At 70.9% G+C, this 56023-nt stretch carries 54 protein-coding genes and 1 pseudogene (2 of these 55 only partly in view); 24 read left to right on the top strand and 31 right to left on the bottom strand.

Annotation, left to right across the window (positions count from 1 at the left end; all coding sequences use genetic code 11):
• Positions 1 to 1259: the 3' portion of a choline dehydrogenase gene (gene betA, locus DMB42_RS05825; protein ID WP_260477514.1), read on the top strand. The gene continues 385 nt to the left of window position 1, outside the view; the window shows 1259 of its 1644 coding nt (coding positions 386-1644); its start codon lies beyond the left edge, outside the window; its stop codon occupies positions 1257 to 1259.
• Between the two features lie 7 nt (positions 1260 to 1266).
• On the opposite strand, the gene DMB42_RS05830 is transcribed toward betA, so the two are convergent.
• Positions 1267 to 1515, bottom strand: a complete 249-nt coding sequence (locus tag DMB42_RS05830; protein WP_396981181.1) for a hypothetical protein — start codon at positions 1513 to 1515, stop codon at positions 1267 to 1269.
• A gap of 529 nt (positions 1516 to 2044) precedes the next feature.
• On the opposite strand from DMB42_RS05830, the gene DMB42_RS05835 reads away from it, so the two are divergent.
• Positions 2045 to 2407, top strand: a complete 363-nt coding sequence (locus DMB42_RS05835) for a hypothetical protein (RefSeq protein ID WP_125631428.1) — start codon at positions 2045 to 2047, stop codon at positions 2405 to 2407.
• A 21-nt stretch (positions 2408 to 2428) separates the two neighbouring features.
• Here the strand turns inward: DMB42_RS05835 and DMB42_RS56315 are convergent, their stop codons facing one another.
• The gene (locus DMB42_RS56315; protein ID WP_125631430.1) at positions 2429 to 2773 is read right to left on the bottom strand and encodes a hypothetical protein; all 345 of its coding nucleotides are present in this window, start codon (positions 2771 to 2773) and stop codon (positions 2429 to 2431) included.
• Positions 2774 to 3094: 321 nt separating this feature from the next.
• On the opposite strand from DMB42_RS56315, the gene DMB42_RS05845 reads away from it, so the two are divergent.
• The 3 genes from DMB42_RS05845 (at position 3095) to DMB42_RS05855 (ending at position 4472) form a co-directional block, all read left to right on the top strand.
• Entirely contained in the window at positions 3095 to 3526 is a 432-nt protein-coding gene (locus DMB42_RS05845) for a calmodulin-binding protein (protein WP_125631432.1), read from the top strand.
• A 216-nt stretch (positions 3527 to 3742) separates the two neighbouring features.
• On the top strand, positions 3743 to 4225 hold the full coding sequence (locus DMB42_RS05850; RefSeq protein ID WP_260477515.1) for a DUF5753 domain-containing protein: 483 nt from the start codon (positions 3743 to 3745) through the stop codon (positions 4223 to 4225).
• 22 nt (positions 4226 to 4247) lie between these two features.
• Positions 4248 to 4472, top strand: coding sequence for a DUF397 domain-containing protein (locus tag DMB42_RS05855; RefSeq protein WP_125631436.1), 225 nt, complete (start codon positions 4248 to 4250; stop codon positions 4470 to 4472).
• A gap of 206 nt (positions 4473 to 4678) precedes the next feature.
• Here the strand turns inward: DMB42_RS05855 and DMB42_RS05860 are convergent.
• Positions 4679 to 4810: pseudogene (locus tag DMB42_RS05860) on the bottom strand (daunorubicin/doxorubicin resistance ABC transporter ATP-binding protein DrrA); the annotation flags it as partial.
• An 80-nt stretch (positions 4811 to 4890) separates the two neighbouring features.
• Between DMB42_RS05860 and DMB42_RS05865 the strand changes: the two are divergent.
• The gene (locus DMB42_RS05865) at positions 4891 to 5658 is read left to right on the top strand and encodes a TetR/AcrR family transcriptional regulator (protein WP_125631438.1); all 768 of its coding nucleotides are present in this window, start codon (positions 4891 to 4893) and stop codon (positions 5656 to 5658) included.
• Here the strand turns inward: DMB42_RS05865 and DMB42_RS05870 are convergent.
• A complete protein-coding gene (locus DMB42_RS05870; protein WP_125631440.1) occupies positions 5647 to 6099 on the bottom strand; it encodes a MarR family winged helix-turn-helix transcriptional regulator in 453 nt (150 codons plus the stop codon). The genes DMB42_RS05865 and DMB42_RS05870 overlap by 12 nt on opposite strands.
• 74 nt (positions 6100 to 6173) lie before the next feature.
• Between DMB42_RS05870 and DMB42_RS05875 the strand changes: the two genes are divergently transcribed.
• Positions 6174 to 6575 (top strand): hemerythrin domain-containing protein, encoded by a 402-nt coding sequence (locus DMB42_RS05875; RefSeq protein ID WP_125631442.1) that lies wholly within the window; start codon positions 6174 to 6176, stop codon positions 6573 to 6575.
• On the opposite strand, the gene DMB42_RS05880 is transcribed toward DMB42_RS05875, so the two are convergent.
• The 7 genes from DMB42_RS05880 to DMB42_RS05910 all read right to left on the bottom strand — a co-directional run bounded on the left by DMB42_RS05880 (position 6572) and on the right by DMB42_RS05910 (position 14863).
• A complete protein-coding gene (locus DMB42_RS05880) occupies positions 6572 to 7150 on the bottom strand; it encodes an ATP/GTP-binding protein (RefSeq protein ID WP_125631444.1) in 579 nt (192 codons plus the stop codon). The two genes, DMB42_RS05875 and DMB42_RS05880, sit on opposite strands and share 4 nt — an antisense overlap.
• Positions 7131 to 7493, bottom strand: coding sequence for a DUF742 domain-containing protein (locus DMB42_RS05885; protein ID WP_125631446.1), 363 nt, complete (start codon positions 7491 to 7493; stop codon positions 7131 to 7133). The genes DMB42_RS05880 and DMB42_RS05885 overlap by 20 nt, the downstream gene beginning before the upstream one ends.
• Before the next feature lie 26 nt (positions 7494 to 7519).
• Positions 7520 to 7942 carry a roadblock/LC7 domain-containing protein gene (locus DMB42_RS05890; protein WP_185844483.1) on the bottom strand — a complete coding sequence of 141 codons (423 nt, stop codon included), beginning with the start codon at positions 7940 to 7942 and terminating at the stop codon, positions 7520 to 7522.
• 21 nt (positions 7943 to 7963) lie between these two features.
• Positions 7964 to 10759, bottom strand: coding sequence for a nitrate- and nitrite sensing domain-containing protein (locus tag DMB42_RS05895; protein WP_185844484.1), 2796 nt, complete (start codon positions 10757 to 10759; stop codon positions 7964 to 7966).
• 224 nt (positions 10760 to 10983) lie between these two features.
• Entirely contained in the window at positions 10984 to 13209 is a 2226-nt protein-coding gene (locus DMB42_RS05900) for a [protein-PII] uridylyltransferase (RefSeq protein WP_125631450.1), read from the bottom strand.
• Complete coding sequence (locus DMB42_RS05905) at positions 13206 to 13544, bottom strand: P-II family nitrogen regulator (RefSeq protein ID WP_125631452.1); 339 nt, start codon at positions 13542 to 13544, stop codon at positions 13206 to 13208. Before DMB42_RS05905 ends, DMB42_RS05900 begins: the two co-directional genes overlap by 4 nt.
• Positions 13541 to 14863: an ammonium transporter gene (locus DMB42_RS05910; RefSeq protein WP_125631454.1), complete on the bottom strand. Its 1323-nt coding sequence runs from the start codon at positions 14861 to 14863 to the stop codon at positions 13541 to 13543. Before DMB42_RS05910 ends, DMB42_RS05905 begins: the two co-directional genes overlap by 4 nt.
• Before the next feature lie 197 nt (positions 14864 to 15060).
• Between DMB42_RS05910 and DMB42_RS05915 the strand changes: the two genes are divergently transcribed.
• The gene (locus DMB42_RS05915; RefSeq protein ID WP_125631456.1) at positions 15061 to 15981 is read left to right on the top strand and encodes an ABC transporter substrate-binding protein; all 921 of its coding nucleotides are present in this window, start codon (positions 15061 to 15063) and stop codon (positions 15979 to 15981) included.
• 28 nt (positions 15982 to 16009) lie between these two features.
• Here the strand turns inward: DMB42_RS05915 and DMB42_RS05920 are convergent, their stop codons facing one another.
• A complete protein-coding gene (locus tag DMB42_RS05920) occupies positions 16010 to 16774 on the bottom strand; it encodes an MOSC domain-containing protein (RefSeq protein ID WP_185844485.1) in 765 nt (254 codons plus the stop codon).
• Positions 16775 to 16784: 10 nt separating this feature from the next.
• On the bottom strand, positions 16785 to 17588 hold the full coding sequence (locus DMB42_RS05925) for an alpha/beta fold hydrolase (protein ID WP_125631458.1): 804 nt from the start codon (positions 17586 to 17588) through the stop codon (positions 16785 to 16787).
• A gap of 79 nt (positions 17589 to 17667) precedes the next feature.
• Between DMB42_RS05925 and DMB42_RS05930 the strand changes: the two genes are divergently transcribed.
• Positions 17668 to 18234, top strand: a complete 567-nt coding sequence (locus tag DMB42_RS05930) for a TetR/AcrR family transcriptional regulator (protein WP_125631459.1) — start codon at positions 17668 to 17670, stop codon at positions 18232 to 18234.
• Between the two features lie 231 nt (positions 18235 to 18465).
• Here the strand turns inward: DMB42_RS05930 and DMB42_RS05935 are convergent, their stop codons facing one another.
• The 5 genes from DMB42_RS05935 to DMB42_RS05955 all read right to left on the bottom strand — a co-directional run bounded on the left by DMB42_RS05935 (position 18466) and on the right by DMB42_RS05955 (position 23855).
• Positions 18466 to 19407, bottom strand: a complete 942-nt coding sequence (locus DMB42_RS05935; protein ID WP_125631462.1) for an RNA polymerase sigma factor RpoD/SigA — start codon at positions 19405 to 19407, stop codon at positions 18466 to 18468.
• A gap of 106 nt (positions 19408 to 19513) precedes the next feature.
• Positions 19514 to 20656 carry an imidazolonepropionase gene (hutI, locus tag DMB42_RS05940; RefSeq protein WP_125631464.1) on the bottom strand — a complete coding sequence of 381 codons (1143 nt, stop codon included), beginning with the start codon at positions 20654 to 20656 and terminating at the stop codon, positions 19514 to 19516.
• A complete protein-coding gene (locus tag DMB42_RS05945; RefSeq protein ID WP_125631466.1) occupies positions 20653 to 21975 on the bottom strand; it encodes a formimidoylglutamate deiminase in 1323 nt (440 codons plus the stop codon). Before DMB42_RS05945 ends, hutI begins: the two co-directional genes overlap by 4 nt.
• Positions 21966 to 23135, bottom strand: a complete 1170-nt coding sequence (locus DMB42_RS05950; protein WP_125631468.1) for an allantoate amidohydrolase — start codon at positions 23133 to 23135, stop codon at positions 21966 to 21968. The genes DMB42_RS05945 and DMB42_RS05950 overlap by 10 nt, the downstream gene beginning before the upstream one ends.
• A 33-nt stretch (positions 23136 to 23168) precedes the next feature.
• Entirely contained in the window at positions 23169 to 23855 is a 687-nt protein-coding gene (locus DMB42_RS05955; RefSeq protein WP_125631470.1) for an SDR family oxidoreductase, read from the bottom strand.
• A gap of 55 nt (positions 23856 to 23910) precedes the next feature.
• On the opposite strand from DMB42_RS05955, the gene DMB42_RS05960 reads away from it, so the two are divergent.
• The 3 genes from DMB42_RS05960 to DMB42_RS05970 are packed head-to-tail and all read left to right on the top strand — an operon-like array spanning position 23911 to position 26163.
• Entirely contained in the window at positions 23911 to 24444 is a 534-nt protein-coding gene (locus DMB42_RS05960; RefSeq protein WP_125631471.1) for a PadR family transcriptional regulator, read from the top strand.
• Positions 24445 to 24463: 19 nt separating this feature from the next.
• The gene (locus DMB42_RS05965) at positions 24464 to 25417 is read left to right on the top strand and encodes an ATP-binding cassette domain-containing protein (protein ID WP_125631473.1); all 954 of its coding nucleotides are present in this window, start codon (positions 24464 to 24466) and stop codon (positions 25415 to 25417) included.
• Positions 25414 to 26163: an ABC transporter permease gene (locus DMB42_RS05970; protein ID WP_125631475.1), complete on the top strand. Its 750-nt coding sequence runs from the start codon at positions 25414 to 25416 to the stop codon at positions 26161 to 26163. The genes DMB42_RS05965 and DMB42_RS05970 overlap by 4 nt, the downstream gene beginning before the upstream one ends.
• On the opposite strand, the gene DMB42_RS05975 is transcribed toward DMB42_RS05970, so the two are convergent.
• The 3 genes from DMB42_RS05975 to DMB42_RS05985 all read right to left on the bottom strand — a co-directional run bounded on the left by DMB42_RS05975 (position 26143) and on the right by DMB42_RS05985 (position 30495).
• On the bottom strand, positions 26143 to 26976 hold the full coding sequence (locus DMB42_RS05975; RefSeq protein ID WP_125631477.1) for a MurR/RpiR family transcriptional regulator: 834 nt from the start codon (positions 26974 to 26976) through the stop codon (positions 26143 to 26145). The two genes, DMB42_RS05970 and DMB42_RS05975, sit on opposite strands and share 21 nt — an antisense overlap.
• A 67-nt stretch (positions 26977 to 27043) precedes the next feature.
• Positions 27044 to 28693 (bottom strand): urocanate hydratase, encoded by a 1650-nt coding sequence (gene hutU, locus DMB42_RS05980; RefSeq protein ID WP_221762029.1) that lies wholly within the window; start codon positions 28691 to 28693, stop codon positions 27044 to 27046.
• A gap of 95 nt (positions 28694 to 28788) precedes the next feature.
• Positions 28789 to 30495, bottom strand: a complete 1707-nt coding sequence (locus DMB42_RS05985; RefSeq protein ID WP_260477516.1) for an ABC transporter ATP-binding protein — start codon at positions 30493 to 30495, stop codon at positions 28789 to 28791.
• 258 nt (positions 30496 to 30753) lie between these two features.
• On the opposite strand from DMB42_RS05985, the gene DMB42_RS05990 reads away from it, so the two are divergent.
• The 5 genes from DMB42_RS05990 (at position 30754) to DMB42_RS06010 (ending at position 36335) form a co-directional block, all read left to right on the top strand.
• On the top strand, positions 30754 to 32130 hold the full coding sequence (locus DMB42_RS05990) for a DUF4331 domain-containing protein (protein ID WP_125631482.1): 1377 nt from the start codon (positions 30754 to 30756) through the stop codon (positions 32128 to 32130).
• A 141-nt stretch (positions 32131 to 32271) separates the two neighbouring features.
• Positions 32272 to 33465 (top strand): lipopolysaccharide assembly protein LapB, encoded by a 1194-nt coding sequence (locus DMB42_RS05995; RefSeq protein WP_125631485.1) that lies wholly within the window; start codon positions 32272 to 32274, stop codon positions 33463 to 33465.
• Positions 33462 to 34901 (top strand): High-affinity nickel-transporter, encoded by a 1440-nt coding sequence (locus DMB42_RS06000; protein WP_125631487.1) that lies wholly within the window; start codon positions 33462 to 33464, stop codon positions 34899 to 34901. Before DMB42_RS05995 ends, DMB42_RS06000 begins: the two co-directional genes overlap by 4 nt.
• 64 nt (positions 34902 to 34965) lie before the next feature.
• Positions 34966 to 35541, top strand: coding sequence for a PadR family transcriptional regulator (locus DMB42_RS06005; RefSeq protein ID WP_125631488.1), 576 nt, complete (start codon positions 34966 to 34968; stop codon positions 35539 to 35541).
• Positions 35538 to 36335, top strand: coding sequence for an SGNH/GDSL hydrolase family protein (locus tag DMB42_RS06010; protein ID WP_125631490.1), 798 nt, complete (start codon positions 35538 to 35540; stop codon positions 36333 to 36335). Before DMB42_RS06005 ends, DMB42_RS06010 begins: the two co-directional genes overlap by 4 nt.
• On the opposite strand, the gene DMB42_RS06015 is transcribed toward DMB42_RS06010, so the two are convergent.
• The 9 genes from DMB42_RS06015 to DMB42_RS06055 form a co-directional block, all read right to left on the bottom strand.
• Entirely contained in the window at positions 36302 to 36664 is a 363-nt protein-coding gene (locus DMB42_RS06015) for a hypothetical protein (RefSeq protein ID WP_221762030.1), read from the bottom strand. The genes DMB42_RS06010 and DMB42_RS06015 overlap by 34 nt on opposite strands.
• Before the next feature lie 35 nt (positions 36665 to 36699).
• A complete protein-coding gene (locus DMB42_RS06020) occupies positions 36700 to 37458 on the bottom strand; it encodes a hypothetical protein (protein WP_125631493.1) in 759 nt (252 codons plus the stop codon).
• 57 nt (positions 37459 to 37515) lie between these two features.
• On the bottom strand, positions 37516 to 38280 hold the full coding sequence (locus DMB42_RS06025; protein ID WP_125631495.1) for a hypothetical protein: 765 nt from the start codon (positions 38278 to 38280) through the stop codon (positions 37516 to 37518).
• Between the two features lie 4 nt (positions 38281 to 38284).
• Positions 38285 to 40366 carry a right-handed parallel beta-helix repeat-containing protein gene (locus tag DMB42_RS06030; protein WP_125631496.1) on the bottom strand — a complete coding sequence of 694 codons (2082 nt, stop codon included), beginning with the start codon at positions 40364 to 40366 and terminating at the stop codon, positions 38285 to 38287.
• 72 nt (positions 40367 to 40438) lie between these two features.
• Positions 40439 to 41440 (bottom strand): hydroxyacid dehydrogenase, encoded by a 1002-nt coding sequence (locus DMB42_RS06035; protein ID WP_260477517.1) that lies wholly within the window; start codon positions 41438 to 41440, stop codon positions 40439 to 40441.
• The gene (locus tag DMB42_RS06040; protein ID WP_125632616.1) at positions 41437 to 42261 is read right to left on the bottom strand and encodes a carbohydrate ABC transporter permease; all 825 of its coding nucleotides are present in this window, start codon (positions 42259 to 42261) and stop codon (positions 41437 to 41439) included. Before DMB42_RS06040 ends, DMB42_RS06035 begins: the two co-directional genes overlap by 4 nt.
• A gap of 5 nt (positions 42262 to 42266) precedes the next feature.
• Entirely contained in the window at positions 42267 to 43163 is an 897-nt protein-coding gene (locus tag DMB42_RS06045) for a carbohydrate ABC transporter permease (protein ID WP_125631498.1), read from the bottom strand.
• A 54-nt stretch (positions 43164 to 43217) separates the two neighbouring features.
• Complete coding sequence (locus tag DMB42_RS06050; protein ID WP_125631500.1) at positions 43218 to 44525, bottom strand: ABC transporter substrate-binding protein; 1308 nt, start codon at positions 44523 to 44525, stop codon at positions 43218 to 43220.
• 107 nt (positions 44526 to 44632) lie between these two features.
• On the bottom strand, positions 44633 to 45670 hold the full coding sequence (locus DMB42_RS06055) for a substrate-binding domain-containing protein (RefSeq protein ID WP_221762031.1): 1038 nt from the start codon (positions 45668 to 45670) through the stop codon (positions 44633 to 44635).
• Between the two features lie 125 nt (positions 45671 to 45795).
• Here DMB42_RS06055 and DMB42_RS06060 point away from each other — a divergent pair, with 125 nt between their 5' ends.
• Positions 45796 to 47547: a DUF2264 domain-containing protein gene (locus tag DMB42_RS06060; protein WP_125631503.1), complete on the top strand. Its 1752-nt coding sequence runs from the start codon at positions 45796 to 45798 to the stop codon at positions 47545 to 47547.
• 15 nt (positions 47548 to 47562) lie between these two features.
• Here DMB42_RS06060 and DMB42_RS06065 read toward each other — a convergent pair whose 3' ends face one another.
• On the bottom strand, positions 47563 to 48267 hold the full coding sequence (locus DMB42_RS06065) for a FadR/GntR family transcriptional regulator (protein WP_125631505.1): 705 nt from the start codon (positions 48265 to 48267) through the stop codon (positions 47563 to 47565).
• A 124-nt stretch (positions 48268 to 48391) separates the two neighbouring features.
• On the opposite strand from DMB42_RS06065, the gene DMB42_RS06070 reads away from it, so the two are divergent.
• The 6 genes from DMB42_RS06070 to DMB42_RS06095 all read left to right on the top strand — a co-directional run.
• Positions 48392 to 49762, top strand: coding sequence for a glutamine synthetase family protein (locus DMB42_RS06070; protein ID WP_125631507.1), 1371 nt, complete (start codon positions 48392 to 48394; stop codon positions 49760 to 49762).
• An 8-nt stretch (positions 49763 to 49770) separates the two neighbouring features.
• Positions 49771 to 51114: an aldehyde dehydrogenase gene (locus DMB42_RS06075; RefSeq protein ID WP_125631509.1), complete on the top strand. Its 1344-nt coding sequence runs from the start codon at positions 49771 to 49773 to the stop codon at positions 51112 to 51114.
• Positions 51105 to 51884 carry a 3-oxoacyl-ACP reductase gene (locus tag DMB42_RS06080; protein ID WP_125631511.1) on the top strand — a complete coding sequence of 260 codons (780 nt, stop codon included), beginning with the start codon at positions 51105 to 51107 and terminating at the stop codon, positions 51882 to 51884. Before DMB42_RS06075 ends, DMB42_RS06080 begins: the two co-directional genes overlap by 10 nt.
• Entirely contained in the window at positions 51881 to 52570 is a 690-nt protein-coding gene (locus DMB42_RS06085) for a gamma-glutamyl-gamma-aminobutyrate hydrolase family protein (RefSeq protein WP_125631513.1), read from the top strand. Before DMB42_RS06080 ends, DMB42_RS06085 begins: the two co-directional genes overlap by 4 nt.
• Before the next feature lie 222 nt (positions 52571 to 52792).
• Complete coding sequence (locus tag DMB42_RS06090; RefSeq protein WP_125631516.1) at positions 52793 to 55087, top strand: M4 family metallopeptidase; 2295 nt, start codon at positions 52793 to 52795, stop codon at positions 55085 to 55087.
• An 82-nt stretch (positions 55088 to 55169) separates the two neighbouring features.
• Positions 55170 to 56023, top strand: partial view of a M28 family peptidase gene (locus DMB42_RS06095; protein ID WP_125632618.1) — the 5' portion only. The gene runs 517 nt beyond the window's last position; only the first 854 of its 1371 coding nucleotides appear in the window; it begins with the start codon at positions 55170 to 55172; its stop codon lies beyond the right edge, outside the window.

Below are 56023 nucleotides of genomic sequence, written 5' to 3' on the forward strand. Positions count from 1 at the left end.
TGCCGTACTTCCGGCGCATGGAGAACTGCCTGGCCGACCCGGGCTCGCCCTTCCGCGGCGACGACGGCCCGCTCAAACTGGAACGCGGCCCGGCCCGAGGCCCGCTGTTCGAGGCGTTCTTCGAGGCCGTCCAGCAGGCCGGCCACTCCCTCACCGACGACGTCAACGGCTACCGCCAGGAAGGTTTCGCGGCCTTCGACCGCAACATCCACCGGGGCCGCCGGCTCAGCGCCGCCCGCGCCTACCTGCATCCCGTACGCCGCCGTCCCAACCTCACGGTCAGGACGCGGGCCCACGTGGAGAAGGTGCTCTTCGAGGGTACGCGGGCGGTGGGCGTGCAGTGCGGCGGCGAGCGCATCGAGGCCCGCGAGGTCATCCTGTGCGGCGGCGCGATCAACAGCCCCCAGCTCCTCCAGCTCTCCGGCGTCGGCCCGAAGGCGGTGCTGGAATCGGCGGGCGTCAAGGTGGTGCACGACCTGCCGGGCGTCGGCGAGAACCTCCAGGACCACCTGGAGGTCTACGTCCAGCACGCCTGCACCCGGCCGGTCTCGCAGCAGCCCTCGCTGGCGATGTGGCGGCGGCCGTTCATCGGCGCCGACTGGCTGTTCCTGCGCCGCGGTCCAGGGGCCACCAACCACTTCGAGGCGGGCGGGTTCATCCGCTCGAACGACGAGGTGGCCTACCCGAACCTGATGTTCCACTTCCTGCCGATCGCCGTGCGCTACGACGGCTCGGCCCCGGCCGGTGGCCACGGCTACCAGGTGCACATCGGCCCGATGTACTCCGACGCCCGGGGCTCGGTGCGCATCAGGTCGGCCGACCCCCGCGACAAGCCCGCCCTCCGCTTCAACTACCTCTCGACCGAGCAGGACCGCCGCGAGTGGGTGGAGGCCATCAGGCACGCCCGCGCCATCCTGTCCCAGCCCGCCTGGTCCGGCCTCGACGGCGGCGAGCTGTCCCCCGGCCCGGACGTGCGTACCGACGAGGAGATCCTGGCCTGGGTCGCCAAGGACGGCGAGACGGCACTCCACCCGTCGTGCACCTGCAAGATGGGCGTGGACGAGACGGCCGTCGTGGACCCCGCCACCATGCGCGTGCACGGCCTGGACGGCCTGCGCGTCGTGGACGCCTCCGCCATGCCGTACGTCACCAACGGCAACATCTACGCCCCGGTCATGATGCTCGCCGAGAAGTCCGCCGACCTCGTCCTCGGCAACACCCCCCTCCCGCCCGACCCGGTGGACTTCCACCGCGCCTGACCCGGTCTCACCGGTCCAGGCGCTGGTACCGGCGTACGGACAGGACGAAGAAGACGGCGGTGAGCACGACGGGCCACAGGACGGCCATCGGCACGGCGTGCCGGGCCACCCACGACTCGCCGCCCCAGCCCGGGTTGCCGAACAGCTCGCGGGCGGCGGCGACCGTGGAGGAGAGCGGGTTCCACTCCGAGATCGCGCCCAGCCAGCCGGGCATGGTGGCGGGCGCGACGAAGGCGCCGTGCGGGAACCATCTCATGCGAAACAGGAATCGCACCTTGTAGAGCCATCTAACTCCCTGAGGTCGTCGAACAGTTCCTATCTCTGAGTAACGAACCATGTACCCTGCGAGTTCCTTTATTCCCGTCGCCAAAGCGCCATTACGGCGATTGCGGACGCCCGAAACAAAGGACGAGAACGCACCAAGCCTGCGATATGCGTACGCATCCACCTTTGAAGGAAAATCCATTCGCGGCGTTTGGCTGTAATTATCCCTATTTGCCGCTCGGAGTAAGGGATTCAATGTGATCTACATCACATCATGCTAGGGCCTGCTCTGGTCGCCCGTAGCAGTGGCCCCCTGCCTTAACAACTGGGCTGCAAGGGGAGAGATATCTAGCGCGTTTGGTTAGCTCACCACCGCCTATTACTTTACGCATCCATGCGATTACCTTACGTGAAGGCGGTCGAGTGAGGAGTTTCAAGCCGATCGCCCACCGCAAGGGTCAGTTCCACCGGTGCCCGACCTGCGTCCCAGTCAGCGTCCGCACCGAACCGGAAGGAGCACCATGCAGGCATTCCAGACCGGCGAGATCCCCCACGGCTTCACGATCAACGAAAACAACGGGCTCATCCACTACAGGAACGCAATCGTCCTGGCCGTCCCGATGGCCAACCAGGGCGGCTGGGCCGGCGACGGCTACCTCTCCTTCGGCAGCGACTGGGCCGACGTGCGGCTCCGGGTCGCCATCCACAATGGCAGCACCTGGACCGTCGTCAACACCTACGACGTCACCGCTGGCGGGCCTCGCGTCGGCGACCAACTTCCCATCTCGTCGCAAAAGGTCAGCATCGGACGGGTGAAGAGAAGCGCCAACGACATGGCTGACAACGTCCCAGTCAGCTGGCTGCTGCAGTTCCAGACCACCTAGTACCCCAGTGACATTTCGCGATCACGGCTGAGATCTGCGCTGGTAGCGGTAGTGCCGGGCGGTTGCTTGGTGGTGACGGCGCCAGTCTGACCAGCGCAGAATGCCCGTGATGGAGTGGTGCCGGGTCAGCACGATGGCGGCCAGGAGCCGACGGATCTCGGGCAAGGCCGGTGGGATGCGATCGTTGGCGCTGCTGAATGGTTGAGCAGCGGCGATGGTGGCAAGCAGGGCCAGGGTGAGCATGGCCAAGGTGATGTGCCGGTACCAGAGTGTCCAGCCGCGCACCTGGTACTGGTCCAGGCCGCCCTGGCCTTCGGCGGCTTGGCTGGACTCCTCCACCGCCCAGCGGGTGCCCGTGATCTTCACAGGGCTCATCAGTGGCTGTGGTGTGGGGGTTGTCCACGGTCACATCTAGGATCTTGCGGCGTAAACCCGGCCGCCCCCGGAAGTCGCCGGGGCTGCAGGTCAATCGCCGGGCGGTGACGGGTTCGCTGGGAGAGGTTGGCGGTGGTCCGGCGGGCTGAGTGCAGGGCCGAGACTTGTCGCTGGGATCGGTGACGTTGTCGCTGGCTGGGACAGAAGGTGATTGCCTTGTCACTGTCACGCCAGGGGATGTACGGACCTCCGTGTGATTACTTAGCGCATGCACATGCAACTCTCAGTAATTGCACGAGGTGAGAAGCATCCATGCACCGCACCCTGGTAAAGATCGTCACGGCCCTCACAGCCATCGCGGCGCTTAGCGTCGCCGCCCCAGCACCCGCTCAAGCAGCGGAGTCGGCCTACTTCGAGATGACCGACATCACCCGCGAGCACTTCATCATCAAGCTCACCGATCCCGCGAAGATCCAGCACGCCCGCGACCTGGTGAACGGCGAGACCGCAGACCGACCGCACGTCATCGGACGCATCCTCAAGCGCCAAGCTCCCTACAACCCCCGCTGGAGCTATCACCTGAACTCCGACACCGTCGACTTCTTTGACCAGGCGTTCGAGGTCTGCGACGCGACGATCCCCTACGTCGAGGACTACCTGGACGAGGCTGGCGGAGCGTTCCTGCCCGGCCTCGTCTGGTGCGACTGGACGTCCAGGCTCGTGCGCGAAATCCCGATGCCATAGAACCTGACGTCGTCCGCCACTGCGGCCTCTGGAGAACCACTCCGGGGGCCGCTTCCATGCGTTGACAAGCAGGTCCCAGATCGACTGCCCCGACGCCCCGGACCGGCCCGCTATGTCCGTGACCTTCGCCCCCGACAACACCTCGATCACCGCGTGATAGCGCCGCGCCGCGACACTCAACTCCACCAATGCCACCCGAGCCTCCTCGAAGCGTCGATGACGCCACGAGCAGGCACGGATAGCGATCAAAGTGTCAACCATCAAGCGAGACAGGACATTGATCGGCTCGTCTCCGTGAGGCTCAAGCGTCAAGAACGTCTTGATGACAGCGACTTCAACCTCTCGGTGATCGTAAGTGAGACCGTGCTGTGCCAGCACATAGGCGGCGCGGCCGTCAGGGCCGAGCAGCTGAGGCACCTGGCCGAGGCGAACCGGAGAAGGAACGTCATGGTTCAGGTCCTGCCGTTCCGGGTTGGCGAGCATGCAGCCCTGACCGGCTCGTTCACCATCCTGCGGTTCCCAGGTAATGCCAACAACATGGACATCGTGTACCTGGAGAACATGACCAGCGCCGTCTATCTGGAGGAAGCGCCAGAGGTGCACACCTACGAGTCGGTGTTCGACTACCTCAAAGCCAGTGCGCTGAGCCCGAACGATTCAGCATCTATGCTGATGGAAGTAGCGGAACGCCTCGCGTGACGCGGGTATGGAAGGGTCGCGGATGGAGATCGTGGACACCGATTGGAAGAAGAGTCCGTTCAGTGGCGGCAACGGCAACTGCGTCGAGCTGAGAAGGCATAACGGGATGATCGAGGTTCGCGACTCCAAGGACCCGGCCGGCCCGATCCTGTCCTTCACGGATTCCGAGATCCTGGCGTTCCGGCATGGTCTCGGAAGCGGCGCTTTCGATGAGATCGTCGGGCCACTCCCGGCATCCGGTGACTGAGGGCGCGGTCAACGCCGGACCTGCTTGCACGATCCACCAAGAGCTTTTGGGAACCCCCTCGGGCCGAGCATCGTACTGCGTGCCTCTGGCCCACTGGACCCGCCGTAGGGCCGCGAGGCGCTGTAGCGGTCAGGGCCTTACCGAATCGTTTCGGAGCCGAACAGTCTGCGGCTCCGCACAGCGGCATTTAGGGGTCATACCTTGACAGTCGGCTTCCCCGCGCCGTTGGGACCGAGCAGGCCGCAGACCGTGCCGGCGGGCACGTCGAGATCGATGCCGTCCAGGGCTCTCTTCGAGCCGTACGTCTTGCGCAGGCCCTTGGCGAGCACTGCGGACATGGCCACCTCCCAGTCGAAACGTACGGCGTACCGTACAACATACGATTAGAGTTGGCAACCGTACGGTGTACCGTACGAGAGTGACTGTTGAGTACCCTGGTAAGGGCGACCCGGCGCGCAGCCTGGCGCTGTTGTGGCGGACGAGCGAGCGGGCCAGCCGCAAGGGCAAGCCCGAGCTGAGCGTCGACCGCATCGTCCGGGCCGCCATCCAGGTGGCCGACGCCGAAGGGCTCCAGGCCCTGTCCATGCGCCGGGTGGCGGAGAAACTGGGCGTCGGCACGATGTCGCTCTACACGTACGTGCCGGGCAAGCCCGAACTGCTCGACGTCATGCTCGACACGGTCTACGGCGAGACCGCCCGTCCCGACGACGTGCCCGGCGGCTGGCGGGCCCGGCTCGAGCTGATCGCCAGGGAGAACTGGGCGCTCTACCTGCGCCACCCATGGATGCTCCAGGTGGCGGTGAGCCGCCCGCCCCTCGGCCCCAACGTCACCGCCAAGTACGACTACGAGCTGCGCGCCATCGACGGCATCGGCCTGACCGACCTGGAGATGGACTCGGTGATCACGCTGATCACCGGCTTCGTGCACGGCACGGCAAGGGGCGCGGTCGAGGCCGCCCAGGCCGAGAGCGAGACCGGCATGACGGACATGCAGTGGTGGGCCGCGCACGCGCCCTTCCTCAGCCGGATCAGCGACCCCGCGAGGTTCCCGACGGCCTCGCGGGTCGGCCAGGCGGCCGGGGAGGCGCTGCAGGCCGCCTACAGCCCCGAGCACGCCTTCGAGTTCGGCCTCCAGCGGGTGCTCGACGGCGTCGAGGTGCTGGTCAACAGCCGGTCATCGGCCTGACAACGCCTGCTCGTAAGCCAGCAGGGTACGCACGAACGTGTGCCGTTCACCCGGTGTCAGCGGCTCCAGCGCGGTCCGCCACGCCGTGGCGCCGTAGCCGAGCCATTCGGTGATCGCCTCCTGGTGGTCTGGGGCGATGCTGACGATCGTACGGCGCCGGTCGGCGTCGTCCTCGCGGCGTTCCAGGACACCCTTCCTGCTCAGCTCGCCCACCATCAGGCTCACCGTCGCCGGCGCCACCTCAAGGCGCCCGGCCAGCTCGTTGACCGTGGTCGGGCCGTCGAACAGCAGGTAGGCCAGCAACGACAGGTGCCGGGGCGCCAGCGACAACGACCGCAGCGCCTCGGGCACCTTCAGCCGCTTGGCCCGGCCCACCATGCGCGGCATCAGGAGCAGCAGCGTCCTGATGCCTTCGTCCACGCTCAAGCCGTCGGTTGACATCACCAATACCTTGCTGTCTAAATTAGCTTTGCTTGCAAAGCAAATACGTCGTCGTCTGAGCAAAGGATAGTGACATGGACGAGCGGGTACGGGCTTTCGGGGACGAACTGGTCAAGGTGCACGACTGGTTCAGGGGCGAGCTGGCGAAACTGCGGGCGGGCGGAGACGTCACCGACGACCTGCGGGCACACTGCCTGACGTTCTGCGACGCGCTGAACTTCCACCACTCTGGGGAGGACCGGGTGGCGTTCCCGTACCTGGAGCGGCTGCGTCCGGAACTGAAAGAGCCCCTCGACCGGCTGCGCGAGGAGCACGAGGCGATCGCGGCGCTGGTCGGGGAGCTACGCGCGGCGACCGGCCCGGCGGCGGTCGAACGCGTCGCCGCCGAGCTGGAGGCCCATCTCGACTACGAGGAGAAGGTGCTGGTGCCCGTGCTCAACTCGCTGGAGAGCGTCCCGTGGGCGGTGGGTGGCTAGCGGACGGGGGCCGCGCGCAGGCGTACGACGTGCTCGACGAGCGAGATCAGCGTCGACTTGACCGACTCGCGGTTACGCGCGTCGGTGCGCACGATCGGCACGTGCGCCCCCAGGGCCAGCGCCTCGCGCACCTCGTCGTCGGTGTGCATGAACTGCCCGTCCCAGCCGTTGATGCCCACCACGAACGGCAGCTTGGCCTCTTCGAAGTAGTCGATCGCGGGGAAGCTGTCGGCCAGGCGGCGGGTGTCGAGCAGCACGACCGCGCCGATCGCACCGCGTACCAGGTCGTCCCACATGAACCAGAACCGGTGCTGTCCGGGCGTGCCGAACAGGTAGAGGATCAGGTCGCGGTCGAGCGAGAGGCGGCCGAAGTCCATGGCGACCGTCGTGGTCTGCTTGTTCGGCGTCAACCCGAGGTCGTCGATGCCCGCGGACGCGTCGGTCATCACCGCTTCCGTGGTGAGCGGGAGGATCTCGGACACCGCCCCCACGAACGTCGTCTTGCCGACGCCGAAGCCACCGGCGACGACGATCTTCGTCGACGTGAGGCCGGGGCTAGAGCCTGCGAAGTCCACTGAGCACCCTTTCGAGCATGTTGAGGTCTGGCTGTCCCTGGCTGAGGCGCGGCTGGTGCAGGCGGACAAGTCCTTCGTCTGACATGTCCGCCACGAGCACCCTCGCCACGCCCAGCGGGACGCGGAGCAGGGCCGAGATCTCGGCGACCGACCGGAACGTCCTGCAGAGCTGCATGATGGCCTCCTGCTCGGGGGTGAGCATGGCCATCTCGTCGTCCGGGATCGACATCGACGAGATCAGCGTTTCCATCGCGAGGTGATACCGCGGCTCGGAACGGCCGCCGGTCACCGCGTAAGGACGGAACAGGGGCTCGTCGTCCCCGGTCCCGTCACTTCCGTACACGGCCCTCTCCCATCAGTTCCATCACATCACCGGGTCCTTGCGGCCTGGAGCTCCGCGCGCAGGGCCGGCGTGAGCGCCTGTCCCGCCCTGTCTACCAGCAGCGTCATCTGGTACGCCACCAGCCCCATGTCACAATCGGGACCCGCCAGCACCGTGAGCACGGAACCGTCGCTGATCGCCATGACCAGGAGCAGCCCGCGCTGCATCTCGACGACGGTCTGCGACACCGCGCCGCCCTCGAACACCCGCGACGCACCCACGGTCAGGCTCAGCAGACCCGCCGAGACGGCGGCGAGCTGGTCGGCGCGGTCCGGCGGGAAGCCCTCCGAGGCGGCCAGGCACAAGCCGTCCGCCGAGACGACCACGGCGTGCGCCACCCCCGGCGTGTTGCGCACGAAATCGGTGATCAGCCAGTCGAAGCGGTGTGCCTCATGGCTCAGCGTTGTCACGCATCCTCCCCAGCGGGACGCTTACTCACTCTGTTCCTCCTGTCCACGTACTTCCTGGCGGCCCCGTCGCACACCCTGCTGGAAGCCGGCCATCCGGCTGCGTATCCGGTCGGCTGAGACCGGAGGAACCGGCGGCTGCGGCTGCTGCGCCTGCTGCTGAGCGGGCTGGCTCGCCGTGCCCGGAACCAGGTTGGCCTTGGGGGTGCGCTTGGGGAGCCCCGCGGCGGTCACGCCGCCGAGGCTGGGCTCGCTGGCTTTGGCCGCCGCACGCCAACCGGCGTCCGCGGCTGTCTGCCACGCTTCCTCCCCAGAGGGTACGGCTTGCGCGGGCCCGGCCTCACCGCCGGGCTTCCCGGAGGAGGGCGCCTCGGGCGCGGACTCCCCCGGCGGCCTGCGGAACCACGCGGACTCCACCGACGCGAAGATCGGCAGAAACTCTTCCTGCTCCGGCTCCATCGGCGAGACGTCCACCGACGGCGTCGGATCCGGCCGGCGCACCTCGTTCGTCCCGTACGGCGGCGGCGTCGGGAACGCGCTCCCGCCGTTCGCCGGGTACGGGGGGAACGAGCCGGTGCCCGACGACAACGACGGGTAGGCCCCAGAGTCGAACGAGGACGGCTGCCGCCGGTAGGAACCACCGTCGGTGTCGGCGGTGAACCCGTTGACCGGCCGGCCCGGATCGGAGTTGAACGCCCCGAGCCCCTGCCTGGGCTGCGGCGGCGGACTGTCGAAGGAGGACGGCCCCGAGGGGGCGCCGCCGAAGGGGCTCGCGGGCCCGGTGCCGAACCTGGCCGAGTCGCCGGAGCCCGGCCGCGTCCCGTTGGCCTCGATGGAGTCGAAGCTGCCGAAGGAGCGGAACGAGCCGTTCTGCGGGGGCGGGGTCACGGTCCCGCCGCCGAACGCCGGGCGCTGCGGCAGCGGCTGCTGCATGCCGTCGGCGATCAGCGTGGGCGGCAGCAGCACCATGGCGATCAGGCCGGCGCCCTCGCCCTTCCTGAGCTGGACGCGGATGCCGTGGCGCAGTGCCAGGCGGCCGACCACGAACAGGCCCATGCGCCGGGAGACCGACACGTCCACGACGGGGGGCTCGGCCAGGCGGCGGTTGGCCTCGGCCAGCTCCTCCTCGGTCATGCTGATGCCGGAGTCGCTCACCGACAGCAGCGCGCCGCCGCCCTCGATGAGGCTGCTGGAGACCAGGACCTGGGAGTTGCTCGGGGAGAACTGGATGGCGTTCTCGACCAGCTCGGCCACCAGGTGGACGAGGTCGTTGGCGGCGCTGCCCTGGACGGACGTCGCCCGGTGGACCTTGACCTGGACGCGTTCGTAGCCCTCGACCTCCGACAGCGCGGCGCGGACGACGTCCACCAGCTTGGCGGGCTGGCTGCGCCGGCGGGTGGCCTCGTGGCCGGCGAGGACCAGGAGGTTCTCGGAGTTGCGGCGCATACGGGTGGCAAGGTGGTCGAGCTTGAACAGGTCAGCCAGGCGGCCGCCGTCCTGCTCGCCCTTCTCCAGGCCGTCGATCAGCGAGATCTGCCGCTCGACCAGCGTCTGGGTGCGGCGCGAGAGGTTGACGAACATCGAGCTGATGTTGCTGCGCAGGTCGGCTTCCTCGCCCGCCAGGCGTACGGCCTGGCGGTGGACCTGGTCGAAGGCCCGCGCGACCTCACCGATCTCGTCCTGGCCCTCGACCTCGATCGGGCGCACCTCGGTGCTGGTCTCGCCCGAGACGCGGAGCTGGCGCACCACGTCGGGCAACCGGAAGCCGGCGATCTCCAGTGCCTCGGTGCGCAGCCGGCGCAGCGGGCCGACCATCGAACGGGCGATCGCCACGGTGAGCAGCAGGACGATCAGCAGCAGCGCCAGGATCAGGGCGCCGGCGATGATGGCGTTGCGGATCTCGGACTCGCGCAGCTCCTGGCTGCGCAGGTTCACCTTGTCGGCGAGGTCCTTCTCGATCTCGTGCAGGACGCCGACCGCGACCTTGTTGTCGTTGAACCACTGCTCGCGGGCGTTGGACCGGGAGGAGATCAGGTTGTCGGCGATCCGTACGCCCGGCGCCCGGCCGCTGGCCAGCGTGACCGCGCGGGCCTTGGTGAGCTGGACGTTGACGTACTCGTTCTTGCCGGTCAGCAGCTTGGACAGCTGCAGGCCGATCTCGGCTCCGGCCTCGGCGCCCACGGTGGCGATGTCGCTCTGTTCGCGGGCGTTGGAGGCGATGAACCGCTCGACCTCTTTGGCGTCGACGCGGTCGACGTTGTAGGAGTTCTTCAGCAGCTGCACGCGCTGGCGGGAGATCTCCTCCTTGGCCTGCGCGAGCGCACTCAGGGCGCGGAAGTGGCCGATGATCTGGGAGTCGTCCGACAGCAGGGCCAGCTCGTCGTGCAGCTTGAGCAGGGTGTCGGTCAGGAAGTCGTAGCGGATGGTGTCGGCCTGGCCCTCGGCCCGGATCTTCGCCAGCCGGTTGAGGTCGTACTTGGCCTGGCCGGCGGCCTTGACGACGCGTTCGCCGTAGGACTCGTCCATGGTGTCGAGGTCCTCGCGGACGCCCTTGACCAGCTTGTCGACGGCGGTCTTGTACTCGTTGAGTTCGGCGGCCTTCGATTTGCGCAGCTTGGGATAGGCGCCGATCCAGCCCCCCGTGTCACGCTCCAGGCCGAGTGCCTGCACCAGGTCACGGATCCGGCCCGCCTGCTCGGCCGCGGTGGCCGTGCGGTCGTAGTCGCCGATGCTCTGGACCGAACCGACGACACGCGCTCCCCCGAGCACGACGCCGGCGATGGTGGGCACGAGGATGAGCGCCGTCAGACGCCATCTCACGCGCCAGTTGCGTAGGCCTAGACGAGGCAGCGACCGCTTCCCGCGGTCCCGCCTCGCGGCATGGCCGCTGTCGGAATTCCCCGTTGTCACTGCTTTCGCTACCCCTCAATCGTCCCGTTCAACGACGGGTGTTCAAGCCGTCCACAAGGTATCCGCAGCATCCGACTTAACAGGCATTTCGGACACAATCGTTACATATGTGACCGACAGTTGTTCACTGTTGGTTATCGCAGTGCGGCCAGCACCTGATCGCGGACTTGAACTCGCTGCGCGCCGTCGCTGAGGGGGCGACCGGCGCGGTCCACGACGTAGAAGACGTCCACCGCCTCCGCGCCGAGAGTCTCCACGCGGGCGGCTCTCACGTCAAGAGCGCACTCACCGAACGCCCGTCCAATGCGCCACAGGAGCCCCGGCCTGTCATGGGCCCTGACTTCCACCACCGTGGCCGTCGCGGAGGCGTCGTCGACCAGTGTCACCCGAGGTGGAGCCACAGGTACCCGGGACGGCCGCACGGACCTGCCCCGGCGGGCCAGCCGCTGCTCGATGTCAAGACGGCCGGCAAGGACGAGACGCAGGTCGGCCTCCAGCGTGGCGGGGTCGGGCGGAGAGCCGTACTCGGGGACGACGGCGAACTCGATCACCGCCGTACCGCCCGCGGAGGCGGCCGACGCCGAGCGCACGACCATCCGGTGGGCGGCCAGCACACCGGCGGCGCTCCACAACAACCCGGCCCGGTCGGGCGCGACGACCGTGACCGCTCCCCCGTTGACGCGGACCGCCCCGCCGCCGTGCCGGGCCAGCGCGGCCTGCTCGGGCGAGATCGAGGGCGCCTTCGGCGGGGGCGAGCCCGACAACACGGACCTCACCCGGCGGACGAGGTCGGCGACCAGCCCGGCCTTCCAGGCGTTCCAGGCGGCGGGGCCGGTCGCGTTGCCGTCGGCCACGGCCAGCGCGGCCAGCAGGTCGAGCACCTCGCGCGAGCCGACCGTGGCGGCGACCTTCTCGATCGTGACCGGGTCGTCCAGGTCCCTGCGGGTGGCGGTCTCGGGCAGCAGCAGGTGGTGGCGTACGACGGTGGCCAGCGTCTCGACGTCACGGGCGGGCAGCCCGATACGGGTGGCGATGTCGCGGACCACGACCTCCCCGGTCGCCGAATGGTCGCCCGGCCAGCCCTTGCCGATGTCGTGCAGGAGCGCGCCGATCAGCAGCAGGTCGGGACGGGAGACCTCGCGGGTGTGGCCGGCGGCGTTCGCGGCGGCCTCGATCAGGTGCCGGTCGACGGTGAAGCGGTGGATGGGGTTGCGCTGCGGACGATGCCGTACGCGTTCCCAGTCAGGAAGCAGCTTGACAATGACGCCCGCCTGGTCGAGCTCCTCCCACACGGGCACGGCGGCCCGTCCGGCCCCGAGGATCGACACCAGCGCGTCCCGTGCCTTCTCCGGCCACGGCACCGGCATGGAAGGCGTCTGAGCAGCCAGGACGGACACCGTGGCGGGCGCCAGCGGCAGCCCGGCCTCGGCCGCCGCGGCGGCGGCCCGCAACACCAGGGCGGGGTCCTTGCGCGGGTCGGCGCCCCTGGCCAGCACCACCTCGCCGCCGTGCTCGACCACGCCGTCGGCCAGCGGGCGGCGCCCTCTCGGGGCCGGTCCTGACAGGAGTCTGTCAACGGTGCGCCAGGTGGCGTCGAAGGCGTGGGAGACGGTCCGGCCCGCCTCGGCGAGCCTGCGCATGAGCGCTTCGGCGTCGAGCAGGCCGAGCAGCCCGGCCACCGCGTCCTGCTCCTGGAGCACGAGCCGGTCGGTGCCGCGCGCGGTGACCACGTGCAGCGCGTGCCGGACGTCGAGGATGAACTCGTACGCCTCGCGCGCCCGCGGTCCCGGCGCCGAGGCGACCCAGGCCGCCGCCACGGCCTGCATGGCCTGGACGTCGCGCAGCCCGCCGCGGCCGTCCTTGAGATCGGGTTCGAGGAGGAAGGCCAGCTCGCCGCTGACCTGCGCCCGGTGGTCGGCGGCGGCGCGCAGCTCGCCCAGCCTGCGCCGCGAGTCGGCCCGCCAGTCGGCCAGCACCGCCTCCCTGGTCCTCCTGGTCAGCTCGGGGTCGCCGGCGACGTGCCTGGCCTGGATGAGCCCGAGCACGGCCTTGAGGTCCTGCCGGGCCACGGCCACGGCCTCGGCCACCGTACGCACCGAGTGGTCGAGGCCGACGGCGGAGTCCCAGATGGGGTACCAGACGCGGTCGGCGATCCGCGCAACGTCGGGCCGACCGGCGTGCAGCAGGACGAGGTCCAGGTCGCTGCCGGGGGCCGGCTCGCCGCGGCCGAGGCTCCCGACGGCGACCAGGGAGACCTGGTCGCCGTCGCTCGCCGTCCTGAAGAGGTCCTTGAGCCAGCGGTCGGTGTCCGCGGTCCGCTCCTTGCGGGCCGCGGCGTACGAACGCGCCTCTCCCCTCACAGGGCCTCCGGCCCTCGCTCCCCGGTGCGTACGCGCACGACGGTGTCGACCGGGACGGACCACACCTTGCCGTCGCCGATCTTGCCGGTGTGGGCCGCCTTGACGATGACCTCGACGACGTCGTCGGCGTCGGCCTCCTCGGCCAGCACCTCAAGGCGTACCTTCGGCACCAGGTCCACCTGGTACTCGGCGCCGCGGTAGACCTCGGTGTGCCCGCGCTGGCGGCCGTAGCCGCTGGCCTCGCTGACCGTCATGCCCTTGATGCCGAACTGCTCCAGCGCGGCCTTGACGTCGTCGAGCTTGAACGGCTTGATGATCGCGGTGATGAGCCTCATGCCTCCACCTTCTTGGGAGCCGGGGCCGGAGCCGGGGTGAGGGGACCGTTCGGGGTGGTCATGCCGGAGGCGTAGACCGTGCCGAGGTCGTACCCGGTCTCGGCGTGCGTGGTGACGTCGATGCCGGTGATCTCGTTCTCGGTGGGGACGCGGAAGCCCATCGTCCTGTCGATGATCTTCCCGATGATCCAGGTGGCGATGAACGAGTAGCCGCCGACCGCGACCGGGCCGAGCACCTGAAGGCCGAGCTGGCCGATGCCGCCGCCGTAGAACAGGCCCTTGCTCTGCTGTTCGAGGAAGGGGTAGGCGGCCAGGAAGCCGAGCGAGACGGCGCCGATGACGCCGCCGACCAGGTGCACGCCGACCACGTCGAGCGAGTCGTCGAAGCCCAGCCGGTACTTCAGGCCCACGGCGTAGGCGCAGACCGCGCCCGCGACCAGGCCGATGAGCATCGCGGCCCACGGGTCCACGAACCCGCAGGCCGGCGTGATGGCGACCAGCCCGGCGACCGCGCCGGAGGCGACGCCGAGGCTGGTGGCGTGGCCGTCGCGCAGCTTCTCCACGACGAGCCAGGCGCCGGCGGCGACCGCGGTGGCGATCTGGGTGTTCATGAACGCCAGCCCGGCGGTGCCGTCCACGGCCAGCTCCGAGCCCGCGTTGAAGCCGAACCAGCCGAACCACAGCAGGCCCGCCCCGAGCAGGACCAGGGTGAGGTTGTGCGGCCGCATCGGCTCCTTGCGCCAGCCGTGGCGCTTGCCGATCACGAGGGCCAGGGCCAGCGCCGCGGCGCCGGCGTTGATGTGGACGACGGTTCCGCCCGCGAAGTCCTCGATGCCCATGGTGTTCAGCCAGCCGGTGCCCCACACCCAGTGGGCGACCGGGAAGTAGACGACGGTCGCCCAGACGACGGTGAACAGGATCCAGGCCCCGAACTTCGCCCGGTCCGCGATCGCGCCGCTGATCAGGGCCACGGTGATGATGGCGAACGTCAGCTGGAAGGCCGAGAAGACCAGGCTCGGCATGCCGGTGCCGTCGTCCTTGGTGGCCGTGTCCACCAGGCTCTGCAGGCCGATGGCGTCGAAGCCGCCGACGATGTTGTTGAGCACCGAGCTGCCGTTGTCGGTGAAGGCGATCGAGTGGCCGAACAGCACCCAGGCCACGGTGACCGTGATGATGGCGCCGAACGACATCATCATCATGTTCAGGACGCTCTTGGCCCTGGTCATGCCTCCGTAGAAGAACGCGAGACCCGGAGTCATCAGCAACACCAGCGCGGTGGCCGCGAGCATCCAGGCTGTGGTGCCGCTATCGATCTTCACGACGCGACCCTCCTTACATGTGACGTGTCGCCACAGCGTCTTCGGCCGGGGTTTCGTGGCTCGACCAGGGGTGTTTCGCGTTCGTGAATCTCGCCGGTGCGGTGTTTCGGGTACGTTTCGGGCCCTTCACACGTTTCGTTCCGGCCTTGACATGCCATACTTAGGGTTGCCTTACCTAATAGATCAAGGAATCCCTCATGCGTCTCCGGCTTCTGGCCCTGCTTCCCGTCCTCGCCCTCGCCGCCTGCGGCACCTCGACCGGCACGGAGGACGCCGGCCCCACCCGGACCGTCAAGCACGCCATGGGTGAGACCAAGGTGCCGATGACCCCCAAGCGGGTCGTCGTACTCGACACCGACAAGCTGGACACGATGGTCTCCCTCGGCCTGGCCCCCGTGGGCGCCGCCCAGGCGGGCGAGAACCAGACCTGGCCCGAGTACCTGGGCTCGGCGCTGTCGGCCACCAAGCCGGTCGGCACGCTCCAGCAGCCCAACATCGAGGCGATCATGGCGCTCAAGCCCGACCTCATCCTCGGCTCGAAGTTCCGCCAGGCCGCCTTCTACGACAAGCTCAGCAAGATCGCCCCGACCGTCTTCACCGAGAAGGTGGGCGTCACCTGGAAGGAGAACTTCCTGCTGGACGCCGAGGCCCTGGGCAAGAAGGAGCAGGCGTCCGGGCTGCTGTCGGGCTACGAGAAGCGGGCCAAGGAGGTCGGCGGCCGGTTCTCCAAGCTGTCGGTCAGCATCGTGCGCTTCATGCCCACCGAGATCCGCATGTACGGCCCCGAGTCGTTCAGCGGCATCGTCGTCGGCGACGCCGGCATCCAGCGGCCCGAGGCGCAGCGGCTGGCCGACCAGCAGGACAAGCGCTTTGGCAAGCTGAGCCAGGAGAACATCGCCAAGGCCGACGGCGACGCGATCTTCTACAGCGCGTACGGCGACGCCGCCGCCAAGTCGCAGGCCACGGTGACCGGCGGCCCGCTGTGGAAGAACCTCGCCGCGGTCAAGGCCGAGCACGCGCACAACGTGGACGACGAGATCTGGATGACCGGCATCGGCGTCACCGCCGCCGGCAAGATCCTCGACGACCTGGAGAAGTACCTCACCCCGCTGGCCTGACCACCCCGCCCGCCCGCGAAGAAGCGCCTCAACCCGCCACTTCGACCGGGTCGCCCTGGGCGATCCGGCCGGGGCGCAGGACCCTGGCGTAGACGCCCGCGCACGCCTGGAGCCCCGCGTCCATCACCTGGACGCGGTTGTGCCGGGCCACCACGCGCAGCGCCTCGGTGTCGCGGCCGAGCGAGCCGTGGGCGAGCGTCGGGATGGCACAACGCGGGCTCGGCACGATGACCTGGAGCACGACCTCGTCCCCGACGTGCAGCTCGCGCCCCACCCAGTCGTTGTCGGCGAAGCCCTCCGCGGCCGTCCTGATCACCAGGTTGGGCCGGTAGCGGAGGGCTTCGACGTGCCCCCGGGGACTGAGCTCGCCGATCCGGTCGAGCGTCGCCGTCGAGATCAGGTGAAGGGGCGCGAAGTCGAAGAACGTGCCCTCGGGCGAGGCGCCGCCGAGCGTGCCGACCGTGTAGGGCACCTCCGCCTCGATGCCCTCGGCCAGCACCCGTTCGGGCACCGAACGCTCCAGCTCGGCCCCTTCCGGCGGCACGTCGATCAGCCGCACCTCGCGGCCGAGCAGCTTCGACAGCTCCTCGTCCCCCGGCACGCGGGCGCCCTCGACGGTCAGCAGGTCACGCCAGAGCCTCGGGTTCTTGGCGCTGGCGATCTTCCCGGTCGCGACGTCGAGCACCGCCCGGACCCGGTCGCCCGCCAGGCCGCGTTCGGTCACCTTGCTCCCGGCGACCTCCTCGCCCAGCATGGACTTGACCGGGTAGCGGCGCAGCGTCTCGACGTACATGATCGAGAGCTTACGGCCGGCCCCAGAAACGGCGCAGATGGGGGACCAGTTCGGCGGCCCGCTCGTCGGGGAAGAACAGCCGGCCGCCCTCGATCTCGACGACCTCCCTGACGCCGGGGATCGTGTCGCGCAGCCAGTGGGCCCAGCTCACGTCGAAGAACACGTCGCCGGTGCCCCACACGACCAGTGTCGGCACGGTGAGCACGGTGAGCCGGGGCTCGATGGCGACCATGTCCTTGGCGTCGATCGAGGCCAGCAGGCGCTCGAAGGCGCGCCCACCCCCGGGCTTGGCCAGGATCGGGCGCAGGTAGGCGTCGACCAGCTCGGCGGGGTCGTCGATGCGCTCGTAGCCGGCGCCGAGCGCGGTCCTGGCCAGCAGCTCGGGATGGTCCAGCACGGCCGCCACGAGCCCGGCCAGCTCGCCTCTGACGGCCAGTTCGACCGTGTCCGCGAACGCCTCGGGCGGGGTGTTGGTGTGCACGTCGCAATTGGTGAGGGTGAGCGAACGCAGCCGCTCCGGATGGCGTACGGCGAAGACCTGGGCCACGGCGCCGCCGGTGTCGTTGGCCACGAGGTCCACCTCGTCCAGGCCGAGCCCGGCGCACAACTCCTCCACGACCTCGGCCAGCGCGGGGATGGACAGGTCCGCCCGCGGCTCGCTGCCGCCGTGCAGGGGCAGGTCGAGGGCCACGCAGCGGCGCTCGTCGCGCAGCTCGGCGATGACGTTGCGCCACAGGTACGAGCTGGTGCCCACACCGTGCACGAACAAGGTCGCCGGGCCCTGGCCCACGTCCACGTAGGTGATGCCGTCCATGGGGGCTCCTCCTCGATTACAGACCGACTGTCGGTCTATGAAATTACCGACCGTCGGTCGGTCTGTCTAGAGTGGGAGCATGAACCTCAAGGCGGAGCGCGGCGCGGCCACCCGCGACAAGGTCCTGGCCATCGCCACGCGGCTGTTCGCCGAGCGGGGCTACGACGACACCTCGATCGAGACCGTGCTGCAGGAGTCGGGGCTGAGCCGCGGGGCGCTCTACCACCACTACGCGGGCAAGGACGTGCTGTTCGAGGCGGTGCTGGAGGCCACGGAGTCGGCCATCGGCGTCAAGATCGCGCGGGCCGTGCGCGGCATCGCCGATCCGGCGGCGGCGCTACGGGCGGGCGCGCTGGCCTGGATCAGGCTCGCGGGCGACCCGGTGATCCGCCGTATCGTGCTCATCGACGCACCCTCGGTGCTGGGGTGGGAGCAGTGGCGGGCGGTGGAGGAGCGGTATTCGTTCGGCATGCTCAAGGCGGCCCTGGAGGCGACCGGGGCGGTGCCCGAGGGCTTCGTCGACCTGCACGCCCACATGTTGCTGGCCGCGATCAACGAGAGCGCCCTGCTGGTGGCCAGGGGCGGCGACACGGCGACGGCGGAGGCGGCAGTGGAGGAGTTCCTGCGCCGCGTCCTCACCCCGTAGAGACCCTCTGGAAACCCCGCAGAAACCCCCTGGCCCCCTAGAACCCCCCAACCCCCTGAAGCCCCCCAGAACGCACCCCAAGCCCCTGGAGGCCCCCAGAACGCGCCACGCCGCCCCCCGAAGGCGGGTGGCGGCGATGGCGGGAGTGGGTCGAACGGCCGCGTCGGCCCTGCGGCGCAGTGGAATGCGGGTCAGGCGACCACGCCGGCCATGCGGCGCAATAGGCGCGGGTCAGGCGGCGGCGTTGGCCATGCGGCGGAGGCGGGCCAGGGCGTCGCGTTCGATGCGGCGGGCGCGGTCGCGGCCGATGCCGTAGCGCTCCCCCACCTCGGTCAGCGTGTGCTCGCGCCCGTCGACCAGCCCGTAGCGCCACCGCAGCATCTCGCTGGTGTCGCCCTCCAGGCCGGTGAGCCACTGGTCGAGCCGCTCGCGCTCCAGGATGTCGATGGCCTGCTGCTCGGGATCGGCCCACGTCTCGTCGGCGATCATGTCGCCCAGCTCGGTCTCGTCCTCGTCACCCACGCCGAGCTGCAGCGACACCGGGTCGGAGGCCCAGCGGCGCAGCTCGCGCACCCGCTCGATCGGCAGGTCGAGGATCTCGGCGAGATCGTCGTCGGTCGGCTCGGTGTCGTACTCGGCCAGCATGTCCCGGCGCACCCGCATCAGCCGGGTCATCTGCTCGCCGGCGTGCGTCGGCAGCCGGACCGGACGGGCCTGCTCGTGGATGGCCCGTCCGACCGACTGCCTGATCCACCACGTGGCGTACGTGGAGAACTTGTACCCCCGCCGGTAGTCGAACTTCTCGACCGCCCGCACCAGGCCCAGGTTCCCCTCCTGGACCAGGTCGATGAGCGGCATCCCCCGCCCGGAGTACTTCCGGGCCACCGCGACCACCAGGCGCAGGTTGGCCTGGATGAACTCGTCCTTCGCCCGCCTGCCCGAGACGGCCAGACGCTCCAGCTCCTCGTCGGCCGCGTCCCCGATCCGCGGCTCGGAGCCTCCGCTGTCAAGAAGCTGCTCGGCGAACAGGCCCGCCTCGATTCGCTTGGCGAGCTCCACCTCTTCCTCCGCCGTGAGCAGCGGGACCCGGCCGATCTCGGCCAGATATGTCCCCAGCAGGTCGCGCTCGGCGACGTGCTGCTCCTGCGTGCGACTCCCCGTAGGCCTTGCCATCCCCTGGCACCTCGTTCCGCAGCTGCGTCCTATATCCGGCCAACGTCCGGCCGGAAGCAAAGATTCCCTAAACAGCTACGCCCGAGGGAGGGTCTTGGACGTCCTCCTAAAGGAGGAGACCGGCCTGAAACACCTGGTGGACAAGGGGAACACCGGGTCGGTACGCCAGGTGGACATAGGAGGGGGCGTCGAGCACGACCAGGTCCGCCCGCGCTCCTCGCCGCAACCAGCCTACGTCCGTACGGCGCAGCGCGCGGGCCCCGCCGTACGTGGCCGCGCGTACCGCCTCCAGCGGCGTCATGCCCATCTCCCGTACGGCCAGCGCCACGCAGAACGGCATCGACGAGGTGAACGACGAGCCCGGGTTGCAGTCGGTGGCCAGCGCGACCGTGGCGCCCGCGTCGATGAGCCGCCGCGCGTCCGGGTACGGCGACCGCGTCGAGAACTCGGCCCCCGGCAGCAGCGTCGCCACCGTCTCGCCGCCGGCGAGCGCGTCGTCGTCGGCCGCCGACAGGTGGGTGCAGTGGTCGGCCGAGGCCGCGCCCAGCTCGCAGGCGATGCGCACGCCGGGCCCCTCGGTGAGCTGGTTGGCGTGCACCCGGGCCTGCAACCCGGCCTTGATCCCGGCGTTCAGGATCTCCCTGGTCTGGTCGCCGTCGAACGCGCCGCGCTCGCAGAAGACGTCCACCCATTTGGCGTAGGGCGCGCAGGCTTCGAGCATCTCCCCGGCCACCAGGCGGACGTAGTCGTCGGCGTCCACGCCCGCGGGCACGACGTGCGCGCCCAGGTAGGTGGTCTCGTCGGTGAGGGTGGTGGCGATCTCCAGCGAGCGGCGTTCGTGCTCGGTGGACAGGCCGTAGCCGCTCTTGATCTCCACGGTGGTGGTGCCCTGGGCGAGCATCTCCTCCACCAGGGTGCGGGCCCGCGTGGCGAGGTCGGCGTCGCTCGCCGCGCGGGTGGCGGCGACGGTCGTCCTGATGCCGCCGCCGGTGTACGACTCCCCCGACATGCGGGCCTGGAACTCGGCCGTACGGTCGCCGGCGAAGATCAGGTGGGCGTGGCTGTCCACGAACCCGGGCAGCACGGCCCGGCCGCCGACGTGCACCCGCTCGTCGGCGTCGGGCGCCTGGGCGGCGGGGCCGGTCCAGGCCACCAGGCCGTCCTCGATCACCAGCGCCGCGTCGGTGATCTCCTCGTGCTCGGGGTCGCCGGTGTAGAGCAGGCCGATCCCGTCGATCAGCGTGGTCATCGCACTTTTCCAATCGCCTCGGAGAGCATGGATCCGACATCGCCCAGTTGGTGGCGGCCCTGCGCGACCACCCTGCGGCCGCCCGAGACCACCGAGTGCACGTCGCTCGCCGTGGCCGCGAACACCACGGCCTCCAGCCCGCCGATGCCCGCCGTACGCACCGAGTCGAGGCGGACCGACACCAGGTCGGCCCACGCGCCCGGGATGAGCCGGCCGGCGTCGGCGAAGCCGAGCGAGGTGTGGCCGGCGCCGGTGGCGGCGGTGAGCAGGTCGGCGGCGCTCCAGTGGCCGCGCCGCTCGCTGGTCAGCCGCTCGTCCATCTCGACCGAGCGGGCCTCCTCGAACAGGTCGATCACCGCGTGGCCGTCGGAGCCGAGCGTGATCGGCGTGCCCCGGTCGGCCGCCGCCCTGGCCGGGCCGACGCCGTCGGCGAGGTCGCGCTCGGTGGTGGGGCACATGCAGATGTACGTGCCCGACTGGCCGAGCAGCTCCACGTCGGAGTCGGTCAGGTGGGTGGCGTGGACCGCGGTCGAACGCGGGCCGAGCACGCCGCGCTCGTGCAGGATCTGGACCGGCGTGGCGGCGTACGTCTCGGCGCAGGCCGCGTTCTCGGCGCGCTGCTCGGAGACGTGCACGTGCAGGGGCGCGGCGTGCCGGTGGGAGAACTCGGCCACCACCGGCATCTGGTCGGGCGGCACCGCGCGCACGGAGTGGATGGCGGCCCCGATCTCCACGTCGGGCTGCCCCTCGTACGCGGCGGCCAGGTCGTCGGCCCGGACGGCCCAGCCCTCGGCGTTGCCGTCGCTGAAGCGGAGCTGGGTGCCCGCCAGCGGCACGCCGATGCCGCCGGACATGTAACAGGTGTCGAGCAGCGTGATGCGCAGCCCCGCCTCGCGCGCCGCCTGGACGAGCGCGTGGCCCATCACGTTCCGGTCCTCGTACGGGCGGCCGTCGGGGGCGTGGTGAAGGTAGTGGAACTCGCCCACGCAGGTCACCCCGGCCAGCGCCATCTCGGAGTAGACGGCCTTGGCGAGCTGGTAATAGGTGTCGGGGTCGAGCCTGGAGGCCACCTCGTACATCTGGTCGCGCCAGGTCCAGAAGTCGCCCTTGCCGCGCTGGGTGGCGCCGCGCAGGGCCCGGTGGAAGGCGTGGGAGTGGGCGTTGGCCAGGCCGGGGATGGTCAGGCCGGCCAGCCGCTCGGCCGAGCCCGGCTCGCCCCGCTCGATCCTGGCGATCCTGGCGCCCTCGACCTCGATCAGGACGCCGTGGGCGACCCCGTCGGGCAACCAGGCCTGCTCGCACCAGTAGGTCAGCGACACAGATCCTCCAGCACGTCCGCGAGTGCCACCACTCCCGCATGGCAGTCTGCCTGGTCGGCGTGCTCCTCGGGAGAATGGGAGACGCCGGTGGGGTTGCGTACGAACAACATCGTGCTCGGGATGCCCGCCGTGGCGAGGATTCCGGCGTCGTGACCGGCTCCCGTGGGCAGGATCGGCGCGGGCGTGTCGCCGCCCGCGACGCGCGCCACCCGGTCCCTGAGCGTGGTCTCGAAGCCGACCTCGGGCGTCCACGACTCCTCGCGCACGCCCGCCCCGGCCGCCGCGGTCAGCTCCTCGACGAGGGCGCGGACCGCGGGCTCGGCCGGACCCCGGGCGTCGAGCCAGGCGGAGACCAGGCCGGGGATCGCGTTGGCGTTGCCGGGCGAGACGCGGGTCTTGCCGACCGTGGCCACCACGCCGTGGCGCCCGGCCGCCTCGCGGGCGGCCAGCACCAGGCGGGCGAAGGGCAACATCGGGTCGTCGCGGTCGGCCAGCCGGGTGGTGCCGGCGTGGTCGGCCCTGCCGTGGAAGTCGAACCGCCACCGGCCATGGGGCCAGATGGCGCTGGCCACGCCCACCGGGCGGTCCTCGTGGACGAGGCCGCGGCCCTGCTCGACGTGGAGTTCGACGAACGTGCCGACGGTGGCGAGGGTTTCGGGGTCGTGCCCGACGGCCTCCGGCTTGCGGCCGGCCCGCGCCATGACGTCGGCCAGCGTGTCGCCGTCGTCGTCGGTGAGCGCGAGCGCGCGTTCCGGCGTCAGCGCCCCGGTGAGCAGCCGGGAGCCCATGCACGGCATGCCGAACCTGGCCCCCTCCTCGTCGGTGAAGCAGGCGATGCCGAGCGGCCTTGCCGGGCTGACCTGCCGCTCGCGCAGCAGGTCGAGGGCGGCGAACGCGGACACCACGCCGAGCGGGCCGTCGTAGGCGCCGCCCTGGCGCACCGAGTCGAGGTGGCTGCCGGTGACCACGCCGGGACGCCTCGAGGGGTCGCCCCACCAGGCCCAGAGGTTGCCGTTGCGGTCTTCCCGCAGGTCGAGACCGCGGCGCGCGGCCTCGCCCGCGAACCACCCGCGTAGCTCCATGTCGGCGTCCGACCAGGCGTCCCGCAGGTATCCGCCGGAGCGGGGATCTCGTCCTATGTGCGCGAGTGGTTCAAGCATGGGTCCACTGTAGTGAATGGAACCATTCAGATGTCAGGTGACCGGGCCCGCGCTCGGCCGGAGGGTGAGTTCGGTGAGGTGGGCGTCGGGGCCCGCGTTGATCGTGGCCAGCAGGGCCCGCGCCACGGTCTCCGGCGTGAGGTATTTGTCCGGCTCGTACGCGCCGCCCTCCTGAGCGCGTACGCCGCGCTGCATGTCGGTGGCCACCCGGCCCGGGTAGACGGTGGTGACGCGCAGCTCGGGCTCCTCCTGGCGCAGCGCGTCGGCGAAGGCGCGCAGGGCGAACTTGCTGGCCGCGTACGCGCCCCACTCCGGATTGGCCCGCTGACCGGCGCCGGAGTTGACGCAGACGACGTGCCCCCGGGCGTGGCGCAGCGCGGGCAGCAGCAGCCGGGTCAGCTCGGCGACCGCCACCACGTTGAGCTCCATCGTCGTACGCCAGTCGGCCACGGGCAGGTCGGCGATCCGGCCGAGCAGCGCGACCCCGGCGCTGTGCACGAGCACGTCGAGCCTCTCGACGCCGGCGACGTCGGCCTCGGTGACCCGGGTCAGCTCGACGGCCCAGGGGCGGGCGTCGGGCAGCTCGGCGGCCAGCTTGGCGAGCGCGGACTCGTCCCTGCCGCCGAGGATGACGTGGTGCGTGGGGGCCAGCGCCCCGGCCACGGCCTCGCCCACGCCACGGGATGCGCCGGTGACCAGCGCGGTCGGTCGTTCAGTCATGCGGCCGAGTTTATGACCTTGACACGTATTCAAATTTGAGTACAAACTTGAACACATGTCGGCGTCAACACGCATTCTGATTCTCGGTTCCCTGCTCGACGGCCCCATGAACGGCTACGGCGTACGCCGGCGGCTGGAGATGATGGGCGCCGACACCTGGGCCAACGTGGCCTTCGGCTCGATCTACCACGGCCTGGGCAAGATGGCCGACGAGGGCCTGCTCGCGGTGGTGGAGGCCGGCAAGGGCGGCAAGGTCGTCTACGAGCTCACCGAGGCCGGCCGCTACGAGTTCCACCACCTGCTGATGTACGCCTGGTCCGAGGTCAAGCCCGTCGTCGACCCGTTCCAGGTGGCGCTGACGTTCATGAACCGGTTGGAAAAGCAGGAGATTCTCGACGCGTTGCATGGCAGGATCCGGCAACTGCGACTGAACATCGACACCATCGACCACGCCTACGGCACCAAACAGCGCTACGGCGAGCCCCGGCACCTCGACGAGAACCTCCGCCTGACCCAGGCCGTCCTCCAGGCCCAGCTCGACTGGGTGGAAGGAGCGATCGGCCGGGTCGAGAACGACGAACTTCCCTGAGGACTTCCTGAGGAGAAAGATGATCATTGAGGCACGTGATTTACGCAAGACGTTCACCACCAGGGGCCGCAAGGGCTCCCAGACCGTCGAGGCCGTGCGCGGCGTCGACCTGACCGTGGAGAAGGGCGAGATCTTCGGGGTGCTCGGGCCCAACGGCGCGGGCAAGACCACGACGATCCGCATGCTGGCCACGCTGATCGTCACCGACTCCGGCACCGCCGTCGTCGCCGGGCACGACCTGCTGAAGGAGCCCGAGGCCGTACGCCGCAAGCTCGGCTACGTCAGCCAGGAGGGCGGTGTGGAGGACACCACGAGCGCCCGCGCCCAGATCATGATGGCCGCCAGGATCCACAACGTGGCCGACCCGAAGCGGGCGACGGCCGACGTCCTCGACCGCTTCGACCTGGCCGAACTGGCCGACCGGCCCGGCCGTACGCTCTCCGGCGGCCAGAAGCGGCGGGTGGCCGTCGCGCTCGGGCTGGTGCCCGCGCCGCGGCTGCTCTTCCTCGACGAGCCCACCACGGGCCTCGACCCGCAGAACCGCGCGAACCTCTGGGAGCGCATCAGGCAGCTCCGCGAGTCCGGCACCAGCGTGCTGCTCAGCACCCACTACCTCGACGAGGCCGACGCGCTCTGCGACCGGCTGGTGATCGTCGACCACGGGCAAATCGTCGCCGAGGGCACGCCCGGCGAGCTCAAGCGCGAGGTCTCCGGCGACGTGGTCACGCTCCGGCTGGAGGAGCCCGAGCGGGCCGCCGAGGCCCTCAAGCCCCTTGCCCGCGAGGTCCGCGTGGACGAGGACGCCCTGCGCGTCTACGTCGACGACGGCGAGCACACCCTGCCCGCGCTGCTGCACATCCTTGAGGAGCAGGGCATCGGCCTGCGCTCGATCGCGCTCGACCGCTCCACCCTCGACGACGTCTTCCTGGCCAAGACCGGCCGATCCCTCCGCGACGCGGGAGCCGCCGCATGATCCGCCACATCGCCCTGTTCACCGGCTACGAGCTGAAGAAGTCCTTCAGCAACCCGATCTGGCCGCTGTTCGGCATCCTGCAGCCGGTGCTCTACCTGCTGATGTTCGCGCCGCTGCTGAAGGACCTCACGCCGGGCCGGAGCACGGTCGACGCCCTGCGCATGTTCACGCCCGCGTCGATGATGATGATCGCCGTCTTCGGCTCGCTGTTCTCCGGGTTCGGCCTGATCGCCGAGCTGCGCAACGGCTCACTCGAACGGTACGCCGTCAGCCCCGCCTGGCGGCCGGCCATCGTGCTCGGGCGGGTCGCCAAGGACATGGTCGTACAGGTGTGCCAGGCGGTCCTGGTGCTGGTCGTGGCCGTGGCCATGGGCGTCCGGATCGGCGGCGTCGAGCTGGTGCTGGTGCTGGCGCTCATGGCCGCAACCGGGCTGTTCGCCTCGGGACTGTCCCAGGGGCTGGCGCTGACCGTACGCGACGAGAACGGCATGTCGCAGACGCTCAACCTGTTCATGTTGCCGATCATGTTGCTGGCCGGGCTGTTCGTGCCGATCGCGTTCGCGCCCGACTGGATGAAGGCGATCGCGCCGGTCAACCCGCTCTACCACGCGGTCGAGGCCGGACGGGCGCTGTTCGACGGGCGGCTGGGCGACTCGTCGATCCCGATCGCGTTCGCGCTGTTCATCGTGCTCGCGGTGCTCACGACGATCTGGTCGATGCGCTCGCTACGCAGGATCGCCGGGTAGGAACGTACCGGCCTCGTCGGTCATCCGCTCGTACTCCTCCAGCCTGGCCTGGGTACGCAGCGGCGCGGCGTCGGCCATGGCCTCGACCAGGGCCATGGCCAGCGCCAGGGGAGCCGCGTGGGAGTCGAACACCAGGCGGTCCCCGACCGGGCCGTCGAGCACGACCTCGGCCGGGAAGTCCGGCTTGTCGGTGATGGCGGCGACCCGGAGGCCGAGCTTCTCGGCGTACTCGAGGGCCTGGACGGCCTCGGTGGGGTAGCGCGGGAGCACCACGGCCACCATCCACTCGGCGCCCGCCCGCCGCGCCGCGTGCAGCCCTTCGACCAGCTCGGAGCCGCCGTGGGTGAGCAGGCGTACGTCGGGGTGGATGCGCCTGGCGTAGTAGGCGAAGGTGGTGGCCAGGCCGCAGGAGACCCGCAGGCCCAGCACGGGCAGCGGCTCGGTGGCGGCGAGCTGCTCGCCCAGCTCCTTGAGCGGGAGAGCGGTCAGCCGCTCGCGGACCAGGGAGAGGTTGCGGATCTCGCTGTCGATCGCGTTCCGCAGCAGGCTCTCCTGGGGCGCCAGCGCGCTGCCGCCGAGCACCAGCGGGCGCAGCGCCTGGCGCAACTCCGGATAGCCGGCGAAGCCGAGCACCATGGCGAACCTGGTCACCGACGGCTGGCTGACCCCCGACCGCTCGGCCAGCTCGACGCTGGACAGGAAGATCGCCTCGTCGAGGTGCTCGCTCAGGTAGTGGGCGATCCTGCGCTGCACCGGCGACAACCTCCGGCCGTCCAGCAACACGCCGAGCCCACCGTGATATCCGTCAGCCACGCCACCTCCAACGCTCCCCGACCAGGATTCTCATCCCCCACACCGCGTGGGGGACGCTACAGCGGGGTCAGGACTCACGCATCGGGATGCGCACGCCCCGGGCCTCGGCCACCTGGGCGGCCTCGTCGTAGCCCGCGTCCACGTGGCGCATCACGCCCGTGCCCGGGTCGTTGGTGAGGACGCGGTTGAGCTTCTCCCCGGCCAGCGCGGTGCCGTCGGCGACCGTGACCTGCCCGGCGTGGATGGAACGCCCGATGCCGACGCCGCCGCCGTGGTGGATCGACACCCAGGCCGCGCCGGAGGCGGTGTTGAGCATGGCGTTGAGCAGCGGCCAGTCGGCGATCGCGTCCGAGCCGTCGGCCATCGCCTCGGTCTCCCGGTACGGCGAGGCCACCGACCCGCTGTCCAGGTGGTCGCGGCCGATCACGATCGGGGCCTGGAGCTCGCCGGAGGCCACCATGTCGTTGAACCGCTCGCCCGCGACGTTGCGCTCGCCGTAGCCGAGCCAGCAGATGCGCGCGGGCAGGCCCTGGAAGTGCACCTTCTCGCCGGCCTGCGCGATCCACCTGGCCAGCGGCTCGTTGTCGGGGAACAGTTCCAGGATCGCGCGGTCGGTGGCGGCGATGTCGGCCGGGTCGCCGCTCAGCGCGGCCCACCGGAACGGGCCCTTGCCCTCGCAGAACAGCGGCCTGATGTACGCCGGCACGAACCCGGGGAAGTCGAAGGCCCGCGAGTAGCCGGCGAGCTGGGCCTCCCCGCGGATGGAGTTGCCGTAGTCGAACACCTCGGCGCCGGCGTCCTTGAAGCCGACCATGGCCTCGACGTGCCTGGCCATCGACGTACGGGCCCGCTCGGTGAACCCGGCCGGGTCCTTGTCGCGTTCGGCGGACATGTCCTCGAAGGCGACGCCGAGCGGCAGGTACATCAGCGGGTCGTGCGCGGAGGTCTGGTCGGTGACGATGTCGATCTCGGCGCCCGACGCCAGCAGCTCGGGCAGGGCCTCGGCGGCGTTGGCCACGACGCCGATCGACAGCGGGCGGCGCGCGTCGCGGGCCTCGTAGGCCAGCCGCAGCGCCTCCTCCAGGCTGTCGGCCTGCACGTCGAGGTAGCGGTGCTCGATGCGGCGGGTGACCGAGCGCGGGTCGCAGTCGATGCAGATGGCGACGCCGCCGTTCATGGTGACGGCCAGCGGCTGGGCGCCGCCCATGCCGCCGAGGCCGGCCGTGAGGGTGATCGTGCCGGCCAGCGAGCCGCCGAACCGCTTCGCGGCCACCGCGGCGAACGTCTCGTACGTGCCCTGGAGGATGCCCTGGGTGCCGATGTAGATCCAGGAGCCGGCGGTCATCTGGCCGTACATGGTGAGGCCGGCCGCCTCCAGGCGCCGGAACTCCTCCCAGTTGGCCCAGTCGGGCACCAGGTTGGAGTTGGCGATGAGCACCCGGGGCGCCCACTCGTGGGTGCGGAACACGCCCACCGGGCGGCCCGACTGGACCAGGAGGGTCTCGTCGCCCTCCAGGGTGGTCAGGGTCCTGACCATGGCGTCGAAGGAGGGCCAGTCGCGGGCCGCCCTTCCGGAGCCGCCGTAGACGACCAGTTGCTCGGGGTGCTCGGCGACCTCCGGGTCCAGGTTGTTCTGGAGCATGCGGAGCGCGGCCTCCTGCGGCCACCCCTTCGCGGTGATCGTGGTGCCTCGCGGTGCGCGCACGCTGCGGCTCATGGTGACCCTCCTGAATGAACACATTCACCTTTGTCACCCGAAGACTACGGTGGACCGCGTACAGCGGTCCACCGCAGGCTTGTATGTGCGCTCGCCTAGCTCACCAGGAACTGGGTGGCGGCGAGTTCGCGGTAGAGGTCGTCGTCCGCCACCAGCTCGGCGTGGGTGCCGACGGCCCGTACGCCGCCCGCCTCCATGACCACGATGCGGTCGGCGTTCGTCACGGTGGACAGGCGGTGCGCGATGACCAGCACCGTCGTCTCGGTCGCGACCTCGGCGATGACCTCGCGCAGCCGCAGCTCGTTGACCGCGTCGAGCTGGGAGGTGGCCTCGTCGAGGAGCAGCAGCCTGGGCCTGCGCAGCAGCGCCCTGGCGATGGCGACGCGCTGCCGCTCGCCGCCGGACAGCAGCACGCCGCGGTGCCCGACCGCCGTGTCGAGCCCTTCGGGCAGCCGGGCGGCGAGGTCGTCCAGCCGGGTACGGGTGACGGCGCGGCGCAACTCGTCCTCGGTGGCGTCCTGGGCGGCGAAGAGCAGGTTCTCGCGCAGCGTGCCGGCCAGGACGGGGGCGTCCTGCTCGACGTAGCCGAGCGAGGAGCGCAGGTCGGCGAGCGGCCAGTCGCGGATGTCCCGGCCGCCGATCGTGATCAGGCCGTCCTGGTGCTCGTAGAAGCGTTCGAGCAGGGCGAACACCGTGGACTTGCCCGCGCCCGACGGCCCGACCAGGGCGGTGAGCCCGCCCGCGGGCACCTCGAAGGTGACGCCGTCGTGCACGGTGGGGCGGTCGTCGCCGTACCGGAAGACCACGTCCTCGAACCGGACGCCGACGGGCGTGCTGCCGGCCGGGGCGGCGACGCTGACGGGCTCGCCGGGCAGGTCCTCGATCTCCTTGATGCGCCGCATCGCGGCCAGGCCGTTCTGGAGCTGGACCGCGCCCTGGACGAGCTGCCCGATCGGCGGCACCAGGTAGAACAGGTAGAGCAGGAACGCGATCAGCGACGAGATCTCCAGCACGCCCGACGCGACCCGCGACCCGCCCACGGCCAGCACACACAGGAAGGCGATCTGCACGGCCATCCAGGTCGCCACGCCGGCCAGCGACGTCCATCCGGCCACCTGCATCCCGCGGTCGCGGGCCCGCTCGGCCGCCTCGCCGACGACCGCGATCTCCCGCTCCTCCGCGCCGCTGGCCTTGACCGTCCGGTACGCCTGGAGCGCCCGGTCCAGTACGGCCCCCATCTCGCCGACGGCCTCCTGCGCCTGCGTCTGCGCCCGCTGGATCTTCGGCATGATGAGCGCGACCACCCCGCCGATCACCACCACGACGAGCAGCGTGACCAGGAGCAGCACGCCGTCCATGGTGGCCATCATGACGATCGCGCCGATCAGCATGAACACCGCGCCGACCGACTCGACGATGCCGTTGGTCAGCACCGCGCGCAGCAGCGTCGTGTCGCCGGTCACCCGCGACAGCAGGTCGCCGGGCTTGAGCCGGTCGATGTCGGCCACCCTGAGCCGGAGCATCCGGTCGACGAGCCTGCGCCGGGCCCCGAGGACGACGCCCTCGCCGGTGCGCTCCATCAGGTACGTGCCCCCGGCCGAGACCACGGCGCCGACGAGCACCGCCACGGTCAGACCTAACAGGGGCGCGGCCAGGGATTGATCCTCGCCGAAGGCGTCCACGACGTACTTGGCCAGCAGCGGCATCGCGAGCCCCGCCACCGAGCCGATCAGGCCGAGCAGACCGCCTGCCACCAGGACCTTCCGGTGCGGCCTGATGTAGGCCAGCAGCTCTTTGAGCACCCCAACTCCCCTCACGACATTTCTCGAAATTTCCCAACGAATGGGACGGCGCATTCCGCACCACCGGGACAGGGTCAACTTAGATTGACGACCAAAGTATGTCAACTTTCGTTGACGCCTCCTCCTTGGTGCCTCCCTGACGCCTCCTCCCGGAGGAGGAGAAGAAGGCGACATCCGCGGCCGACCGCCGGACGAATAGGGCGTCGAGGAACCCGGCCGGAACCTCGTCCCGATCAGCCCTTTCCGAAAGGACCGAACATGGAGCTCCGGATCAACCGGCGCGCCCTCGTCGGACTCGGCCTCGCTGTGGCGCTCTCCGCCTCGTCGTTCGCCGCGCTCCGCACCGACTCCGGCACGGCCTCCTCACACCGCGAGGCGCCGATGATCGCGAACGACCCGCAACACGACAACACCGACGTGTACGCCTTCGTCAGCCCCGACAAGGCCGACACGGTGACCCTGCTGGCCAACTGGATCCCGTTCGAGGACCCCAAGGGCGGCCCGAACTTCTACCCGTTCGCCACCAGGTCCCGCTACAACATCAAGATCGACAACGACGGCGACGCCAAGACCGACATCACCTACCAGTGGACGTTCACCAACGAGGACCGGCGCGGCACCGGCACGTTCCTCTACAACGACGGCCCGGTCACCTCGCTGAACGACAAGAACCTGCTCTTCCGCCAGCGCTACACGCTCAAGCGCATCACGCCCGGCGGCACCAAGACCCTGGTGGACGACGGCATCGTCGCGCCCAGCAACGTCGGGGCCGCGTCCATGCCGGACTACGGCACCCTGCGCGCCCAGTCCGTCCAGAACCTGCCCCGCGGCGGCAAGACGTTCGCCGGGCAGTCGGACGAGGCGTTCTTCCTCGACCTGGACGTCTTCGACCTGCTCTACGGCGGCGACCTGTCCGAGGTCGGCCGGGACACCCTCAAGGGCTACAACGTCAACACCGTGGCCGTCCAGGTCCCGCAGTCGGAGGTCGCGCTCAAGGGCGACCCCGCGCGCAACCCGGTGATCGGCGTCTGCTCGACCACCGACAAGTTCAACGGCGACACGTTCGTGCAGGTCTCGCGCCTGTGCAACCCGCTGGTCAACGAGCTCGTCGCCTCCGCCGGGCTGAAGGACGCCTACAACGCGCTCGACCCGTCGAAGGACGCCGGCGTGCAGGCGCTCGTCGACCGGGTCACCGACCCCGAGGTCGCCCGGCTGCTGGAGAAGTTCTACGGCATCAAGGCGCCCAAGACCCCGCGCGACGACCTGGTCGAGATCTTCCTGAAGGGCATCGCCAAGGCGAACGGCCCGATCAAGGCCGACCTGAACTCGCAGGTGCTCAACAAGGACGCCGGGCCGCTGCGGCCCAGCGAGATGTTGCGGCTCAACATGGCGATCCCGCCCACGAAGGACCCGAACCGGCTCGGCGTGCTGGGCAAGGACCCGCAGGGGTTCCCCAACGGCCGCCGGCTGGCCGACGACGTGGTGGACATCGAACTGCAGGCCGTGGCCGGCGCCGCCGTGACCGGCAAGCTCGTCCCGGGGCTCACGGACAAGGTGGACACGAACGACAAGCCGTTCGGGCGGACCTTCCCGTACATCCCGCTGCCGAGCAACGTCGCCGTGAACCAGCGATGACCCGCTGACCGGCCGGTCCTCTCCTCCCGGCCGGTCAGTCCCCGGCGGCGGGCCGCCGTCTCCCGTCGCCCGCCGCCGCCGGCCGGCCGTACGTCCCGAGACGGCCGGCCGGCCCCCGCACCGACCTCTGGAGTCCTTCGCATGCGATCCCTCGTCCTCGTCGCCGGTCTCGTCCTGGCCGGTGCCACGATCTTCACGATCCTGTCGTTCTCGGCGGCGCCCGCGTCCGGGCCCGCCGGACCCGCCGCCGAGTCGCTCCAGGAGCGGTTGCGGCGGTTGCCCGGCGACTACCGCGGCTGGGCCCGGCTCGCCGCCCAGTACGTCGACCAGGCCAGGGTCACCGGCGACCCGTCGTACTACACCAAGGCGGAAGGCGCGATCGGCACCGCCGCCCGGCTGCGGCCGGACGACGACGCGGTGCTGACCGGCCAGGCCGCGCTGGCGGCCGGTCGCCACGACTTCACGCGGGCGGCGTCCCTCGCCGAACGCGCCATCGCCGCCAACCCCTACGGCTCGGCCGCGTACGGCGTGCTGGCCGACGCGCGGACCCAGCTCGGCGACCTGCCCGCCGCGCGCCGGGCGGTGGACCGGATGCTGGGCCTGCACCCCGGGGTCGGCGCGTTCGCCCGCGCGTCCTACGCCGCCGAGCTGCGCGGCGACCAGGCCGGGGCACGCAGCTTCCTGGAGTACGCCCACGACGACGCCTGGGCGCCGGCCGACGTCGCCTACGCCCGCTACTACCTGGGCGAGCTCGCCCTCCACTCCGGCGACCTGACGAAAGCCGCCGGCTGGTACGCCGAGGCCCTGCGCGCCTACCCCGCCTACACCCCCGCCCTCGCCGGCCGGGCCAGGACCGCCGCGCTGGCCGGCCGCCTGCCCGAGGCCCTCGACCTGTACGAGCGGGTCGTCGAACGCCTGCCGCTCCCCCAGTACCTCATCGAGCAGGGCGAGACCCGGCTCAAGGCGGGCCTGCCCGCGGACTGGACGCTGCTGCGCGCCCAACGCAAGCTGTTCCAGGCCGCGGGCGTGCGCGACGACCTGACGTGGGCCGAGTTCGAGGCCGACCACGGCGACCCGACCACCGCCGTACGCCACGCCAGGGCCGAGTACGCGCGCAACCCCAACCTCGTCGCCGCCGACGCCCTCGCCTGGGCGCTCTACCGGGCGGGCGAGCCGCGCGAGGCGCTGACGTACACGCGGAAGGCCACCGCGACCGGCTGGCGGAACCCGCTGCTGCGCTACCACCGCGCGGTGATCGAGCGGGCGCTCGGCGAACCGGCCCGGGTGGACGCCCGTTTCGACCCGGAACTGTCGGCATTGGCGAGGTTCTCATGAGACTGATCAGGCTCGGGCTGCTCTCCGTCACGGCGGGACTGGTGCTGGCGCTGGGCGCGAGTGTGGTCCTGGTGGCCGCCGCGCGCGCCGCGACGACCGCCCATCCGCTCGGCAACTTCACCGTCAACCACTACAACGGGCTGCGGCTCGCGCCGGACGCCGTGCGCAACCACGCCGTCGTGGACCTGGCCGAGCTGCCGACGTTGCAGGTCCAGGCCCAGGTGGACACCTCGTACGCGGGGCGGCGCTGCGCCGCGCTGGCCGCCGCCCAGCGGCTGCGGGTCGCCGGCGCGGCGGTGCCGTGGCGGGTGACCGGCTCGGCGTTCGCCTACGCGCCGGGGCAGGGCGGGCTGCGTACCAGCCGGCTGACGTTCGAACTGGCCGCGACGGTACGGGTGTCCGGGCCGGTGGAGTTCGCCGACGGGTTCGAGCAGGACCGGATCGGCTGGCGGGAGATCACGGCGGTCGGGGACGGGGTGCGGTTGTCCGGCTCGTCGGCGCCGGCCGTGAGCGTGAGCCGGGAGTTGCGGGTGTACCCGGCGGATCTGCTGGCGGACCCGCTCGATCAGCGTACGGCCACGATGACCGCGCTGCGGGTGTCCGGCGCCGCCGGGCTGACGCCTGCCGGGCCGTCCGCGGGCGCCGGAGGCGGGCCGGCGTTCGGGCCGTTCGGGGAGTGGCTGGCGGGGCTGGACCGCACCTTCACCGGGCTGATCGGCCGCGACACGCTGACCGTGCCGCTCGGGCTGCTGGCCGTGGGGCTGGCCATGGTGCTCGGGGCCGGGCACGCGCTCATCCCGGGGCACGGGAAGACGATCATGGCGGCGTACCTGGCCGGGCGCCGGGGCCGGCCGCGCGACGCCCTGGTGGTGGGCGCGACGGTGACGGCCACCCACACGGTCGGCGTACTGGTGGTGGGGTTGCTGCTGACGGCGTTCACGGCGCTGGCCGGGGAGTCGGTGTTGTCCTGGCTCGGCCTGGCCGGCGGCCTCCTCATCGCCGCCATCGGCCTCCGCCTGCTCACCGCCCGTCCCCCGTCGCCCTCCCAAAGCCACGGGCACGGCCACGGCCACGGCCATGGTCATGGTCATGGGCACCGGTCGGGGCGGACGTGGGGGGCCGGTGGGCTGGTGGGGTTGGGGGTGGCCGGAGGGCTCGTGCCGAGTCCGTCGGCGTTGATCGTGTTGCTGGGGGCCATCGCGCTGGGACGCACCTGGTTCGGCGTGGCGCTGGTGACCGCGTACGGCGTCGGCATGGCCGCCACCCTCACCCTCACCGGCCTCCTGCTGGTGAAGCTGGTCGACCGCATGGAACGCCGGGCCTCGGCGGGCCGCCGGCTGGCCGCGCGCCTGTCGGGGCTGGCCCCCCGGGGCACCGCCGTGATGGTCGTCCTGCTCGGCGCGGGCCTCGCCGTACGATCGTTCGCCGCCCTGTAGCCCGGCGCCCTGCACCACCCTCTATAGTCATGCCCATGACTAGTCATCGTCATGAGCGTCCCTGATGGCGCTGCGGCACGCGGTGCTGGCGGCGCTGCTCGACGGCGAGTACAGCGGCTACCAGCTCACCAAGATCTTCGACGTCGGCGTCTCCAACTTCTGGTACGCCGCCCCCCAGCAGCTCTACGCCGAGCTGACCAGGCTTGAGTCCGACGGCCTGGTCAGCGGCCGGGAGGTGGTCCAGCGCGGCCGCCCCAACAAACGGGTCTTCCAGGTCACCCCGGCCGGCCTGGACGAGCTGGCCACCTTCGCCGCGGCCCCCGCCAAGCCGCTGCTCATCCGCGACGACCTGGCCGTCAAGGTGCACGCCGCCGACCGGCTCGACCCGGCCCCGCTGATCGCCCAGCTCCTCGACCGCGCCGAGGAGGCCGCCGCCAAGCTCGCCTACTTCGACAAGACCCTGCTGCGCCTGCGCGGCGACCTCGACGAGGAGTCGTTCCTGCGTGCGGGCGAGCGCGTCGGCCCGTACCTGTCGTGCCTGGCCGGCTGCCGGTTGGAGCGCGAGATGCGCGACTGGTGCCTGAGCACCGCCCGGACGCTGGGCGAGCGCGCCGCCCGTACCCGTGAGGAGATGTCGTGACCTACGCCCGTTACGTCGCGCTCGGCGACAGCCAGACCGAGGGCCTCGGCGACGGCGACGACGTGCTCGGCCACCGTGGCTGGGCCGACCGGCTGGCCGAGCACCTGGCCGCCGGCAATCCCGGCCTGCTCTACGCCAACCTCGCCGTCCGCGGCAAGGTGGCCGCCCAGATCCGCGCCGAGCAGCTTCCCGTCGCGCTGGAGCTCCGTCCCGACCTGGTCACGGTCATGGCGGGTATGAACGATGTCATCCGCCCGGGTTTCGACGCCGCCCGCGTCGCGGCCGACCTGGAGCACATGTTCGTGGCCCTGACCGGGGTGGGCGCGCGCGTGGTGACGGTGACGTTCCCCGACATCGGCAGGATCGCGCCGCTGGCCAGGCCGCTGCTGCCGCGGGTGCTCGACCTCAACGCCCGCGTCCGCGAGGCCGCCGCCCGGCACGGCGTGACGCTGGTGGACACCTTCCCCGACACGGCGGTGACCGACGCCCGGCTGTGGAGCGCCGACCGGCTGCACGCCAGCCCGGCGGGGCACGCCAGGTTCGCCGCCGCGGTGGCGTACGCGCTGGAGCTGCCCGGCAGCGACGACGGCTGGGCGCTGCCGCTGCCCGTCCTGCCCGCGCCCGGCCCGCTGCGCGCGGCGGCGGCGGAGCTGCGCTGGGTGGGCTCGTTCGCGGGGCCGTGGATCGCCCGGCGCGTACGGGGGCGCTCCTCCGGCGACGGACGGGTGTGCAAGCGTCCGGCGCTCGCGCCCCTGGCGGATCAGTCGACCTCGGGCAGGTCGGGGACGTCGTAGTCGGCGTCGCCGTCGTCGGCCCTGCGCAGTTTGATGTCCTCGGCCCACTCCCCGGCGAAGGCGCGGATCTCCGCGATGCGCGGTTCGTCCAGGCCGAGGGCCTCGAAGCGTTCGTCGGTCATGAGCTCGACGAACTCCAGCCGCATGAGCAGCTCGGCGGGGGAGAAACCGTCGAGGTGGGCGGCGGCCAGGCGTTCGAGCTCGCGGAAGGAGTGTCCCTGCGCCGCCGCGGCGACGTCGGCGACGTCGGCCGGCAGCCCGCGTTCGTGCAGGTCGCGCACCATCGGCCCGATCAGGTCCGCCGGACCCTCGTGGAACGGCGGGCGCATCAGCGCGGGATCCGGAGTACGGGCGCGGCCATGGGTCAAGTATGCCGCCGGCCGCGCCGGCTGGAGGGCAGGTCGTGCCGCCCGGACAGGAACTCCTGGAACGCGATCTTGACCCTGATGACCGGCCGCCGCCAGCGTTCCTCCCGGCGGACGGCCGTGGCGAGCTTGCGCGGCGAACGCTCCCCGTGGAGGAACCAGCGGGCCCACGGCGAGCCCGGCCGGGCCAGCCGTACGGCGCCCACCAGGAGCAGCAGCGGCAGGAACAGGCCCGCCATCCCGGTCCAGATCTTGCCCTTGAGCAGCGTGACCACCGCCAGCGCGAGGTTGGCCACGATCAGCGCGGCCGGGTTGACGGGTGTGCCGTAGTCCCAGGTCAGCGGGCGCAGGCCGATGAGCAGCAGGCCGGTCACGGCGACCGCGATGAAGACCGCGTCCACCGAGGTGCGGCCCTCCTCCTCCCAGTAGACGTCGTGCAGGTGCAGGATCAGCGCGAACTCGTCCAGCACGAGCGCGGACCCGATGCCGAACACGCAGGCGGCGACGACGTGCCCGGCCTGCGAGGCGCCGTTGACGATGAGCCCCGTCACGCCTCCGATGAGCATCAGCACGACGCCGAACACGACGTGGTGGATGTGCATCTCGCCCACGTTGACGTCGCGGAACCAGCCGATCTTAGCCCTGATCAGCCGGACGTTGATGCGGGTGGCGATGAACGCCACGATGAGCGTGACGAAGTAGCAGAACAGCGGCAGCCGTCCCGTGGTGACGATGTTGCTCTGGAACCAGTTCCCCATGACCTTAGAAGTCGATGGTACGAGCCGGAAGAGCGTCGTATGTCCCTTGCGCCGGGCTCAGGACGCGGCTCGGGCCTGGAGTGCCTGCTCGTAGCCCTGGCGGACGAGTTGCCGCCGGACGTTCTCGCGTACCTGGTCGAAGGGGGGCGCGCCGGGGCCGGCGGCGCGGGCGTACTGGTCACGCAGGCGGCGTTCCGACAGGTCCAGGCTGCTCGCGTGCAGTTTTTCGAGGGCCGCGTCCAGCTCGGCGGCGCGTACCCGGGCGTAGGTGTACTGGTCGTAGGACGGGACGCCGGGGATCGGGCGGCCGGACCGGGCGGCCTCGGCGCGGCGCGCGTTCTCGGCGGCCAGCTCGCGCTGGAACCCCTGCTCGCCGACGTCGGTGAGCAGGCCCGCCTCGCGGGCCCAGATCCGCCGGGCCTTGTCCAGTACGGCGGCCCGCACCGCCCGCTCCCTGAGCCGCCGCGCGGGGGTGACGCCGTCACGGGCACGCTCCCAGAAGCCGGGGCCGAGCCCCTGCCCGGCGAACTCGGAGATCACCTCGGCGCGGACGGTCTCGGCCGCCCTGAGCACCTCGACCCCGCCCACCGGCTCCCCCTCGAACGTGACGACCGTGTCACCGGGACGAATCCTGAGCACCTCCCCCACCCCGGCGGACGCGGACCGCCCGGGGACGGCCTCTCCTTCGCGTCCGACGGCGACGAGCACCCCGGCGACCACGGCCAGCGCGACGACCGCGACCACGGCGAGGGCCACCGGCACCCGGCGGGTACGGGGCCCCGGCGCCTTATGTGGACGGCCGGCGGCCGGGGTGCTCGTCATGGCGTCAGCCCGCGATCTTCATGTCGAAGACGTGGAACCCGGCGTTGGCCAGCGGGCTGCCGGCCGGGAAGGTCACCGTGGCGACCGTCCTGGCCGCGTCGAGCGGCACCGCGTAGCCGAAGACCGACACGCCCGACTCGCGCGTCTGCCCGGTGGCCGGGTTCTTGTAGCTGGTCTGCGTCATGTTGTGGTAGTCGGCACGGGCCACGAGCACGCCTCCGGCGGGCGCGGTCGCGTCCCATTGGTCACCGAACCGCACGGTCTTCTCCTCGACCGTCCCGTCGGTGTAGGTGACCTTGAACACGCCCTCGCGTGCCTTCAGGCCGCCCGCCCCGAGCAGGACGAGCCGGTCGCCCCGCCCGGCCAGCGCGACCGTCTGCCCGGCGGCCTTGACGTTGTCCGTCGTGCCGTACGGGCGCGGGTGCCAGACGAAGTCGGCGCCGAGCACGTTCACGGTACGGCCGGGGGTCAGGCCCGCCTTCTCCAGCCCCTGGCCGGAGTAGCTGCGCCCGCTGGTGGAGAAGCCGCCGGTGTTGGGGTTGAGGTCGGAGCTGACCGCGACGTTGTTGTACGCCTCCTCGACCGACCCGTGCACGACCGGCCCGGCGGCCGGCCCGTTGTAGGCCCCGCGCGAGACGGTCCCGGCGACCGGGTTGCCGAAGTAGTCGCGGTCGCCGAGGCCGTCCACGACCGCGCCGGACGCGAGCGCGGGCGAGCCGTCGAGCAGCTTGTAGCCGTCCACGTCGGCGGCGCCGTCGGCGGTGCCGGGGGCGGCCAGGCCCGGGTCGGCGGTGACGGCGCGGGCGTCGCCCGCGGGGACGCTCACACCGCCGTGGTAGACGTTGGAGTCGTAGCCGATGCCCGGGGCCGAGGGCAGTGTGCCGGACGGCGCGTAGAAGATGTTGTTGACGACCTTGGAGTTCTCGGTGGGCACGGCGACGTCGAGCTTCTGCGACGGGCAGAAGAACGTGTTGTTGTACAACCACAGCGGGCTCTTGTTGTCACCGGAGGCGTTGCCCGCGATGCGGCAGTCGTCCTGGGCGATGTTGAAGCGCAGGATGGCGGTGGCCTTGTAGTTGGGGAACTCGGTGCAGCTCTGGCAGCCCAGGTAGAAGCCGCCGGCGTTGTCGTGCGAGTAGTTGTACTGGTAGACGCACGTGCCCTTGATGCCGCCGTCGCAGTCCCAGGCGGTGGAGTCGAAGATGGTGGGCCGCTGCCGGGTCACCTCGTTGTACTGAAACACCGGATCAACAGAGTTGATCGGCCACATTCCCGCGAAATTTCCGTCGATGTACGGGTATTTCCCGGCGCCGCCTTCGTCGAACAGGTTGTGCTCCACCAGCGGCCGGTCCGAGGCGTGCACGACGATGCCGTCGCCGCCGACCGCGCGGATCGTGTTGCGCGCGATGAGGACGTTCCGGTGGTAGTCGGTGCCCTTGCGGCTGATCTTGATGCCGCCGCCGCCGGTGTCGTGCACGTAGTTGCCGGTGATCGTGATCCCGTCCAGGTAGCCGACCTTGCCCTCGGGCAGCGCCTGGATGCTGATGCCCGCCGAGTAGGAGAACCACGAGCCGTTCGTGCCGGTCTTGTTGCCCCAGCCCGCGACGTCGGAGATCTCCAGGTCCCGCAGGACCAGCCCGGCCTTCGGCTCGGGGGTCGTGGAGTTGTACTGCACGCCGGTCCGCTTGGCCGTGGCGGCCGCCGGGTTGGTGATGTGCAGCTTCTCCAGGGTCAGGTAGCTGTTGTCCACCAGGTGCACGGCCCACTCGCCGCCGTCGCCCTGGATGATCGGCTTGGGGCCCTCGCCGTAGGAGGTGAACAGGACGGGGTGCGCGGCGGTGCCGGAGCCGACCGGTTCGAGCCGGCCGGCGCAGACGGTCCCCGCCCGGAACTTGATCGTGTCCTTCTCGCGGAAGGTGATGTCGTTGACGGCGGCCAGGCTGTTCAGCGGCCCGGCGGCGGTACGCCCCGAGCCGCCGTCCGGCGCCTGGCAGTCGACGAAGAAGTTCCTGGCGGCGGCCGCCTCTGCGGGGGTGGCGACCAGTCCGGCCGCCACGACCAGGGCCGCGACTAACTGAAGACGCATGTTTCCTCTCCGGGGGTGTTTCAGGCGGAACGGGAAAGCAAGAGAGTCAGGCGGAACGGGGAAGCAGAGGGTTCAGGCGGAACGGGAGAGCGTGGCCGGCTCGACGCCGTGCTCGAACGGCAGCCCCCGGGCGTACCGCTCCAGCTCGTCCAGCGCGAGGTCGGCCATCCTGGCCAGCTCGCCGCCCAGCGAGCCGGCGATGTGCGGGGTGACCAGCACGTTCGGCAGGTCGTAGAGCGGGGAGGCGGCGGGCAGGAACTCGGGCTCGGTGTGGTCGAGCACCGCGTACAGCCGCCCTGAGACCAGCTCGGCGGTGAGCGCGGCCTGGTCGACCAGGGCCGCCCTGGCCGTGTTGATCAGCGTGGCGCCGTCGCGCATGGCGGCCAGGCGGCGCGCGTCGATCATGTGGCGGGTCTCGGGCAGGTCGGGCGCGTGCAGGCTGACCACGTCGCACCGGGCGACCAGCTCGGCCAGCTCGACCCGGCGCACCCCCAGGTCCTCCCCCAGGTACGGATCGCTGACCAGCACCTCGACGTCGAACGGCCGCAGCAGCTCGATCACCCGCCGCCCGATCCTGGAGGCCCCGACGACGCCGACCATCCGCCGGTAGTTGCCGAACCCGGGGAAACGGGCGTCCCAGTCGTCGTTGGCCCGCCGCGCGCGGTAGGCGCGGGCGATGTCGATCACCCGCTTGTTCGCGAACAGGATCGCCGCGAGCGTGAACTCGGCCACCGGCTCGGCGTTGGCCGCGGCGGCCGAGGAGACCACGATGCCGCGCTCCCAGCAGGCGTCGGTGACGTGGTGCTTGACCGAGCCCGCCGCGTGCACGATCGCCCGCAGCCGGGGCGCGCGGGCCAGCACCTCGGCGGTCACCGGCGGGCAGCCCCACGAGGTGAACAGCACCTCGGCCTGCGACAGGTCGGCGCCGCCGAACCCGGCGACCTCGGCCCGTACGTCGGCCACCCGGGCCTCGCCGGCCCGCACGTCGCCGGTGAGCATGCGCCCGGCGACCTCCGCGGCCATGGCGACGACCGTCACCGGCTTGTTCATGTTCTCCCCCGAGAGTTCGTTCACTTGACGCTGCCCGCCGTCATCCCGGCCTTCCAGAAGCGCTGCAGGGACACGAACACCAGCAGCAGGGGCACCACGGACAGCAGCGACCCGGTGATCACCAGGCTGTGGAACTCGGGGAAGGCGTTGCCCTGCTTCTCCCAGCCGTACAGGCCGAGGCTGAGCGGGTAGAGCCGCTGGTCGCTCAGCATGACCAGGGGCAGGAAGAAGTTGTTCCAGATGGCGGTGAACTGGAACAGGAAGATCGTCACGTACGCGGGCAGCAACATGGGCAGCGCGACGGACGCGAACGTGCGCAGCTCGCCGGCCCCGTCGGACCTGGCCGCCTCCAGCACCTCGCCGGGCACGTACCCGGCCGAGAGCACCCGCGCCAGGTAGACGCCGAACGGGTGGACCAGCACCGGCACGAAGACGGACCAGAACGTGTTGACCACGCCGACCTTGGAGGCCAGCAGGTACAGCGGCACGGCCGTGGCGGTGGTCGGCACCAGCACGCCGAGCAGCACCAGCCCGAACATCTTCTCCTTGGCGAACCAGGAGTACTTGTCGAAGGCGTAACCGCACATCACGGTGACGAACGAGCTGACCGCCGCGCCGAGACCGGCGTACAGGACGCTGTTGAGGTACCAGCGGAAGAAGACGCCGTCGCCCTCCTGCGCGACCGCCCTGATGTTCTCGAACAGGTTGAAGCCGGCGAAGGAGAAGCCGGGCGTCGAGTACAGGTCGGACAGCGACTTGGTGGAGGCGAACAGCAGCCAGGTCAGCGGCAGCAGCGTGTAGAGCGTGGAGACGATCAGCAGCACGTTGACCGTGGCGCGGGACATCCACTTCACCGGCGGTTCCCCCACTTCGTGACGACGAAGGACAGGACGGCCGCGAGCAGCGCGAGCAGGATGGAGGCCGCGCCGGCCTGGCCGTAGTCGTTGTTGCCGAACGCCTCGTTGTAGGCGTACATGTTGGGCGTCCACGTGCTGACCACGCCGTCGCTGACGTTGTCGAGCACCATCGGCTCGGTGAAGAGCTGCAGCGAGCCGATGATCGTGAACAGCACGGTGGTGACCACGGCGCCGCGGATCAGCGGCACCTTGACGCGGAGTGCGACGCGCAGCGGGCCGGCGCCGTCCATCCTGGCCGCCTCGATCACCTCGGCGGGGATGGCCTGGAGGGCCGCGAAGTAGATGATCATGTTGTAGCCCACCCACTCCCACAGCGCGATGTTGACCACCGAGCCGAGCACGTGGTCGCCGCCGAGGAAGTCGACGTCGCCGAGCAGGTCCACGATGGGGCTGATGCCGGGCAGGTACAGGTAGAGCCAGATCAGTCCGGCGATCACACCCGGCACGATGTGCGGCATGAACAGCGCGAGCTGGAAGAACTTGCCCAGTCTGGCCAGCCCGGAGTCCAGCAGCAGCGCCAGCGCGAGCGCGCCGCCGATCATCAGCGGGATGTACAGCGCGCAGTAGCCCAGGATGACCAGGAACCCGTCGGTGAACGCGGAGTCCTTGAGCGTGTCCAGGTAGTTGCCGAGCCCGACGAACACGGTCTCCGCGCCGCCGAAGCCCAGCCCGGAGGACTTCTCGCTGAACAGGCTGAGGTAGACCGCGTAGGCCAGCGGCACCACGATCACGGCCGCGAACAGCGCGAAGAACGGCCCGACGAACAGCAGGATCGCCCCCCGCCGCCGCCACCCCTCGCCGCCGCGACCGCTTCCTACTGGAGGAGTCACAAGCTGCCTTTCGGTGGGTCGCGGCGGAGCCTGCGCTCCGCCGCGCGCGTCGTGCTACTGCTGGGCGACGTTGAGCCCGCGGCTCTTGATCTCGCCGACGGTGGCCGTCTGCGCGGTGTCCAGCACGCCGGGGACGGTGGTCTCGCCGGTGCCGACCTTGCCGAGCGCGTCCTTGAAGGTGGTGAGGGTCTGCACCATGCTCGGCCCCCACGTCCAGCCGGGCTGGACCGTCTTGTACGACTCCGAGAACAGCGCGTAGATGTCCTGGCCGCCGTAGAAGGAGGCGTCGAAGCTCTTGGCCGCGACCGGCACGAGGTCGGCGATGGCCGGGAAGCCACTGGAGGTGCCCGAGGACAGGCGGGCGGTCCACGCCTCCTCCGAGCCGGTCAGCCACTTGACGACCTCGACGGCCGCCTTGCTGTTCTTCGACCCCTTGCTCACGCCGAACGTGGTGCCGCCGAGCATGCCGCTGGCCGGGGTGCCCCAGTTCGGGATCGGCGCGATGGCCCACTTGCCGGACTGGCCGGCGTGGTTGCCCTTCATGACGCCCGCGCCCCAGTTGGCGCCGACGTAGCCCCAGAGGGTGTCGTTCTCGAAGGCGGCGTTCCACTCCTGGCTGAAGGACGGCTGGACCTTCACCAGGTCGTCCTTGACCAGGCCCTGCCAGTACTCGGCGACCTTCTTGCTGGGCTCGTCGTTGATCGTCACCTTCCAGGCGTCGCCCTCGGTGCCGAACCACTTGCCGCCCGCCTGCCACGACAGCGCGGCCAGCACGCTGGGGTCGTCGGGGAAGAAGGTCGCGATGCGGGACTTGCCGTCGGCCTTCTTGACCTTCTCGGCGGCGGCGCGGAAGTCGTCCCAGGTCTTCGGGACCTCGATCTTGTTCTTCTCGAACAGGTCCTTGCGGTAGAAGAACACCTGCGGCGCGGCGTCCATGGGCAGCGCCCACGCCTTGCCGCCCAGCTCGACCAGGCCGAAGACGCCGGCCGGGTACTTGGCCTTGACGTCGGCCACGTCGGCCGAGATGTCCTGGAGGGCACCCTGGTTCACGAAGTCGGGGAGCTGCGGGTACTCCACGGACATGACGTCGGGGGCGTTGCCGGCCTTGACGGCGTTGGAGAACTTGGCGTAGCCGCCCGCGTTGCCCGAGGGGATCTCCTCGAACTTGATCTGCACGTCCTTGTGTGACTTGTTGAAGGCGTCCACGACCTGCTGGGTGCCCTTCGCCCAGCCCCAGAACGTCACCTGGGCGGGCTTGCCGGCCTCGCCCGCGGGCTGCGCCGGCTCCGTGCTGCCGCACGCGGCGGCGAGCAGGCTCATACCGGCCAGCAGTCCGGCAATGCCGGCGCTCTTGCGTCCCATCGATGGCTCCTCATCGCTTTCGATCGATAAGGCATCATTCGCTCATCTTCGATCGGTTGTCTAGAGAGAGGCCACAAATCGATCAGTAACGAAATGGATGCGTAACTTCAGGCGCGTGGCGCGACCGTGGACTCCCGGACCCTCAGCTCGGGCAGCAGCGCCACGTGCTGGGCAGGGCGCCGCGGGCCCTCCTGGATCCGGCTCACCAGCAGGTCGACGGCGCAGCGGCCGACCGCGGCCTTGGGGGGCGCGACGGCCGTGAGCGGGGGGTCGCTGAGCGCCGCCACCTCGTCATCGTAGGCGACCAGCGACACCTCTTTGGGAATACGCACCCCGGCCGTACGCAGGGCCTGGACCAGCAGCAACGCGTCCTCGTCGTTGTGCACGAGCATCGCGGTGACCCCGCCCCTGACCGCCGCGACCACGTCGGCCACCTGCTCGCGCGTGGGCCCCTCCTGGGCGACGTCGAGATGGACGGGCTCGGCCAGCCCCAGGTCGCGGACGGCGGCGAGGAACCCGTGCCGCACCCGCGGGGCCGACGGGCTGTCCCGCGTGACCATGGCCAGCCGCCGGTGCCCCAGCTCGGCCAGGTGGCGCGTGCCGAGGAACGCTCCATGGGCGTGATGCGAGGCCGCCGCGTCCAGCAGCGAGGCGGGGCCGCCCAGCTCGGCCCGCCGCTCGACCAGCACGGCCGGCACGCCCAGCCCGGCCAGCCACTCCTCGTGCGAGGCGTCCGGCTGCCTGCTCGGGGTCAGCAGCAGGCCCTCGATGCCGCCGTCCACGAGCTGCCTGACCTGGGTGCGGTCCTCGTCGTCGTCGTAGCGCGAGACGCCGAGGACGAGCCGGGCGCCCAGGCGTTCGGCCTGCTCGCGGGCGCCCTTGATGACCACCGGGTAGTAGTACGTGGCCGAGGGCACCAGCATGCCGAGCGTCAGCGAACGCTCCCTGGCGGGGGCGGGCACGGACTCAGGCCGGGTGATGCCGCCGTGCACCCGGTTGACCAGGCCCTGCCCGGCCAGGTGCTCGACGTCCCTGCGCAGGGTGACCATCGACACGTTGAGCCGGTCGACCAGCTCGGCCAGGCGGACGGAACCGCGCTCGCGCACCTCGCGCAGGATCAGTTCATGACGTTGTTCCGCGAACACGGCGACTCCTTGTGGCTCGACCCTGACGATCCTACCGGGAACTGCTTTCGTTTTTGAACGGATGCTTTCGTTCGATCAAGATGCTAAGGTCCCGCCCGAGACCGGACGTCCCTTTGGAGTGCCGCATGTTCCCGCTTCCGCCGGAGGATCGAACGCTCAGCCCGTACACCGGCTGGACCCGCGCCCACTGGGAGGCGGTGGCCGACGGGCTGCTGGCCGCGGTGGAACCGTACCGCTCGGCGGACGGGGCCGTGATCACCCTGCCCGGACGTGAGAGCTGGTCGCGCTGCGACGGCCTGGAGGGGTACGTCGGCACGTTCCTGCTGGCCGCCTTCCGGGTGGCCGGCGGCGGCCCGGCGGAGCTGCTGGAGCCGTACGCGCGCGGTCTGGAGGCCGGGCCCGGCGTCTGGCAGCCGATCGAGGACCGCACCCAGCCCATGGTCGAGGCGGCCTCGATCGCGCTGTCCCTCTGGCTGACCCGCGAGCACCTGTGGGACCGCCTGGCCCCGGACACCCGCGACCGGGTCGCCGCCTACCTCGCCGAGGCCCTGCGCCACGAGCCGGTGGACAACAACTGGTGGTTGTTCCCCGCCATGGTGGGCGGCTTCCTGTCGGCCGCCGGCCTGCACACCGAGGAGGCCGACGCGGCGGTGGAACGCGGCCTGGCCCGCATCGAGCCCTGGTACGCCGGCGACGGCTGGTACACCGACGGCGACAACCGCTCTTTCGACCACTACAACGGCTGGGCCATGCACCTCTACCCGGCCCTGCTGGCCCACCTGTCCGGCAAGGGCTCCCCCGGTGACCGCCTGCGCCGCTTCTTGGAGAGCTACGCGCTCACCTTCGACCAGCACGGCGGCATGCTCCACCAGGGCCGCTCGCTCACCTACCGCTTCGCCTCGGCGACCTCGCTCTTCGCCGGCGCCCTGCTGGAGGCCACCCCGCTCTCCCCCGGCCGGACCCGCCGCATCGCCTCCGGCGTCCTGCGCCGCTTCCTCGACGAGGGCGCGCTCTCCGCCGAAGGGCTGCTCACGCTCGGCTGGCACGGCCCCCACGAGCCCTCGCTCCAGTCCTACTCCGGCTCGGCCTCGCCGTACTGGGCCTCGAAGGCGTTCCTCGGCCTGCTGCTGCCGGCCGATCATCCGGTGTGGACCGCGACCGAGGAGCCGGGTCCCACCGGGCTCGCCGCGCTGCCCGGCCCCGGCCTGGTCGTCCAGAACACCGGCGAGGTCGCCCTCCTGATCAACCACGGCAGCCGGCACCACCCGGGCGACCCGCTCTACGACCGCTACGCCTACTCCACCCGTACCGGACCGACCACGCGGGCGCCCGACAACCACTTCGGCCTGGTCCGCCCGGACGGCACGGTCACCGAGCGCGGCACGTTCACGCCCCGGGGCGCGGGGGCGGCGGGCGACCTGGCGTGGGCCGCGTCGGCGAGCGACGGCGTGGAGAGCCTGAGCGTGATCAGGGGGGCCGTCGAGGTCCGCGTCCACCGGGTCGCGCCGGGCTCCCCGGTCCGCCAGACCGGGTGGGCGCTCGTCCCCGCCGAGCCCCCGGCCGCCGGTCCCGGCGCGCGTGTGCGGGACGGCGACGGGCTGGTCTCCGAGCTGGTCGCGGTACGCGGCTACACGCGGGCCGGCGTCGCCGACGATCCCGAGGGCAGCGCCTTCGGGGCCCCGGCGCTCGTACCCGTGCTGGAGGGCGTCGCCGGGGACGGCTGGGCGATCAGCACGGCCACCCTCGTCCACGCCGACGCGGCCCCGGCGGACGGCGTGCCCTCGGTGGAGGTGGCGGGCGACACCGTCACGTTCACCTGGGTCGACGGCACCCGCCACGCCCGTACGGTCCCGGAGCCGGGCGGCGCCGCCCTCTGACCGGCCGCGCGCCGGTCAGGACAGGAACGCGCGCAGGAGCGCGGCCGTGCCCTCCAGGTGCTCGGCCATCGCCCGGCGGGCCGCGTCCGGGTCGCCCGCCAGGATGGCGTCCACGATGGCCCGGTGCTGGGCGGCGGCGTGCTCGATGTTGACCTGGAGCATCGGGATCGCGTTCAGCAGGTCGCTCACCCGCGAACGGGCGTCGGCGCACGTCGTGGCCAGCAGCGTCGAGCCGGTCAGCTCGGCGATCGACAGGTGGAAGGCCGTGTCGAGGCGCCGGTAGTCCTCCAGCGGCGCCTCGTTCAGCTCGGTCAGCCGGCGCAGCAGCACCTCCCGTTTGTCGGGCGTGAGCTCGGAGGTGGCCAGCACCTGCGCCGCCCCGCACTCGACCGCCAGGCGGAAGGTGAGCGCGTCCGACAGCTCGGCCATGCCCATGTCGGCCACCGCCTGCCGCAGGTCGCCCGCGTCGGGGCGGGGCGGGACGTAGGTGACGAACGCGCCGCCGTACCGGCCGCGCCGCACGTCGAGGTAGCCCGCGTCCTGGAGGGCGCGGATGGCCTCGCGCAGGGTGACCCTGCTGATGCCCAGCCGCACGGCGAGCTCGCGCTCGGGCGGCAGCTTGTCGCCGTACGCGACCACGCCCAGCTTGATCGCCTGGAGCAGCCGTTCCACGGTCTCCTCGAAGGCGTTTCCCGCCCTGACCGGGCGCAGCACTGTCATCAAACGCGCCGAATCGTCCAAGGTGTCCTCAGGTCTTGACAAGCGATCCCGGCATGCACATCAATGGTCTGAGACTAGCCCAATCAACGGGAAAGCGCTTCAGAGCAGATCGGAGCGACCTAGGGTGAGCGAACGAGCGGGCTCCGGACTCCTGTCCGTCGAGGAACTGCGGGACGAGGTCGCGGCCGGGCGCATCGACACCGTGCTGCTCGCCATCGCCGACATGCAGGGCAGGTTGCAGGGCAAACGGCTCTCCGCGCGGTACTTTCTGGACGAGGTGCTGCATCACGGCTCCGAGGGGTGCAACTACCTGCTCGCGGTCGACGTGGACATGAACACCGTCTCCGGCTACGACATGTCCTCCTGGGATCGAGGCTACGGCGACTTCGCGATGAAACCCGACCTGTCCACCCTGCGCCGGGTCCCCTGGCAGGACGGCACCGCGCTGGTCATGGCCGACCTGGCCTGGGAGGAGGGCGGCGAGGTCACCGCCTCCCCACGCCAGATCCTGCGCCGGCAGCTCGCCCGCCTGGCCGAGCGCGGCCTGACCGCCCACGTGGGCACCGAGCTGGAGTTCGTGGTCTACGACGACAGCTACGAGGAGGCGTGGCGGCGCGCGTACCGCGACCTGTCCCCCGCCAACCTCTACAACGTCGACTACTCCCTCCTCGGCACGGCCGGCGTCGAGCCGCTGCTGCGCCGCATCAGGCTCGACATGGAGGGCGCCGGCCTGTACGTCGAGTCCGCCAAGGGCGAGTGCAACCTCGGCCAGCACGAGATCGCCTTCCGCTACGACGAGGCCCTGCGCACCTGCGACAACCACTCGATCTACAAGAACGGCGCCAAGGAGATCGCCGCCCAGGAGGGCCGGTCGATCACCTTCATGGCCAAGCCGAACCAGCGTGAGGGCAACTCCTGCCACATCCACATCTCGCTGCGCGGCCCCGGCGGCGAGCCGGTGATGGCGGGCGAGGGCCCGTACGGGCTCTCGCCGCTGGGCGCCCGCTTCATCGCCGGTCAGCTCGCCGGCCTGCGTGAACTCACCCTGCTGTACGCGCCCAACGTCAACTCCTACAAGCGCTACGTGCCCGGCAGCTTCGCCCCGACGGCGGTCAAGTGGGGCGTCGACAACCGCACCTGCTCGTTGCGGCTGGTGGGCCACGGGTTGTCGCTGCGGGTGGAGAACCGGGTGCCGGGCGGCGACGTCAATCCGTACCTGGCGGTCTCGGCGCTGATCGCGGCCGGGCTGCACGGCATCGACCAGGAGCTGCCGCTGGAGGACGCCTTCGAGGGCAACGCCTACGACTCCGGCGCCGAGACCGTGCCCCACACGCTGCGGGACGCGCTCGTGCTGTTCGAGGGGTCGAAGCTGGCCAGGGAGACGTTCGGCGACGACGTGGTCGAGCACTACGCGAACAACGCGCGCGTGGAGCTGGCCGCCTTCGACGCGGCGGTGACGGACTGGGAGCTGTTCCGTGGTTTCGAGCGAATGTGACGGTAGGAATGAAGATCGTTAATCCGGCCACGGAAGAGGTCGTCGCCCAGGTCGAGATGGCCGACGCGGCGGAGGTCGACCGGGCGGTGGAGCGGGCCGCGAAGGCGTACCGGAGCTGGCGGGAGGTGGCGCCGGGCGACCGGGCGCGGCTGCTGCGCCGGTTCGCCGACCTGGTGGACGCCCACGGCGAGGAGCTGGCCCGGCTGGAGCTGGGCAACGCCGGGCATCCGATCGGCAACGCGCGCTGGGCCGCCGGGGCCGTCCGCGACGTGCTGCACTTCTACGCCGCCGCCCCCGAGCGCAACCACGGCAAGCAGATCCCGGTGCCCGGCGGCGTGGACATCACCTTCCAGGAGCCGCTGGGCGTGGTGGGCGTCATCGTGCCGTGGAACTTCCCGATGCTGATCATGTCGTGGGGCGTGGCCCCCGCGCTGGCGGCGGGCAACACGGTGATCGTCAAGCCGGCGGAGTGGACCCCGCTCACGGCGTTGAGGCTGGCCGAGCTGGCCCTGGAGGCGGGCCTGCCCGAGGGGGTGCTCCAGGTGCTGCCCGGCGAGGGAGAGGTCGCCGGGGCCCGGCTGGTCGAACATCCCGGCGTGGCGAAGATCGTGTTCACCGGCTCGACCGAGGTGGGCAAGGAGATCGCCGCGAAGGCGGCGGCGCAGGTCAAGCGGGTGACGCTGGAGCTCGGCGGCAAGTCCGCAAATATCGTCTTCGCCGACTCGGATCTCGAAAAAGCGGCAAAAACCGCTCCTTATGCGGTCTTCGATAACTCCGGCCAGGACTGCTGCGCGCGCTCGCGCATCCTCGTCCAGGCCGAGGCGTACGACGAGTTCCTGGAACGCCTGTCGGCGGCGGTGCGCGGCGTCAAGGTCGGCGACCCGCTCGACGAGTCCACCGAGATGGGCCCGCTGATCAGCGCCGAGCACCTGGAACGCGTCCGGGGCTTCGTCGAGGGCACGCCCTTCCTCCAGGGCGACTGCCCCCAAGGCAAGGGCTACTGGTTCCCGCCGACCGTGCTCACCTCGAAGGTCACCGACCGCGCCTTCACCGAGGAGATCTTCGGTCCCGTCGTGTCGGTGGTCCCGTTCACCGACGAGGCGGAGGCCGTACGCATCGCCAACGACACCCCGTACGGGCTGAGCGGGTCCATCTGGACCCGCGACGTCGGGCGGGCGCTGCGCGTGGCCCGCGCGGTGGAGTCGGGCGCCCTGTCGGTGAACTCGCACTCCTCGGTGCGCTACTGGACCCCGTTCGGCGGCTTCAAGCAGTCCGGACTCGGCCGCGAGCTCGGCCCCGACGCCCTGACGGCCTTCACCGAGACCAAGAACGTCTTCATCTCATGGGAGTGAACACAGTGCAGCGTTTGCAGGACCGTGTGGCCGTCATCACCGGCGCGGGCAGCGGCATCGGGCTGGCCACGGCCCGCCGGTTCGCGCAGGAGGGCGCGAAGGTCGTCTGCGTGGACATCGACGAGGAGGCGGGCGGCAAGGCCGCCACCGAGGTCGGCGGCCTCTTCGTCAAGGCCGACGTGACCGTCGAGGACGACGTCGTCCGGATGTTCGCCACGGCCCACGAGACCTACGGCAGCGTGGACATCGCCTTCAACAACGCCGGCATCTCCCCGCCCGACGACGACTCGATCCTGGAGACCGGCATCGACGCCTGGCGCCGCGTCCAGGAAGTGAACCTGACCAGCGTCTACCTGTGCTGCAAGCACGCCATCCCGTACATGCGACGGCAGGGCAAGGGCTCGATCGTCAACACCGCCTCGTTCGTGGCGGTGATGGGGTCGGCCACGTCGCAGATCTCGTACACGGCCTCCAAGGGCGGGGTGCTGGCGATGTCGCGGGAGCTGGGCGTGCAGTTCGCCCGCGAGGGCATCCGGGTCAACGCGCTGTGCCCGGGGCCGGTGAACACGCCGCTGCTGCAGGAGTTGTTCGCCAAGGACCCCGAGCGGGCCCAGCGGCGTCTGGTGCACATCCCGGTGGGCCGCTTCGCCGAGGCGTCGGAGATCGCCGCCGCGGTGGCGTTCCTGGCCAGCGACGACGCCTCGTTCATCACGGGGGCGGAGTTCCTGGTGGACGGCGGCATCTCCGGCGCGTACGTGACGCCGCTGTGACCCGTCCGGTCATCGGGATCACGACGTACGTGGAGCCCGCCCGGTTCACCGTGTGGGACCTGCCCGTCGCGCTCCTGCCGTACATGTACGTCGAGAAGATCGTCCAGGCCGGCGGGCAGCCCGTGTTGCTGCCGCCGGCCGGCGATCCCGCCCTGGTCGTGGAGCGCCTCGACGGCCTCGTCCTGGCCGGCGGCGGCGACGTCGACCCGGCCAGGTACGCCCAGGCGCCGCACGAGCGCACCGGTTACGTCCGGGAGTTCCGGGACGCGGCCGAGTTCGCCCTCCTCGCGGCGGCCCTGGAGGCGGGGCTGCCGTTCCTGGGCGTGTGCCGCGGCCTCCAGGTGCTCAACGTCCTGCTCGGCGGCAGCCTGCACCAGCACCTGCCCGACGTGGTGGGACACACGGGCCACGCCCCCGAGCCCGGCGCGTTCGGCCACCTGCCGGTCACGCCCGTCCCCGGCAGCCGCCTGGCCAAGGCGCTCGGCACGGACGCGGTGACCGTCCCGCACTATCACCACCAGGCGATCGACCGGCTCGCTCCCGGGCTCGCGGTGACCGCCACGGCCGCCGACGGCACGATCGAGGCGGTGGAACTGGACGGCGGGGGGTTCGCGGCGGCGGTCCAGTGGCACCCGGAGGCGGGCGACGGGGTGGCGCTCTTCGAGGCGCTGACGGCGGCCTGCTGAGACCGTTACTGGAAAGCTTCTTTACCTTTTCTGCGCCCAAAAATCGCACGAAAGGCCAGTTCAGGCGGCCATACCACGGTGTTATAGGAAACTTGTTGGGTACCGGCTCCCGCCATCCCGGTGTCACCCTGTGTTCATCCCCAGCCGGCCGGGGCTCTTCCACTCCACACCCCCCTGAGGAGCCAGAGAGTGAACCCCAAACTCAGGTTGGGGGCTGCCGCAATGCTCGCGCTAGCCCTGACCACCAGCTCGCTGGTGGGCGCCACGAGCGCCACAGCCCAAGCGTCGCAGGTGGCCGATCCTCCCAGCCCCGACGACCGCAGGAACGCGATCGCGACCGCACACAGCGCGATCCTGGCCGACTCGGCGGCACTGCTGGCCTCCGAGCAGGACACGTTCACGCTGACGTCGACTGTCGGAGGCGTCCGCGGCCTGCAGTACCTGACCTACGCCCGTACGTACGCGGGCCTGCCCGTATACGGCGGTGACGTGGTCGTCGCCACGGACGCCTCCGGCGCGGTGGTCGACAACGTCGCCACCGGCCAGCGCACCAAGATCGGGATCAGCACCAAGGCGAAGGTGACCGCGGCCGCCGCGGGAGTGACGGCCAGGGCCAAGGTGGCCCGGGTCGAGACCGTCGCCACGCCGGTGCTGTCCGTCCACGCCGCCACGACCACGCCGCGGCTGGCCTGGGAGGTCCTGGTCACCGGCGCCACCGCGACCGGTCACGAGACCAAGCTCCACGTCTACGTGGACGCCCTCACCGGCAAGGTCATCGATTCCTGGGACGAGGTGCGCGACGGCACCGGCAACAGCTACTACGTCGGCACCGTCACCATCGACACCAGCCCCTCGTACACGATGCGCGACCCCCGCAGGAGCGGCGTCGCGTGCGGTGGCCAGAACGGCTCGCCGTACACGAAGACCACCGACACCTGGGGCAACGGCTCGGGCACGAACCTGGAGACCGCCTGCGTCGACGCGCTCTACGCCGCGCAGCGGGAATGGGACATGCTGAGCGCCTGGCTCGGCCGCAGCGGCATCAACGGCCAGGGCGGCGGTTACCCGGCCCGCGTCGGCCTGGCCGACGTCAATGCCTACTGGAACGGCCAGTACGGCTCCTTCGGCCACAACTCCGCCAACTCCCAGCAGCTCACGTCGATGGACGTCGTCGGCCACGAGTTCGGCCACGGCATCTTCCAGTTCACCAGCGGCGGCTCGGGCAGCGGCAACGAGGCCGGCGGCATGAACGAGTCCACCGGCGACATCTTCGGCGCGCTCACCGAGGCGTACGCCAACAACCCCAACGACCCGCCGGACTACCTGGTCGGCGAAGAGGTCAACCTCTCCGGGGCCGGGCCGATCCGCAACATGTACAACCCGGGGGCCCTGAGCCACCCCAACTGCTACAGCACCGCCATCCCGAACACCGAGGTGCACGCGGCGGCCGGCCCGCAGAACCACTGGTTCTACCTCGTGGCCGAGGGCACCAACCCCTCGGGCAAGCCCGCGAGCACCCGCTGCGACAACGGCGCCGCGATCACCGGCATCGGCATCCGCAAGGCCGGTGAGGTCTTCATGTCCGCGCTGAACTCGAAGACGCAGCCGTGGACGCACGCCAAGGCCAGGGTCGCGACCCTCCAGGCGGCCAAGACCCTGTACCCGGGCAGCTGCACCGAGTTCAACGTGGTCAAGAACGCCTGGGACGGCGTCAGCGTACGGGCCCAGTCCGGCGAGCCGACCTGCACCCAGGGCAGCAACGACTTCTCGGTCACCCTGAACCCCGCCTCCGGCAGCGTCACACCGGGCCAGAGCACCACGACCACGGTCAGCACCACCGTGACCGGCGGTTCGGCGCAGTCGATCACCCTGCGGACCGGCACCCTGCCGGCCGGCGTGACCGCCTCGTTCAGCCCGGCCACGATCACCGCGGGGCAGAGCTCCACGCTGACGATCAACACCTCGGCGAGCAGCCCGCAGGGCAGCAACCCGATCTCGATCACGGCCGACGGCGCCGACGTCGACCGGCAGGCCACCTACAACCTCCAGATCGGGCAGAGCTCGCCGAACGACTACGCGTTCGCCGTGACCCCGTCGTCGGCCTCGGTCCAGGCCGGTCAGTCGGCCAGCGCCACGGTCAACACGCAGGTCACCGCCGGCCAGGCGCAGAGCATCGCCCTGTCGGCGAGCAACGTGCCCTCGGGCGTGACGGTCAGCTTCAACCCGTCCACGATCACCGCCGGGCAGTCGTCCACGGTGACGTTCGCGACCACGAGCGGCGTGACGCCGAGCACGTACACGATCAGCCTGAACGCCGACGGGGCGAGCGCCGACCACTCGACCTCGTTCAGCCTGACGGTGGGCGGCGGCCAGGGCACCACGTGGCAGACCTACACGGCCTACACGGCCGGGCAGACCGTCACGTACCAGGGCACCAGCTACCGATGCCTGCAGTCTCACACGAGCCTGCCGGGCTGGGAGCCGCCCAACGTGCCCGCCCTCTGGCAGCCGGTCTGACCAGCACGACCTGGGCGGCCACGCCGGGGTGGCCGCCCAACCCCCTTGGAGCCCCCTTGAGGAGCCACAGAACGTGAACGCCATGCTCAGGCTGGGCGCCGCGGCCACCGCCGCGTTAGCCCTGACCCTCACCACGCCGGCCGGACCGGCCGGCGCAGCCGCCGACCCCGCGCCCGACATCCCCGTCTCGAACGTGACGGCGCATCTGAGCCAGTTGCAGTCCATCGCCACGAGCAACGGCGGCAACCGCGCCTCGGGCAGGCCGGGCTTCACCGCCTCGATCAACTACATCAAGGGCAAGCTCGACGCCGCCGGGTTCACCACCCGGGTGCAGAGCTTCAGCGGCGGCAGCAACCTGATCGCCGACTGGCCGGGCGGCCCGGCGAACCAGACCGTGATGCTCGGCGCCCACCTCGACAGCGTCGCGGCCGGCCCCGGCATCAACGACAACGGCTCCGGCTCGGCCGCGCTCCTGGAGAACGCCCTCACCCTCGCCGCCCGCAAGCCCACCCTCACCAAGCACGTACGGTTCGGCTGGTGGGGCGCCGAAGAAGCGGGCATGGTCGGTTCCAGGTACTACGTGCAGAACGGCGGCGCCGGCGGCGTCGAGGTGTACCTGAACTTCGACATGATCGCCTCGACCAACGCCGGCTACTTCGTCTACGACGACGACGCGACCCTTCAGCGGACCTTCAGCGACTACTTCGCCACCATCGGCCTTCAGACCGAGGGTGACAGGGAGGGCGACGGCCGCAGCGACCACGCCTCGTTCAAGAGCGCGGGCGTACGGGTCGGCGGCCTGGCCACGGGGGCCGGGGCGGTCAAGAGCTCGGCACAGGCCGCCAAGTGGGGCGGCACGGCCGGGGCCGCCTTCGACCGTTGTTATCACAGCGCGTGCGACAGCTACCCGGGCGCCATCAACACCACGGCGCTGGA

The sequence above is a fragment of the Nonomuraea sp. WAC 01424 genome (assembly GCF_003947315.1).
Classification (GTDB): Bacteria; Actinomycetota; Actinomycetes; order Streptosporangiales; family Streptosporangiaceae; genus Nonomuraea; species Nonomuraea spiralis.

What these genes read in the sequence shown, in the direction of transcription:
- DMB42_RS06080 (WP_125631511.1), top strand. Translation starts at nt 51,105, where the DNA reads ATGGGAGTGAACACAGTGCAGCGTTTGCAGGACCGTGTGGCCGTCATC.
- DMB42_RS06015 (WP_221762030.1), bottom strand. Translation starts at nt 36,664, where the DNA reads ATGCGCCCGCCGTTCCACGAGGGTCCGGCGGACCTGATCGGGCCGATG.
- hutI (WP_125631464.1), bottom strand. Translation starts at nt 20,656, where the DNA reads ATGACCACGCTGATCGACGGGATCGGCCTGCTCTACACCGGCGACCCC.
- DMB42_RS05855 (WP_125631436.1), top strand. Translation starts at nt 4,248, where the DNA reads ATGGAGATCGTGGACACCGATTGGAAGAAGAGTCCGTTCAGTGGCGGC.
- DMB42_RS05935 (WP_125631462.1), bottom strand. Translation starts at nt 19,407, where the DNA reads ATGGCAAGGCCTACGGGGAGTCGCACGCAGGAGCAGCACGTCGCCGAG.
- DMB42_RS06090 (WP_125631516.1), top strand. Translation starts at nt 52,793, where the DNA reads ATGCTCGCGCTAGCCCTGACCACCAGCTCGCTGGTGGGCGCCACGAGC.
- DMB42_RS05950 (WP_125631468.1), bottom strand. Translation starts at nt 23,135, where the DNA reads ATGCTTGAACCACTCGCGCACATAGGACGAGATCCCCGCTCCGGCGGA.
- DMB42_RS05850 (WP_260477515.1), top strand. Translation starts at nt 3,743, where the DNA reads ATGACGCCACGAGCAGGCACGGATAGCGATCAAAGTGTCAACCATCAA.
- DMB42_RS06065 (WP_125631505.1), bottom strand. Translation starts at nt 48,267, where the DNA reads ATGACAGTGCTGCGCCCGGTCAGGGCGGGAAACGCCTTCGAGGAGACC.
- DMB42_RS06050 (WP_125631500.1), bottom strand. Translation starts at nt 44,525, where the DNA reads ATGGGACGCAAGAGCGCCGGCATTGCCGGACTGCTGGCCGGTATGAGC.
- DMB42_RS05845 (WP_125631432.1), top strand. Translation starts at nt 3,095, where the DNA reads ATGCACCGCACCCTGGTAAAGATCGTCACGGCCCTCACAGCCATCGCG.
- DMB42_RS05915 (WP_125631456.1), top strand. Translation starts at nt 15,061, where the DNA reads ATGCGTCTCCGGCTTCTGGCCCTGCTTCCCGTCCTCGCCCTCGCCGCC.
- DMB42_RS05830 (WP_396981181.1), bottom strand. Translation starts at nt 1,515, where the DNA reads ATGAGATGGTTCCCGCACGGCGCCTTCGTCGCGCCCGCCACCATGCCC.
- DMB42_RS05930 (WP_125631459.1), top strand. Translation starts at nt 17,668, where the DNA reads ATGAACCTCAAGGCGGAGCGCGGCGCGGCCACCCGCGACAAGGTCCTG.
- DMB42_RS05970 (WP_125631475.1), top strand. Translation starts at nt 25,414, where the DNA reads ATGATCCGCCACATCGCCCTGTTCACCGGCTACGAGCTGAAGAAGTCC.
- DMB42_RS06040 (WP_125632616.1), bottom strand. Translation starts at nt 42,261, where the DNA reads ATGTCCCGCGCCACGGTCAACGTGCTGCTGATCGTCTCCACGCTCTAC.
- hutU (WP_221762029.1), bottom strand. Translation starts at nt 28,693, where the DNA reads ATGAGCCGCAGCGTGCGCGCACCGCGAGGCACCACGATCACCGCGAAG.
- DMB42_RS05955 (WP_125631470.1), bottom strand. Translation starts at nt 23,855, where the DNA reads ATGACTGAACGACCGACCGCGCTGGTCACCGGCGCATCCCGTGGCGTG.
- DMB42_RS06075 (WP_125631509.1), top strand. Translation starts at nt 49,771, where the DNA reads ATGAAGATCGTTAATCCGGCCACGGAAGAGGTCGTCGCCCAGGTCGAG.
- DMB42_RS06020 (WP_125631493.1), bottom strand. Translation starts at nt 37,458, where the DNA reads ATGGGGAACTGGTTCCAGAGCAACATCGTCACCACGGGACGGCTGCCG.
- DMB42_RS05990 (WP_125631482.1), top strand. Translation starts at nt 30,754, where the DNA reads ATGGAGCTCCGGATCAACCGGCGCGCCCTCGTCGGACTCGGCCTCGCT.
- DMB42_RS05905 (WP_125631452.1), bottom strand. Translation starts at nt 13,544, where the DNA reads ATGAGGCTCATCACCGCGATCATCAAGCCGTTCAAGCTCGACGACGTC.
- DMB42_RS06000 (WP_125631487.1), top strand. Translation starts at nt 33,462, where the DNA reads ATGAGACTGATCAGGCTCGGGCTGCTCTCCGTCACGGCGGGACTGGTG.
- DMB42_RS05960 (WP_125631471.1), top strand. Translation starts at nt 23,911, where the DNA reads ATGTCGGCGTCAACACGCATTCTGATTCTCGGTTCCCTGCTCGACGGC.
- DMB42_RS05995 (WP_125631485.1), top strand. Translation starts at nt 32,272, where the DNA reads ATGCGATCCCTCGTCCTCGTCGCCGGTCTCGTCCTGGCCGGTGCCACG.
- DMB42_RS05835 (WP_125631428.1), top strand. Translation starts at nt 2,045, where the DNA reads ATGCAGGCATTCCAGACCGGCGAGATCCCCCACGGCTTCACGATCAAC.
- DMB42_RS06060 (WP_125631503.1), top strand. Translation starts at nt 45,796, where the DNA reads ATGTTCCCGCTTCCGCCGGAGGATCGAACGCTCAGCCCGTACACCGGC.
- DMB42_RS06030 (WP_125631496.1), bottom strand. Translation starts at nt 40,366, where the DNA reads ATGCGTCTTCAGTTAGTCGCGGCCCTGGTCGTGGCGGCCGGACTGGTC.
- DMB42_RS06005 (WP_125631488.1), top strand. Translation starts at nt 34,966, where the DNA reads ATGGCGCTGCGGCACGCGGTGCTGGCGGCGCTGCTCGACGGCGAGTAC.
- DMB42_RS06025 (WP_125631495.1), bottom strand. Translation starts at nt 38,280, where the DNA reads ATGACGAGCACCCCGGCCGCCGGCCGTCCACATAAGGCGCCGGGGCCC.
- DMB42_RS05925 (WP_125631458.1), bottom strand. Translation starts at nt 17,588, where the DNA reads ATGGACGGCATCACCTACGTGGACGTGGGCCAGGGCCCGGCGACCTTG.
- DMB42_RS05875 (WP_125631442.1), top strand. Translation starts at nt 6,174, where the DNA reads ATGGACGAGCGGGTACGGGCTTTCGGGGACGAACTGGTCAAGGTGCAC.
- DMB42_RS05920 (WP_185844485.1), bottom strand. Translation starts at nt 16,774, where the DNA reads ATGTACGTCGAGACGCTGCGCCGCTACCCGGTCAAGTCCATGCTGGGC.
- DMB42_RS05965 (WP_125631473.1), top strand. Translation starts at nt 24,464, where the DNA reads ATGATCATTGAGGCACGTGATTTACGCAAGACGTTCACCACCAGGGGC.
- DMB42_RS05870 (WP_125631440.1), bottom strand. Translation starts at nt 6,099, where the DNA reads ATGTCAACCGACGGCTTGAGCGTGGACGAAGGCATCAGGACGCTGCTG.